The following is a 50,372-nucleotide window of genomic DNA, read 5'->3' on the forward strand; positions in this document are numbered from 1 at the left end:
CTTGACTCTTGCACTGCTAAAGTGCGTTGTTCATTTCCTCATATAATGAAGAAATTGTATTGACGTACTGGTTGGTTCGTTCAGTTTTCAAAGATCAAAATTGTTTTGCCGCTCAAATTGGCGACTTTATTAATATATCATGGGGTTGTTTTAATGTCAACAACTTTTCATGATTTATTTTTTGCTCGGTTGCTTTCTCTCTTAACGCAACGTTTAATAATTTATCATGGTTCCAGAAATGAATCAAGGGGAAATTAAAATATAAATTAATTCTGATTATTTAAGCGCAAAAAACTCCAGCTGATATCAGCTGGAGTTCTCTTCTTCTCAATTAGTCACGATTTCTCATTTGCGGGAACAGTAATACATCTCTAATCGATGGTGAGTTCGTCAATAACATAACGAGACGATCAATACCAATACCTAACCCGCCAGTCGGAGGCATTCCATATTCCAGGGACTCTAAGAAATCTTCATCCATCATATGGGCCTCATCATTTCCTTGCTCTCTTTCTTTCAACTGGCCTTCAAAGCGTTCACGTTGATCAATCGGATCGTTTAGCTCAGAGAAAGCATTCGCATGTTCCCGGCCAACGATAAACAACTCGAAACGATCAGTGAAGCGAGGATCTTCCGGATTCTTCTTAGCCAACGGTGAAATTTCAATTGGATGACCATAGACAAATGTAGGCTGAATCAATTTTTCTTCTACACGCTGTTCAAAGAATTCATTCAGGATATGACCGAATGTCATCGTATCCTGAATTTCTATCCCATGCTCCTTGGCCAGGGTTTTGGCTTCTTCATCGCTCATGTCTTTCCAGAAATCTACACCAGTATGCTCTTTAACCAAATCCACCATATGGCGTCGATCCCACTTAGGTTCAAGGTCAACTTCTACTTCCCCGTACGCAACTTTAGTTGTACCTAGAACATCTTTCGCAATATGAGCAACGAGGTTTTCAGTCAGGTCCATTACATCATGGAAGTCGGCGTAAGCTTCATATAACTCAAGCATGGTGAACTCAGGGTTATGGCGTGTAGATACCCCTTCATTTCGGAAGACTCGTCCAATTTCATAAACTTTTTCGAGACCGCCTACAATCAGGCGCTTTAAGTGTAACTCAATCGCAATTCGCATATATAAAGGAATATCCAATGCATTATGATGGGTAATGAAAGGACGGGCAGAAGCTCCACCTGGAATTCCATGCATCATTGGCGTTTCTACTTCAAGGAAGCCAAGACCATCTAAATAACGGCGCATCGACTGGATGATTTTGCTTCGTAATACAAAAGTGTCGCGGCTGTCCGGGTTCGTAATCAAGTCAAGGTAACGCTGGCGGTAGCGTTGTTCTACATCTTTCAGACCATGAAACTTTTCTGGAAGCGGGCGCAATGATTTTGTAAGCATAGTGAATTCATCCGCTTTTACAGATAATTCACCTACTTTTGTTTTAAACACTGTGCCTGTTATACCCACGATGTCTCCCATATCTGCCGTATTGAATAGTTCATATGCGTCTTCTCCAACACGGTCTTTCCTAACATAGATCTGGATTTGACCGCTTAAATCCTGGATATGAGCGAATCCTGCTTTTCCCTTTCCGCGCTTGGTCATTATCCTTCCTGCTATAGTCGTGTTGATTTCTTGTTCTTCTAATTCCTCTTTGGTATAAGACTCATACTGTTCTTTCAGATCCTCAGCTACATGGGTCCGGACAAACTTGTCGCCAAAAGGATCCAGGCCTTTTTCGCGATAAGCTTCTAATTTTTCTCTCCGCACCCGCATGTGCTCATTTAATTCTTCTGTCACTTCAACCACTCCGTTTCCCTTACTGGTGTAGATATACAAACGACCTTTTCAGGCTGGCTCATGCTATATAAAACTTGATTCGTTCTTCCATATAAAAACTGCCAGTATAGCAACTGGCAGTATTACAACTATGATTTAGTATAGAAAAGACTCACGAAAGTGTCAACGTAAAGCATCAAGGCCCTTTCGTGCGAGCGCCCCGCTCATTTACACCTTTTCCAAAATGCCTGAAATCTGACTTGATAGGTTGGCAGCATTCATCTTTTATTCTCAGCCGTTTCAAATGATATGCCTCCGTATTTAAACATAGAGGTCTTCCTCTTGGTTTTTATATGCTATTTCATGAAAAGGGACGTCCAATGTCTCTGCAATTTGCTTCAGATTAGAATGGCTTGGCTTACGGGCGCCGCGTTCTAACTCTCCAAGCACCGACACGGACATATTCATTCTCTTAGCGAACTCTACCTGAGTCATCCCTTTTAGTTTTCGGAATCCTTTAATCCTTCTTCCCCACTGATTGTCTGCCATGGAATTACTCCTTTTGTTTCATTCTTGGGTATTTTATTTAAAATATCTTCAACTGTTCTATTTAGATTAGGCAGGATAGCGTCCGGGTTGATCTCCCCAAGCGGGACCATTACAAATGCACGCTCATGCATTGCTGGATGCGGAACAATAAGACGCTCGGATACGATATTTTCTTGATTATAGAGTAATATGTCAAGGTCTATTGTCCGTGGCCCCCACTTAACTTCCCTTTTCCTTCCTAATTGCACTTCAATGGATTGGCATATGTCGAGAAGTTCGAGAGGACGGAGTGTCGTCTCTATTTCAACCACCATATTTAAAAAATCACTTTGTTCCGTATATCCAACCGGCATGGTTTCATAAATAGAAGAAATACGGGTTAACTGGATAGCATGGTGAGACTCCAGCTCAGTAATGGCTTCATCTAAATATTCTTTTCTCGGTTCAATATTGGAACCCAAGGCAATGTATACCTGGTTACCCATTCAACCACGGCTCCTGTATATCTCAATTGCCACCGATTGATAGTGCCCGGGAATTGGAGGGTCTGGTTTGATCACTTTCACCCGACACCCTTCCAGTTTTGTAAAAGCGGCGAGCAAACGGTCCGCTACGTCTTCCGCTACTGCTTCGACCAATTTTCTCGCTTCTCCCTCGACGACCGCTTTAGTGACTTGATATATTTCTCCATAATCAATGGATTCATTCATATCATCCGTTTTTCCTGCCTTTGCCAAATCAACATCCAGTTCCAAATCCACGTAAAACCGTTGACCGAGCTTGTTTTCTTCCGGGAATAGTCCGTGATAACCATAGAACTCCATCTTATTCAGATATATTTTATCCATGCTCATTCTCCTTTACCAACCATTGCGTCCATCATTTTAGCCATTCGCGCGACTGGTTTCACATCATGGACACGCACCATATGGACACCTTTTGATATCCCAAGACACACAGTAGCGCCTGTCCCTTCCATCCGTTCTTCTACCGGGAGGTCCAGGATCTGTCCGATGAACCTCTTCCTGGAAGTCGCCAGCAGCATTGGATAGTTCAATTCCTGGAAGGAATCGAGGTGACGCATTACCACCAGGTTGTCGTCATGATTCTTGGCAAAACCGATGCCCGGATCCAGGATAATATTTTCATCCTGCACACCAGCATCCTTTGCAATGGTGATGCTTTCTTTTAAATCCTTTTTCATATCTTCAATAAGGTTGTGATATTCTTTATTGGTCCGATTATGCATCAAGATAATCGGAACATTTAAATTTGCTGCAACCTCAGCCATTTTCGCATCTCTTTTAGCTCCCCAGACATCGTTGATGATGTCAGCTCCCGCCTCAACTGCCTGACGTGCCACCTCTGCTTTATACGTATCAATAGAGACCGGAATAGTAAGCACACTGGAAAGCTTTTGAATAACCGGGAGCACCCGTTCCAGCTCTTCCTGCTCTGATACTGGCTCATGCCCCGGCCTGGTAGATTCTCCTCCGATATCTATAATATCGGCTCCATCTCTTTCCATCGTAACAGCTTGTTCCACTGCTTTATCTAAATTGGAAAACTTTCCGCCATCGGAGAAAGAGTCTGGAGTAACATTCAGGATTCCCATGATTAATGTCTTTTTATCTAAATCATATACTTGCTTCTTTGTATGTAATGTAAAGCCCATCGTTATTTCCTCATTTCCGTACGAAAATATTCCTTGTCTATTTTACACTATTTGAAATATAAATTCATGATATTGAAAAACAAAAAGGACTGCGTCACTTTTGCTTGTGACACAGTCCCTGACATTATTGCTGATCTTCAAATTGATAAAGCGGTGTGGATAGGTATCTTTCTCCGTTACTCGGAAGGATGGCGAGTACCTTTTTGCCTTTTCCTAACTCTTTGGCAATTTTTCTGGCAGCGTGGATAGCTGCTCCGGAGGATACTCCTCCCAGAATACCGTCTTTCCTGGCCGCTTCTCTGGCTGCTTCATAAGCTTCCTCATTAGATACCTGGATGACTTCATCATAGATAGCTGTATCCAGTATGCCAGGAACAAAGCCGGCACCGATGCCCTGAATTTTGTGGGGACCTGGCTGCCCACCGGATAATACTGGTGAAGCATCCGGTTCAACGGCATATACTTTGATATCGTTATAGTGCTTCTTTAGTACATTTCCTGCACCAGTTATCGTTCCGCCCGTTCCTACACCTGATACGAAGGCGTCTAATTGGTCACCCATTTGCTCGATTATTTCAGGCCCGGTTGTTTTTTCATGAATGGCGACATTCGCCGGGTTATTGAATTGCTGCGGCATGTAGTAGCCATGTTCCTTTTGCAGTTCTTCCGCTTTTTGAATTGCGCCTTTCATGCCATCAGCACCTGGTGTAAGTACCAACTCAGCTCCATAGGCACGCAGCAGATTCCGCCGTTCCTGACTCATCGTATCCGGCATAACCAGCACGGTTTTATAGCCTTTGGCTGCCGCTATCATCGCCAGCCCGATTCCAGTGTTGCCACTTGTCGGTTCTACAATCGTATCGCCTTCGTTTAACTGACCGCTTTCTTCGGCTGCTTCAATCATCGCTAATGCAATACGATCTTTTACAGAGCTTCCTGGATTCATAAATTCCAGTTTCAGATAAATATCAGCACTGTTTTCATCCGCAGCGCCATTTAATTTAACTACTGGTGTATTACCGACAAGCTCACTGACATTCTTCGCAATTTTCATTATCTCACTCCTAAACCCGAGTATTTTTATAGGATTTATTAATAATGTACGCAAAAACTACGGAAATGTCAAACAATTCATGAACTTTATTTACTATTCACCTTTATTACTGGATTGCAGTTCTTTTAGATCTTTGACGTCAAAGTGGTAAGCTTCATTGCAAAAGTGACACGTTGCTTCGGCGCCGTGATCCTCTTCAATCATCGTCTGAAGTTCTTCATCATCAAGGCTGGCAAGGGCAACTTCGACCCGCTCTCTCGAGCACTGACATTTGAACTGTACAGGTACACGGTCGAGTATATGCACATTATCTTCCCCTAATAACCGGTTCAAAATCTCCTCGGGTGTATTACCTTCGCGAACCATACTGGATATAGGCGGTATTTCACTTAACCTTTTTTCAATGGTATTGATTGTTTCATCATCTGCCCCTGGCATCATTTGGATAATAAATCCACCAGCTGCAAGGATGGAGTGGTCTGTATTGACCAATACACCCGCACCTACCGCAGAGGGTACCTGCTCGGAATTCGCAAAGTAGTAAGTAAAATCTTCACTTACTTCTCCAGATACGATAGGAACCTGGCCGGTAAAGTGGTCTTTTAACCCGAGGTCTTTGACAACACTTAATGTCCCTTCTGTACCGACAGCACGGGCTACATCTAATTTCCCTTGATTATTCAAGTCAAAATCAACATGCGGATTCTTGACGTACCCTCTTACATTACCATGTGCATCCGCATCCACTATCACCGCTCCGATCGGGCCACTCCCCTCAAGTTTGATGGTAAGCTTATCATCGCCTTTCAGCATGGTACCCATCATCGCACTGATCGTCAGCGTCCGGCCTAGTGCTGCAGAAGTGGTAGCCCAAGTATCCTGCCTGCGGCGTGCTTCTTCTACCGTTTTCGTTGATTGTATGGCATAGGCACGAACTTTACCTTCAAACGCAGTAGCACGAACTAAATAATCTGTCATCTATCATCATTCTCCTTTAAATTCTTTTTTTCCTTTATTTCGTTGATAAATGGTATATAGACCTTTCAAGGTCAAATATGGGTCAACGATATCGATCGTTGTAGATTCATCAGCTATCAAACCAGCCAGACCACCGGTAGCAATAACTTTAGGATTAGACGAAGCGGCTTCTTTCATTCTTCTCACCACTTCGTCCACCTGACCGACATACCCAAAAAACACGCCGGACTGCATCGCTTCCACTGTACTCTGACCGACAACCTGTCCCGGATTTCTGATTTCAATCTTTGGAAGCTTAGCAGCTTTAGCATACAAAGCTTCCATGGACACATTAATACCAGGCGAAATGACACCCCCGACATATTCCGCATTTTCGTTGATATAACAATAGGTAGTTGCTGTTCCGAAGTCAATGATTACCAGCGGAGCTTTATGCTCCTGCAAAGCACCGACAGCATTAACGATGCGGTCTGCTCCTATTTCTTTCGGGTTCGGATAAGTCATTGCCAACCCTTCATCTACTTCATCAGCTCCGATGATCATCGGCTTTCGCTTAAAGTAATTTCGGGACATCCTTTCCAAAGCAAACATGATCGGTGGTACAACCGACGAAATAATCACTCCATGGATATCGGAAAAAACCAACCCTTCATGCTCAAATAAGGATTTGATCAACATTCCATATTCATCTTCTGTTTTATAACGGTCCGTTTTGATACGCCATTGGAACTTCAGTTTATCTTCTTCAAAAACACCTAGCACGGTGTTTGTATTCCCCACATCCAGCACAAATATCATGACATGACCCCACTTTATATATCATTTCTGAAAATTCATCATACCACACAACACATTCTTGCTTTATGATATATTTTCCTGCCGAGTCAAAGCAAGGCCAAAGGCTTAGACCTCATTTCAAGTACAAAGGCGCTGGGGCTGGAGACAAGAAAAAAGTCACGCTGCACTGGGCAGCGTGACTTTTTGTATTTATTCTTTACGTTCGGAGTCATTTCCTTCTTCTGTTTCCTTATCATCTACGGTTGGACCTTCTTCTGGCTCCGTAGGCTTGTTGTCCGTTTTGATTTCATCCTCTTTCGATTGGACGTTGACACGGACATCGGAAGAAACGTCTTTATCAGCTTTTTCCTTCTTTCTCGCTTTCTCTCTTTCTTGTGCCAATTCTTCTATTTCTTCCTGTGTAGGAAGGCGGCCTTTTTCGAAAAGGGATTTGATTTCCGTCGCATCCAACGTTTCGATTTCCAGCAATGTAGAAGCGACAAGCTCTAACTTATCACGATTTTCTGTCAAAATCGTCTTGGCACGTTCATAACAGTAGTTGATAAAGTTTTGTGTTTCTTTATCGATATCATAAGCGATTTGGTCACTGTAATTCTGTTCATTTTGGATGTCACGGCCAAGGAATACCTGTCCGCCAGAGTTAGAACCGAACTGCAATGGACCTAACTTCTCACTCATGCCGTACTCGGTAACCATCTTACGGGCAATGCTGGTAGCTCGCTGGAAGTCATTGTGGGCGCCTGTACTTACTTCGCCGAATATGATTTCTTCCGCTACACGTCCACCGAGCAAGCCGGTAATTTTATCAAACAGTTCCGGTTTAGTCATGAAATAACGGTCTTCACGCGGAAGCATGACAGCATATCCGCCAGCCTGGCCACGTGGCACGATGGTAACTTTGTGTACCATGTCCGCATCATCCAATACCATGCCGATGATGGTATGGCCACTTTCATGATAAGCAACGATATTGCGCTCTTTCTTAGAGATGACCCTGCTCTTCTTCGCTGGACCAGCAATGACACGGTCGATGGCTTCATCGACATCTTCCATATCAATAGAGTCTTTATCAGCACGGGCAGCTACAAGTGCCGCTTCGTTCAACAGGTTCTCCAGGTCTGCACCTGAGAATCCAGGTGTACGCATAGCTATCGTCTTCAAATCAACATCTTTACTTAATGGTTTATCTTTAGCATGAACCGCAAGAACTTCTTGTCTTCCTTTAACATCTGGACGATCGACCGTGATTTGACGGTCAAAACGACCAGGTCGTAGTAATGCCGGGTCTAAAATATCCGGACGGTTGGTCGCTGCGATGATGATGATTCCTTCATTGACACCGAAACCATCCATTTCTACTAACAGCTGGTTCAAGGTTTGTTCACGCTCATCGTGACCGCCGCCAAGACCTGCTCCACGCTGACGACCGACCGCATCAATCTCATCAATGAAGATGATACACGGAGCATTCTTTTTCGCATTTTCAAACAAGTCACGGACACGTGAGGCACCAACACCGACAAACATTTCAACGAAATCCGAACCACTGATAGAGAAGAATGGAACACCTGCTTCTCCGGCAACAGCACGGGCAAGCAAGGTTTTACCTGTACCCGGTGGTCCAACTAGCAGGACACCTTTCGGAATACGTGCGCCAACTGCAGAGAACTTGCGAGGATCTTTCAAGAAGTCTACGACCTCTACCAGCTCCTGCTTCTCTTCATCAGCACCGGCCACATCTTTGAAACGGACCTTTTTCTTCTCTTCCGTATACTGTTTCGCTTTACTCTTCCCGAAATTCATGACACGGCTTCCGCCGCCTTGCGCCTGGTTCAACAGGAAGAAGAATAAAATGAATATGATGATAAACGGAATCATGGTTGTCAGGAAAGAAACCCAGGCACTAGGCTGTTCCTCTTCAGCTACGTTAAGCTCAATACCTTGATTCTGTGCAGTTTCCGTTATATTTGAAATCACCTGTTCATTTGCAGGAACCCTGGCTGTGAAAGAGTTTTCTCCATCTTCACCGCCCCCTGTAAGCGTTCCTTGCAATTGATACACTCCATTGACAGGTTGAAGCGTCAATTCCTCAATTTGGCCATTATTTAATTGTTCATACAGTTGGTTCACCGTAAGTGTTTGCTGTGGTTCACCTTGTCCTCTAAATAGACCGACTACGCCGATTACTACGAGGAAGATAAGTAAATAAAATATTGTGTTACGAAATATTCGGTTCATTGCCTACCTCCTCCCAATCAACAAAAACTATATTAAATAGTATCATACTAAAAAGTACCAGCACAACTAATTACCCTTAAACAATATGTGAACATTTTGTGTTTCATGTACCATCATTTTTATCCACCATAAACTTCCGGCTTAAGCACACCGATATAAGGAAGATTACGATATTTTTCATCATAGTCCAACCCGTAGCCAACAACGAATTCATCCGGTACTTCAAAACCGACAACATCCGCTTTAATATGGGAAGTGCGTCCGGTAGGCTTATCCAGTAATGTAACGATCTTGATGGATTTCGCTTTCCGATATTTGAACAGGTCTACCAGGTAGCTCAAAGTCAAGCCACTATCAATGATGTCTTCAATAATTAAAAGATCTCGTCCTTCCACCTGGGTATTCAAGTCTTTCTCAATTTTAACTTCCCCAGAAGAACGCATACCGTCATAGCTGGAAACATCCATGAAATCCATTTCCAAATGGGTCTCTATCCGTTTCAGCAAGTCCCCCATAAATGGCATGGCCCCTTTTAATACGCCAATAGCCAGCGGGAATCTTCCTTCATATTCTTCTGTCAGCTGATTTCCGATTTCCTTGCACTTTGCCTGAATCTCTTCTTCTGAAATCAGAACCTCTTTAATTTCGTTATGCATAGTTCGCTCCTCCTACCTGTCTTCCTTTGGCTGTGAATAATTTACTTCCAGCACTTCTCCCGATGTTTCTCCACTGCATGCCGTACTTTTCTTCAAACCGACCAACCATAATATTTTTCCATTCCGATCTGTTAATATAGGCCAACTATCCCTCGCTTCTTTTGGAACCTTCTGATCAATGAATATATCTTTGATTTTTCTTGAGCCATTCAAGCCTTTCCATGTCATTCGATCTCCCGGGCGTCGAGTCCGCACAATCAAAGGAAGCTCTACGTGAGTCATATCACAAGTGAGCGTGTACTTGTCTTCCTTTTTCGTGCAAGTCGTCATCTTGACGGAAAGTTCCGAACCGTCAGGCAAGCGGTATGTATCACCGATCCCAAGCTCGCTCCTGTAAGAGGCGGGCTTGTATGAACTGTTAAAATGAAAAGTGATTTTTCCATAATTACGCTGTAACCATAAGCCACCAGGCCAGTCCAGCTTGCCATTGGCTATATCCCGTGTCAAAAAATCAAAGAATTGCTGCTCATGTATATAAGAAAAACCCTCAGAGTTTCCATCATAAAGATAGTTTAATATTAGATGAAAGGCCCTTCTTTGTAAAGCTATCGGAAAGGTATTAAATTCAGAAACAGAAAAAGAAATATTCTTCTGATCTTTTTCAAAAACCGCCACCTTTTCCAATAATTTCTCCGCCTGTTGTTGCAGGTATTCCTCATCCTCTTTCAAATCCTGGCTCAGCTTCCATAAATGCTCGTTCAACTTCGGGTTTTCTGCCTTCATAAGCGGGAGAATCTTATGCCGAAAATAGTTTCTCGTATATTTTGTATCTTTATTCGAATGATCTTCCCTCGGATGGATATGATGCTCTTTACAATAAGCCAATATCTCCTCTTTGGTTACCTCTAAAAAGGGACGGATAATTTTACCGCCTGCAAAGTCTCTCGTCACAGGAATTCCCGTGAGCCCTCCCGGAGTCGTTCCTCTGACAAGACGCATCAGCATCGTTTCTGCCTGATCATCCCCATGATGACCAAGCGCAAGAATTCCAGCTCGTTTCTTGTTCATTTGTTCCTGGAAAAATTGGTAACGTAAAATCCGGGCTGCTTCTTGTGTATTCAGGTTGTACTGTTTCTTATACGCAGGAACATCCACGGAGGTTCCCACAAAATCGATATTCCATTGTTTACATATTTCTTTTACAAACGTTAAGTCCTCAATGGAAGCTGCTCCACGCAGGACATGATCGACAGAAGCAGCAATCAAAGAGAGCCCCCATGGCTCTCGTATCGTTTTGAAATAATGCAAAAGCGCCATAGAATCCGGTCCGCCGGAAACAGCAATCAGTACTGTCTGTCCTTGTTCTAACAATCGATTTCGCTCGATGAATGCATCGACGGCCGTTTTCATGTTACTTCCACCTCAAGTAGTATTAGTATTTGATCAATACTGAACACCATTATCCTATCATTTGTAGCCTTCTTCCTGCAAAACATAGCAGTTCTACCAGACAATTATAGAAAAGAGAAAATAGAAAAGGAGGAGAGACAAAAATATCACTCCCAGCTCTGCCGCGGCGAATGACGTTTTCCGGGCTTCTTTTCTTCTCGAGACCCTTGTATGCCTGTTTTCCATCATTTTATATTTGGATGGGCCATTTAATATAGAAGATAAGTCTTTTTTCATTTCATGGCTATAGGAGTACTCCCCGTGCCACGCTTTCTTAATAAGCCGGCGATATGGTTTGAGAAGTTCAGGCTGCTGCAATTTCTTTTCTAGTGTTTGCTGTGGATTTGTACCTCTTTCAAAACGTCTCCCATGGGCGACTTCCATCATGACCATCGTCAAAGCAAATAAATCATAGGCAGGGTCAGCTTTCCGTGAGCCACCTTGCCAATATCCCCGGTCATAGAATTCCGTATATTCTTTAATAGCACGCCCTATTTTGGTGGTGCCCCCCACATCGATCAGCCGCAACTTAGGAGGAGGGGATGTAACGAGCAGGTTATCTGTCTTCAAATCTCCAAACACCCACCCTTGCTTATGCAATTCCTCCAAATCACTTAATAATTGCAGCATCATGACCCCTAGCCATTCTTTTCCCCTGCCATGTAAAAAGCTCGCGAGTTCCTGGCCTTTCAGATATTCCATAACATAGTAAGGGTATGTCACCCCAGCCGGAGTCACCCAGTCATCCACGTCCAACAAAGAAGGCCCAAGGCGCTTCCCCTGGACCTTTTGAAAAGTTTTTAGAACATTCACTTCCGTAATGATCCTCGAACTGTCTGTACCAATTTTAAGCGCCGTATAAACGCCATTCCGCTCACATAAATAGACGATGCCGCAAGCACCTTCCCCCAGCTTTTGAATCACCTGATATTGCGTGCCGTTCCATTTCCCCCGGATGATGGTCCCTCGTTTTAAGTTAGTTACCAGTTTCTTCGTATGGTTCACTTGCATGTTTCATACTCCCAAACAAGCTTTTTTTGCCGAACTGGTACATCGCTTCTTTCAGCGCGGGCCCGGTAGGTGTGATACCTCCGCTTGCCAGCTTAGGAAAAACTTTAGAGATACCATCTAATTCCGGGGTCCAATCCATCAATTTTTGAATCGGCTTCATTTTATTCGGGAAACAGAAGATGCTGAAGCGATTGTTCCCAGACCTTGCATTCAAACTTAATGACAAGTCAAAAAGAGCCTCCTTGACAGTAGAAAGCTTCGGAGTCATGCTGGCGCTCGTGTCCACAAGTACAAGCACCTCCAGGTCACACGTCTCCCCAAGGTCCTCCACTACTTCCATCACTTCGCCGCGTTTGTCCGGCGGCAGCTCCTCAAATGACTGCTTTTCTCCGAGGATCTGCTTCAGCTCCTGATTGACAACCCCCTGTAACGTTTGTGTCATTGCCTGTTTGGTGACCATTTGCACGGTTTGAGAAAGTGCTTTTTGATAGACGATTTGACTTACGCCTCCGCCAGACATGGCAATCGCTTCAACCTCTTCCAGCCCTTCCGGCTGCTCACTTTGATCATCATCAAGAATCCCGATGACATTCACCGTGATACCCTGATCATTAGCCAGTGCAGCAATGGCAACCGGATCTTCCCCCTGATTCGAACATCCATCGGTCAATAACAAAATCTGCTTCAGTGTACCTTTTTTCATTGGATCACCCCTTCAGTTCCTTACCATCATCATCGCCGAACATCGAGGGGTTTATACCTGTCCAATATATTAATCAGGCCTCCTTACGTTTATAGGGAATTGCTTTCCACTGTGGATGGTTATGGTCCAGTCTTGCCACAAGGACGGTCATATCATCTTCAATGGCACCACGTGTACGGATCACTTCCTCCAAAATCAAATCCGCTACCGCTTGCGGGTCATTGGTCTCCATCTCTCTTATTTTCCGCTTCAGCCATGCTTCCATATTCTCTACATGCTTCGGACCTTCTAATATTCCATCACTCATCATAATTAATAGATCTCCGGGTGCTAACTGCTCGCTTACTATTTCAACATCGACATCCTTAATGATGCCGATTGGAAGGTTGCTTGATTCTATCTTCATCATTTGCGATCCACGCTTTATATAACTCGGAGTGCTGCCGATTTTTATAAATTTTGATTTGGCGTCCTGTAAATCTACCACAGCTAAATCCAGGGTAGAGAAAATTTCGTCTGTCGTCCGCAGCGATAGTATCGAATTGATCGACTTAATTGCCACCTGTTCCTGGATGCCTGACTGTAGGATCTGCTGCAAGAGGCGCAATGTCTCCATACTTTCCTCATGTGCACGGATGCCGTTACCCATCCCATCGCTGATCGCAAGGGCATACTTCCCCGCTCCTAACTCCATCGTGGAATAGCTGTCACCAGAAATAAACCCGCCATCCTTAGCAGCATGCGCTACACCTGTTTCCATGATATATCGTTTGGCTGACTGGAAGGACAGTTCACAGTAACCGTTTGGAAAAGGCGCGATATTTTCTTTTGTCACAATAATCGTCTCATTCAATATATCTGATAGCAGCGGAGCAATCAGCTTCGGACCTTCTCCATGATAATTTCGAACATAGAACGTAAGGTCGATATCGATATTGCCGGCATCGAGGGTATAAATATCCAATGTTTCAATTTCTAACCCTAATTGATTGATGGCATAGGTGATCTCCTGCTCCTGAACTTCATGGTTCTCCCTTTCCTTGGTAATTTCTTTTGCAAAATCTTCCATCACTTCCGAAACTCCACGCAACTGGTCAGCAACAAACCTCCTGCTTTCCAGCACTTGTTTTTTCAACTGCTGATTCGCCTGGTAAAACGAAAGCTCCTGTTTCATCGTATCGATGAGCTTTTGAGGTTTGACACAGTATTGGTCGACATTTTTGCGAATCAGCCTGCTCGGCTCGTCCCCTCCCTCAAGGTCTGCCATCAAATCGGTCATGATATTATAAGTTTGATCGAATTGTTTTGCCCAGCATCGCTCCTTTTTAAAACAGGATTGGCATGTTTTTTCCGTAACATGGCTTAAAAAGTAATCTTTTTCCCGTTGGTGTTCCTCTGTGTCTGTCTGGTCGTCATAGAAATGAAAACTTTTGGACAGGGCGCGGAACACATCGGAAAATTTTTCCACGCGCACAGCAGTCACATCGCGAACTTTTTGTAAGTATTGTTCCTGCTCCTGAGAATGCTCCTGGGTGCCTGGGATATAACGGGCCAGTTTTCGAATCCAGCCTTCCGGTGTCAAAGCAAAAAGTATAATGGCCAAACCAGTCTCCATAAGCGACGGTGATAATGTTGATACAGTTCCCCCATATATACCGATCAATAAAGTACCAACAATCAAACCAACGCTGACGCCGGTTTTCTTGCCCTCTTTAAGCAACCCTCCAAGCAGGCCGGAAAAAGCCAGTAAACTCATTTGATAGAGGTTCGCGACATTGGCAAGACTCAATACCAGCCCGGTCACGACCCCGACTGTCGACCCGATAGCTGCACCGCCGATGAAAGCCAGGAATAAGACCAGGTATCTGGAGAATATCTGTTCTAACGAAACATCCTGGATCTGCCAGCCGATCGTACCTGTCAATACAGAGGCGAGCAAAATGATCATACAGACGATTTCTTCATTTTTTAAGGTCGCCTTATACCTTTTAGGTGATAATAGTGGAACACTCTGCATAAATATCAGGACAAGCATTGCGCTTAGTACGCCTTCAGCAGCCATAAGCAGCGCTTCATATGGCTGCCATGCATCCAGTAAGGTGAATGCGACCGATCTTGGAAGGACACATGCTAAGAATGCCATCAACGGTAACAGCTTCTGATGTTCTTTCCATGTATGTACGATGAAGGCAAGTAGTAAGAACGTCAGCATCGCTGTAAACACAAAGCCCGTTTGCAGCCATCCATAAGTAGAAGCCCCAATGACAGCAAATAGAACGACAGCTGGAACACGATCCCTTCTGAGCCACCACACCGATGCGATCAAAGCGATGACAAACGGCGAAATGGAAGATAAGATGACCGCTCTGCCCAGAAGCAAAGCGATGATCATCAATAACCAGCCCTTGTCAATCAACAAGTACTTCGCTCTACTCTCCGCTTTCTTCTTCAGCTTGCTGAGTCGTGCTTTTTCCATCCCAATAGTTTGTGAACCCTTTCTCGTTAATGTCCCCAACATCTTCACCACTCCTTCTTGTTGCTCTATTAAATCACATATCTATCATGTAATTTGTCAAAACAAGAAGAGAGCAGTAACAAAAAGTTCGACTGATTTCCATGCTGAAAAGTACCCTTCTACAAATTAGTCGTCGTTTATTCGCGCCCCATTTAGAACAAGGAAGGGGATAACCCCCGTAACTGTACAGTTTCTATCATTTTCAAAAATTGACAGACTAATTAGAAAATAGAATTTCTGTTGACACTTAATCTATCATGTTGTAATATATTGCTTGTGACTTTGAATGAAACAATTCATGGCGGTGTAGCTCAGCTGGCGAGAGCGTACGGTTCATACCCGTGAGGTCGGGGGTTCGATCCCCTCCGCCGCTACCATTTATTTTTTCACAAGGTTACATAACCAAACGACAAGGCCCGTTGGTCAAGTGGTTAAGACACCGCCCTTTCACGGCGGTAACACGGGTTCGAATCCCGTACGGGTCATCCATAACAATCTAGTTCCGCTGAGGCAGCCATATAATGAAGCTGCCTCAGCTTTTTTATTGAAGAATAATATTTTCCATACTAAAAACGGGCTGCCATTTCTGGCAAGCCCGTTTTTTGCACGTGCATTATATATTTATATAGGCAGCAAGTTAGCCTTTTTTAGCACCTCGACCTCCGCGTTTTGATTCCGTGTGCTTCTTCAATGAAGCCAGACGCTCATCACTATCTTTCAGAAAGCGATTCATCTTTTGTTCGAATGATTCTGCCGGCTTACGATTCTGCGGCTTGTTACGACGACCATAGTTCTCTTTCGCTTTCTTAATGGAAAGGCCGATTTTTCCGTCTTTACCGACATTAATGACTTTCACTTCCACTTTGTCGCCTTCGCTTAAGTGATCATTAATATCCTTGACATAGTTGTCGGCAACCTCACTAATATGGACTAAACCAGTCTGCCCATCGGGAAGTTCCACGAATGCTCCAAAATTAGTGATACCAGTTACCTTACCCTGCAGCTTGCTGCCTACTTCGATTGACATAAAAAAAATGCTCCTCCTTAAAATTTCGATAAATATCCTTCTTTACTATTATATATAAGCAATGAAAAGTGTGTCAATAAGATGGGTCCTCTTCTGGAAGTTTGAAGATAATCTCGCCCTCTTTTGAAAAGAAGTAATTCGTCCTGGCGATTTGAAGGACGTATTCTTCATTATTCAATAATTCGATTTCTTCTTTTAAGTTCTTTTCCTGATTTTCAAGCGCCACCTTTTGTTCCTGGAGCTCTTCCATACGTTCCAGCTTTTCATTATACATCGCTTGTTGTTTAAAATGATAAGTCAGCATCGATCCCATGACAACCAGGACCAGGATGGTAAATAGTGCCAGCCTACGAAACAGACGCTTTTTCTTTCTATGTTGTCGTGCTACGTATGTATCATATTGTTTCATGTAGTTCGATTCTATTCGTGTGACTTGTTTTTCGGCCATCTACTCTGCCTCCTTATCGTTTCCATAAATTTAACAGCTTTAATATTCTATTCTTTATTGTAACGTAAAATCCTGCCAGCGTGTGTAAGTATTTTTTCATATTTTCCGGGACCATTTTCCACAGCAGGCGTAATATCAATCGGAGCGGCCACCATAGCACGCGCAGCACGAATATACTACCCGCTAACAGCAATGTCAAAACCCATATGATGATAGCAGTAGCTACCTTCCAAAACCATTTTATCGGCTTTACCATAAATAGATTGAAGCATTTGAGAAAAAAACGGGTCAGGGCTTTAATAATACGAATCAACCGCTCAAGCATCCGCGTGTAAATGCCCTGAAACAACGCGCGATAAGCTGCATAACCACAGAGGACGGATAGGAATATATAAAATCGCAACTCACCATAATTGACTTGATATAACAGAAAAAAGAGAATAAATGCTTGTAAAAGCCAAAAGCTGATGACAATGGTATAGTTCATCAGCGTTCGTTTACGGTAGAAATGCTTGAAACGTTGTAATGTATCCATGGCGGCACCCAGATATATTCCGCCTAATATCATAGCAGCCATCGCCAGAAACTGGGTAGTCAAAGTCATTTAAACAGCTTGCTAAAGAATCCTTTAGCCTTCTCCGCATGGTGTTCATCCAAGTAAGTCATTTCAAACACCTTGCCTTTGATCGATACAACCCCCTGTTCAACATCGAGGTTTTTCATTTGCAGGTTTTCGCCGCGTATCACTAAATATCCAAGACTGGTCTGCAGCAAAAACTCTTCGTTATCAAAGCTGTCCACTTCTTTTACCCCTGTAATTTCGAGATTCTTTCTATTCATCATTCTTACATGGTGCTCGGCTTGTCCACGCATATTATTGGCATTCTTTTCATAATATTCCATGCTCTGATCCCCCTTCACTTAGTACAACCTATGAAGAGGAAGGGAAAAATAGAACCCGCGGAAATGAACATACATATGTAAAAGAACCACCTCATCCGCTGAGGTGGTTCTGCATTATGACTGTTGCACTGCTTCTTCTTTTACAATCTCGTATAGAGAAGACGCTTCATCTTTTTTAACATTTTCACGCAGCGCTTTAATTTCAAGCGTCAATACTTTTTGACCAAATTGGATGACCAGTTCATCCCCGACTTGAATATTCGTGGCTGCTTTAGCCTGGTTGCCATTGACGGTAATCCGCCCTTGATCGGCTACTTCTTTTGCTAACGTCCTCCGTTTAATCAAACGGGAAATTTTGAGAAACTTATCTAAACGCATAAGTCACTATCTCCTTTTTTATCGGTTTTTGGCTTCCACCCACCATGACTCCAATGCTTCCAGCGACAAGTCCTTCAGTGCCACTCCTTGTTCAGCAGCTTTTTGTTCCATGTACCGGAAACGGGCACGGAACTTTTCGTTCGTCCCTTGCAAGGCGCTTTCTGCATTGATTTTATAATGGCGGGCTAAATTAGTGATGGAAAATAGCAGGTCACCGAGCTCTTTTTCCATTTCCCATGCATCACCAGCCTGCTGCGCCTCTTTAAACTCCTGCCATTCTTCTTCTACTTTACTCCAGACTGGTTCCGCTTCTTTCCAGTCAAATCCTACCTTGGCCGCCCGCTTCTGAATATCTTCCGCCTGCAGTAAGGAAGGGAAACTTGCAGGTACCTGGTCCAGCAAGGACTCAGGCTGGATGCCTTTTTCCTGCTTTTTTATTTCATCCCAATTCGTAATTACCTCTTCTGATGAGTTTACTGATATATCTCCAAAAACATGCGGATGTCTGCGGATCATTTTTTCCGTTATCGATAATATTACGTCATCGATGGTGAAAAATCCTTCATCTTCTCCAATTTGACTATGCAGCATCACTTGCAGAAGCACATCTCCAAGCTCTTCCACCATCGCGTCGTCATCCAGTTGATTGACCGCATCGATAAATTCATATGCTTCTTCTATCAAATACTTGCGTAGAGATTCATGGGTCTGCTTCTTATCCCATGGGCAGCCATCCGGCCCACGCAATTCACGAATCACTTCCCGCAACCGGAAAAACTGATGGTTCAAGGAATCTTTCGGTACCGGAGCAAGATAAACACTGGTAAGATTATTCAACTCCACAGAACGATCCAAGTCTTCTAATGCTACCGTAATGACTCTTTCTTGTTCACTACCCGCTGCCGTGACAATCGTAACGGGGTGTTCCGGATTCAAATCCTCTAACAGGGCCAGTTTCACTTCTGATGCGATCATTCCATCATATACCTGGGTGAAAATGATATGACCTAAGTATTGCAGCTGCGAACGATCGAAGGAAGTGGCATCGATGAACTGCATCCCTTCGACAGGATCGATTTTGAGGGTTGTATATACATCGTCAAGATAGCTCTGCCCTCCGGCTACCTCTACTTTTACTTCTCCGCGCTCTTCTCTTTCGAGGAGAAGCTGAACCGTACGTTCTGCCACCATCGGATGTCCAGGTACAGCATAAATGATGGACTTTTGGGAGGCAGCCAATACCAGCTGGTCGACGACTTCTATATAAACTTCTTCAAACTGTTCATGCTTCTCATAGATGTTATCAAAGGATCTAAAGGCCAACCCTTCCTTTTCCAATTCAGCTACTACAGGATGCTCTTCCGTTCTAAGATAAATATCACGGGATTGGTTGGTCAATTTCTTATAAATCCCCAGAGGAAGCTGGTTGATATCTCCAGCTCCCAGTCCGATCACTTCAATCGTGTGCATGCTTATGTTTCCTCCTTGAAAACCAGTTGAAAATCGCTCCCACGGCCGGGATTTGTTCCATTTCTTTATCAGTGAATCCTTTGGCTAAGGTGAAAGTGATAAAATAGACGATCCCCCCTAGTGCAGAAACCGTAAGTGTGAAAATAAATAACTCAATCCGGGATTCCAGTAACAGCAGATAGGTTTCGATGGTAATCGCTAACATCAAAAATATCGCCATTACTACTAACGCAGTCAGCATTTTTATAAATGGAAGGCGGCGCCAGGCAGACGGCCGGAACCGTCTTCTCATCAACCTTAAATTCCAGATTAATACCAGAGCAGCCGCCACAACCGATGCCCAGGCGGCACCAGACAAACCAAAAATGGGGACCAGTATCTCGTTTCCAGCCCATTTTAATACGGTTCCTGCCAAAATGACACCAGCTGTCTGGAAGACAACATCGACCCCCTGTAGAACGGAAGACGTGGTGATTGCCAAGGAACTGAATAAAACAACAATCATTAGTATTCTTAAATAAGATGTTCCAGCGGTGTTCTGGTAAAGCAATTCATTAACATAAGGAAAAATCATGATCAGGCCGGCGGTTGCACCGGCTGCTAACAACAAGCTCATTTTCAAAGCTGACTGTAAGTGCTCATGAAATTTGTCTGGTTCCCGCTCCAGCCGTTGTTTCGTAATCGTCGGAATTAAGGCGAGAGCCAGAGAAGAACCTAACACTGCCCCCAACTGAATCAACGGCTGACCCCGATCGAAAACCCCTTTGGACACCCTGGCCTCGTAAGAATCCAATCCAAAACCTTCCAATCCAGGAACCAAGGTAAAGGCATCAGCCATTTGAATCAATAATAAAAACATATAGTTAATGCTGATAAATAAACCATAGATAAGGATGGTCTTTAAAAAATAGCGATAGGAGTGCTCTCTATGTACCTGGTGCTCGCGTGATCTTCTTTTCCAGGCAATCATACCAAGAAAAATGGCAGCAGCTATAGAACCAGCCACCGAAGCCGCTGCTGCACCTGTACCAATGGCATAATAATCTTCCTTACCCACTAAGGCCACTGCTACAGTAATAATAATACTCACGCGCACCAGCTGTTCTACAATTTGAGATACAGCTGTCGGCTGCATATCATTACTTCCTTGGAATGCCCCCCTCATCACCGAGGTGAAGGGTAAGACAAGAAAAACAAACGCGCTTGCTCTAATAGGGGCGCTTAATGTTTTATCCCCCATCCACTCTGCAATCATAGCTGCTTGCGTAAACAATATTAAAAACACAAGAGCACTTAAAGAGAATATGATGACGAATACAGGGATGAAAAAGGAGCGTAGTGCCAGCTCTTTTTGTTTATCCCTGAAATCCGCTGCCAATTTCGATACAGCCACAGGAAAGCCGTACAACGATAGCATGATTGCTACTCCAAGGAAGGGGTAGATTTGCTGATATATATAAAAGCCCAGATCCCCTGTTATATTTTGAATCGGAATCCGGTAACCTGCACTTAATATTTTGCTGAAAATCCCCGCTAAAGTGAGGATGAAAGCACCTTTGAAAAAATCTTTGGTTTCAATCTTGTCATTCATGTTGGTACGCCTTTCCATCATACTTCCACTCATTATAGCACAGGTGCATGATTTTCATCATTCATCCGATTCTTGCCAACAGTTATATAAAGCATTACAAAGCATTAATCCTTTTTAGAGTATTAAAAAGCCGTATGACTCCTTTATGGTCATACAGCTCTTCCACTACTTATTCGCACAACGTGACCTGCCGCAAAAAGCCATCGCCGTCTTACTTAAAGTATAGATAAGATCTTAAAATCTCTATTCCATCTGGCGGGCAAGAAAACTTGCAGCCGTTTCAACAGACTTAGCTTCTACATCTCCAAGCGCCGGGCCTTCTTTCGAATAGATGACCACACAACCGATTGGATCGCCTTGAGCGATTATCGGTCCGATGACGTAGGATGCCAATTCCTCTTCACGACCTTGCACCAATTCGATTTGACTAGAGTTCTTTTCTGTCACTACCGAACGGTTATCAATCGCTTGTTCAATCTTAGGTCCAATATGCTTGTTTAAATAATCCTTTTTCGATCCACCAGCTACGGCGATGAATTCATCCCTGTCACAAATCAATACCGGCTGTCCTAAAGAATCGAATAAGGCATCCGCATATTCCTTCGCAAAGTCTCCTAATTCACTGATAGGGGAATACTTTTTAAGTATGACCTCACCCTCTCTGTCAACGAAGATCTCTAAAGGATCACCTTCACGTATTCTCAACGTTCTCCGTATTTCTTTAGGAATAACCACTCTTCCTAAATCATCAATGCGACGTACAATTCCTGTTGCTTTCATAGCTGAGAAGCCTCACTTTCCTTGATGATTAGTCTTAATATTTTTGGTGATAAGATACAACAAAAATACAGTTGATGACTTTAGTATGAATCAACAATAAAAACCTATTCACCTAAACAATGGATTTATGGTAAGAAATAGGGATAAAAAAACAGAAAGTAACGAATCGGTTGCCATAATTAGAAAATGGGAGCAAGGAAACGACTCGCTTTCCGCGGACGTACGGACATGCCTCCTCACTTCGTTGCGTGATCCTGTCATGTCCGTTTTTCCGCAGGAGTTTCGTCATTTCCTTGCTCCCTTAATTTTGTTAATAACCGTTCTTATAATTCATCTACTGATTCTCACCATTAAAAGGATAGTGGCTCCTTTCTCTCCCGCTTAAGCGGTGGAGACTTCTCTTTTCATATCCGGGAGTCTTTGGAGGAATTCGTCTACTACTTCATAACGGCGAATGTATGACTTTCTATCCCATTGGAAAGTGACCTTCAGTTTCTGGTCTTCCGTTCCTAATTGCACGATTCTGCCATAACTGTTTGCAAGTTCGAATAACTTGGCACCATCGATGTTCTGGCTGGATTCAGCTTCCATCAGCAAATCAATCTTCTGCTTTTTCTCGGATATCGATTCAATCCCTGATTGTTTGGCATGCATTTTCATGGAAGAGACCAGGAACAAGTTTTCAACTTCATCTGGGTAATCCCCAAAACGGTCAATGATTTCATCTCGCAGATCATGGATATCCTCGACACTTTCTATCGCCTGGAATTGTTTATAAATATCGATTTTTTGCTTCTCATCTGAAATATACGTATCAGGCAGGTAGGCATCGATCTGAAGATCCAGCTCCACCTGGAACGGCTGTATGTCTTCCGGCTCTTTCCCCTGCCGCTTCGCTTCTATCGCATCCTTTAACATTTGAGAATACATATCAAAGCCGACAGAATCGATGAAACCATGCTGCTGGGCACCAAGCAGATTACCCGCCCCGCGAATGGACAGGTCTCGCATGGCAATTTTGAAGCCGGAACCAAGTTCGGTGAACTCTTTGATCGCCTGCAGCCGTTTTTCAGCTACTTCCGTCAGCACTTTGTCCCGTTGATACGTAAAGTAGGCATAAGCAACACGATTTGATCTTCCAACCCGTCCACGCAATTGATAGAGCTGGCTGAGTCCCATCTTGTCTGCGTCATAGACGATCAATGTGTTTACATTTGGAATATCTACACCAGTCTCAATAATCGTTGTGCTGACCAGTACATCAAACTCCCCTTCTAAGAAGGAAAACATGACATTCTCTAAAGTAGTCTCGTTCATTTGGCCATGAGCAGCAGTGACCCTTGCTTCCGGGACAAGCGCTGAAATTTCCTCTGCCATCCGTTCGATATTCTCCACCCGGTTGAATAGGAAAAACACCTGGCCGCCCCTGGCCATTTCCCGTTCAATCGCTTCCCGCATAAATACCGGATTATACTCGAGTACGTACGTCTGGATAGGGAAACGGTTTTCTGGCGGTGTCTCGATCACTGACAAGTCCCGGACTCCCAGCATGGACATATGCAATGTTCTTGGAATTGGCGTGGCTGTCAATGTCAAAACGTCGACATTGGTTTTCAGTTGTTTGATCTTTTCTTTATGTTTGACGCCGAACCGCTGTTCTTCGTCGACGATCAATAAACCGAGATCTTTAAACTGGGCGTCTTTCGATAAGAGACGATGGGTACCGATCACCACATCTACCAGCCCTTTTTTCATTTGATCGGTTGTTTCTTTTTGTTGTTTTTTTGTACGGAAACGGCTTAACAGCCCGATATTAATCGGGAAGTCCTGAAAACGTTCCATAATGGTTTCATAATGCTGTTGTGCCAGGATAGTCGTCGGAACAAGAATCGCTACCTGCTTTCCTTCCGCAACTGCTTTAAATGCGGCACGAATAGCGACTTCGGTTTTCCCGTAACCAACGTCACCACAAAGAAGCCGGTCCATCGGCCGTATTCTTTCCATATCCTCCTTGATTTCTTCAATACATTGCAGCTGATCTTGAGTTTCCTGATAAGGGAATGATGCCTCGAATTCCCGCTGCATTTCTGTGTCTTCCTGAAAAGCATGGCCTTTAGAAGCTTCCCGCTCGGCATAGAGCTTGATCAAATCATCCGCAATGTCCTCAACAGAAGACTGTACTTTGCGTTTGACCTTACCCCATTCGCTGCCACCGAGTTTGTATACTTTTGGTTCTTTCCCTTCTGAACCGACATACTTCTGAATCAGATCAATTTGTTCTATTGGTACGAACAGCTTATCGTTTCCGGAGTATTTAACGAGCAGGAAGTCTTTGTGGACACCATTCATGGTCAATGTTTCTACCCCAAGATATTTCCCTATCCCATGGTTGGCATGGACGACATAGTCACCCACTTTCAGTTCCTGGTAGTTCTTAATCCGTTCTGCATTGGACAATTTCTGTTTTCGCTTTGGTTTTGATGTTTTCTTCTTGAACATCTCATTTTCTGTGATGACAGCCAATTTGTGCATAGGCAGTTCGAAGCCACTACTGATATTTCCATGAATAATTGTCGGTTTCGAAAGCGGAAGTGTGACATCCTCTTTGCTGATGACAGCTTCCATGCCATAATCATCGAGCACTGACTGTACCTTTGTCGCCCGTTCTTCGTTAGGGACAATAATCATGACAGAAAAGTGTTGCTTTTCCCAGCGTTCCATTTCGTTTTTCAATAAATTCATCTGGCCATGGAACTGCTGCATTTGACGACAGGATATATTGACGACATTCTCCGGCTGAGTGTTGGGAATATGTCGTAAGAACACTGACAAATATAATCGTGGATGTTTGATTTTCGACCACACATCATGCCAGTCATAGGAAATGGAAAGGTCTCGTACGATTTGATTGGCCTCCAGCAGACTCTGATACCATTCTGCCTCTTCCTGATCAAGTCGTTGCGCCGTTTCCTGTATCCGGCTCATTTCATCCATGACGACAATTCCGTTTTCCGGCAGGTAATCTAGTAAATTGGCTGGCTCATCGTAATAGAAACCAATATATTTATACATCTCCTGGAACCGTTCCTGCTGTTCCAAACGCTCCAGGTCGTGTTCAATGACTTCACTCAGCCTTGTTTTCGCTTCTGCTTTCGTCAGCTTTTTCAGGGAATGACTTAAGGCCTCTCCTAGGCGATGAGAGGCTCGGGTGAAATCTTCTTCAGTTATTAATAATTCCGTTGCAGGAGCAATCATGACCTGCTCCAGTTTTTCTTTGGAGCGTTGGGTTTCGGAATCAAAGGTCCGGATCGAATCTACTTCCGTATCAAAAAGTTCAATTCGGTAAGGAAATTCAGCAGTCAACGGGTAAAGATCGATAATCCCTCCACGAATACTGAACTCTCCCGGTGATGCAACCATTCCTGTTCGTTCATATCCCATATCAACCAGCGTGGCAAGGTAACGCTCAACGTCAATTTCTTCACCGACTATAAAAGGAAGACGGTACCGTTCCCAATAGCTTTTAGGAGGCAAGACCCGCTTCAACGCTGAAACTGGTGTAATCAATATCCCGGATCCTTGATTCATCCACTGATTCAGCGATTCTATCCGCTGGCTTTTCAATTCCGGGCTTGCAATCGCAATCTCAGAAGCAATCAATTCATTGACCGGATATAAGTGTGCGCGTTCGGTTTCTGTGATTTCCTGTAAATCTTCATATAATTGCTGTGCCTGTACCAGTTGATGGGTAACGAGTAAAACTGGCCGTTCCAATGACTCATTAACGATAGAGACGAGCGCGCTGCGAGCGGACCCGGATAGTCCCGATACCATCTGTTCTTGCATGCCGGTGGTAAACCCTGATGCAATCGAATGGATATCATCTTGGCCATGCAAATATTTCTTTAGTCCTTGCATATATGATTCCTCCACTATCATCATTCTCACCATTCGGCATCCTTATTTCTCTGGTGCACGATGGTTTATTGTATAAAAAAGTCTAATTCATGATATTGGGGATTTTGATCAAGTGCCTCCTGGCAATTATCGCAAATCGTTTTAATGCGCAGGTCTCCATTTTGATGGAATTCAAGCATTTCTTCGCGCTCCTGTTCCGTCAAATGATTAATACCAAGCATATTCTCATCTGCTATTTCTTGTTCTAATTTCCCCACAGTATTATTACAATGACGGCAAACATAGATGATTGACATCACACAACCCTCCTATTTAGAGCAATTGTGCTTAGTTTGACCGTCTTTTACTCCAATTATACGATTCTTACATTTTATGACTGCCTGTTTAAAGACATACCTGTCCCTTTTAATTCCTTCCAGACCTCATCATTTATTATATTCATTCATGACTTCCTGGAAAGGACGTTCGATCCATGCTTCACATGCTTTCGCTGCTTTATGAATACTGTCCTGCACAGGTTCCTGCTGATCTTTATCGAAACTGCCAAGCACATAGTCGACGACTGACATCGGGACTGAAGGACGACCGATTCCCACTCGAAGCCGCTTGAAAGATTTGTCATGAAAATGATCGATGATATTCCGGATTCCGTTATGTCCCCCATGTCCACCTTTTTGCCGCAGACGAACTTTCCCTGGAGGCAGATCCAAATCATCATAGATAACAAGAAAGTCATCTATTTCAAAATCATAATAATCAGCAAATGCACGAATCGCTTCTCCTGAGAGGTTCATATAGGTCTGAGGTTTGAGCAGCAATACCTTTTCCCCATTCACATGTTCTATCGTATACAGGCTCTTGAACTTTTCCTGCTTTAATTCCCAATGGTTGTCAGAAGCCAGCTGATCGATGACCATAAAGCCTATGTTGTGTCTTGTTTTTTCATATTTCTTCCCCGGGTTACCTAAGCCAACAATACATTTCATTTATTCAACTTCCTTTTACCTGTAAGTATCTATATTATTATAGCAAAATCCACGATTATAAAAACTCAACTTTCATCAAGCGTCTATAAGCGAAAGGCTTCCTGCTTTTTATGTTTTCATCCTCTAACTGTCTTAAAGTCAAATAAAAGGGGCGCAACACAATGTCACGCCCCCTCAATATTCCATCTGTATTACTCTTTATCGTTTTCTTCTGGTTTTTCTTCACTTTCATCGCTCTCGTTTTCAGCTCCAACCAATTCTGGTTCTGCCTGTTCGTCATCTGTTTCAGGTTCTTCAGGCATTTCCTCCGGCGGAGTAACAGAAACGATTGTCTGGTTTTCGTCATCCAGAATCTCATAGTTACGACCCTGCTTCAAGTCGCTGACCATGAGGCTGTCGCCGACATTAAGCTCAGATACATCGACTGTAATTTCTTCCGGAATATTGTTTGGCTTTGCACGGACTTGCAGGTGGTATAATGGCTGCTGCAGAACTCCGCCTTCTTTTGAGCCAATCGCTTCACCGTCGAGACGTACGGGTACTTCAACATCCATCTCCTGAGCCATGTCTACAATATAGAAGTCTGCGTGAATCAGCTCGTCCTTCAGTGGATCGATTTGATATTCATGCAGCATAACATCTACTGTTTTGCCGCCTTCCACGTCAAGAGAAATAATTGCGTTCCTTCCCTCGTCACGTACAGTTTTCAACAACTCGATGCTGTTGACAGACACGGTGATTGGATCTTTTTCTTTACCATATACAACTGCAGGGACATTTCCTTCTTCACGAAGACCCCTGTTTGTTGATTGTTTCGTATCTTTTCTTTGATTTGCTTTTAATTGAATTGCCAAGTTAATCACCCTCCATTGAAATAAAAACCATCTATTCAATAATGTTTCCCTTTCGCTGTCTGAGCTAAACCTGTTTTTTTCTTTATTAAAATTAATCGAACAAGATACTGATGGATTTGAACTCATGCACACGGATGATCGCTTCACTAATCAATGGTGCAATCGATAGTTCGGTAATTTTGTCAATTTTCTTATCTTCCCCAAGCGGAATCGTGTTCGTAACCACAAGTTCCTTGATTTGAGAATTTTCAATCCGTTCAATTGCAGGTCCGGAGAGTACCGGGTGGGTACAGCATGCATATACCTCTTTCGCACCATTCTCTTTCAAGGCATTGGCCGCGAGTGTAATCGTTCCTGCTGTATCAATGATATCATCAATCAGGATGGCCGTTTTGCCTTCGATATTACCGACGATGTTCATCACTTCGGCAACATTCGGACGCGGACGGCGTTTATCGATAATAGCAATCGGAGCTTTCAAAATATCGGCCATTTTCCTGGCACGTGTTACGCCGCCATGGTCAGGGGATACAATAACCACATCATCAAAATTCTTTTCCTCAAAGTATTCCGATAGAAGCGGGACTCCTACCAGATGATCGATCGGGACATCGAAGAACCCTTGAATCTGCGGTGCATGAAGGTCAAGCATCAATACACGTGTCGCACCGGCGGTTTGCAGTAGGTTCGCCACAAGCTTAGCTGTAATCGGTTCACGCGAGCGTGCTTTCCTGTCCTGGCGGGCATACCCATAATATGGCATAACGATATTGATCGTGCGCGCCGAAGCCCGCTTCAACGCATCAATCATAATAAGAAGCTCCATAATGTGTTGGTTTACCGGAGCACATGTAGATTGGACGACATAAACATCGCAGCCTCGGATACTTTCTTCAATATTGATTTGGATTTCCCCGTCACTGAACGTCGTCACAGAACATTTTCCTAATTCCGTCCCAATATTTTCAGCAATTTCCTGCGCCAATGATGGATTGGAGTTAAGAGAAAAAACTTTCAACGATGGATCCTTATAACCAGTTGCCATTTGAAATACCCTCCGTTAACCTTTTTTGGGCTGCTTCATTTTAGAAGCATAGCCTTCTTTGTTTGTTTGACGAGAACGTGCAATGGAAAGCGCCTCTGACGGTACATCTTCATTTATTGTTGAACCAGCAGCGACATAAGCACCCTTTCCGACTGTAACCGGAGCAATCAAATTGGAATTGCATCCGATAAAGGCATCATCTTCAATTTTTGTTAAATGCTTGTTCGCTCCATCATAGTTGACGGTAATCGTCCCACATCCGATGTTCACTCCGGTACCGACCTCAGAATCACCAATATAACTCAAGTGAGAAGCTTTACTATTATTGCCGAACGCCGCTTTTTTCACTTCGACAAAGTTACCTATTTTAACTTCATCCCCGAGATCTGATTGTGGACGTATATGGGCAAACGGACCAATTTGGACGCGTTGTCCAATATTACTGTCCGCAGCAACACTTTGCCTGATGACGGTACCTGCACCGATACGAGAATTTGTTATCGTGGTATGCGGACCGATGATGGCATCATCATCAATTTCGGTATTTCCATCAATGACGCAGCCTGGATGAATAACAACATCCTGCCCGATCTTCACATCCGGACCAATGTAAGTATGATCTACATCAATCAAGGTAACTCCGTTTCGCATATGCTGCTCGTTAATGCGCTGCTTCATCGTTTTTTCTGCTTGTGATAGAGCGACACGATCATTGACACCTAACGTTTCTGAAAAATCGCCTGTTTGATAAGCGCTGACTTTTTCTTGTTTATCTTTCAGGATTTCAATGACGTCCGGCAGGTAGTATTCTCCTTGCACATTATCATTGGAAACATTTTGTAAGGCATCAAACAAGGCACGGTTATCAAAGCAGTAAGTACCCGTGTTGATTTCCTGGATTTCTTTCTCTTCATTATTCGCATCTTTATGTTCGACAATGCGCTCGACTTCGCCGGTCGCCCCGCGTATGACACGTCCGTACCCGGTTGGATCGTCAGCATGAGCAGTCAAAATAGTGGCAAGTGCGCCTTCTTGATCATGATGATCGATCAATGCCTGCAATGTCTCTCCTGTCAATAATGGCGTATCCCCGCACACAACAAGCGTGGTGCCTTCTTTATCTGCCAGGATATCTTCCGCCTGCAGCACCGCATGTCCGGTTCCAAGCTGCTCTTCCTGGATGACATAATGGCTGTCTTCACCTAATTGATCCTGAACTTTCTCAGCTCCGAACCCTACAACGGTGATCAATTCGCTTAAATCGACAGTGTTCAACTGATCTACAACATGCTGTACCATTGGTTTGCCGCATACAGGATGCAAAACTTTATACAGTTTTGACTTCATCCTTGTACCCTGACCAGCCGCAAGCACAACGGCATATCTATTACTCATGAAGTAACCCTCCATCCTATTTATCCATAAAAATCATATCTTAAAACAAGTGTTATTTCAACAATACCCTACTTGAAATGACTATAATTATAAACTGGGAGGGATACCAAAAAAAGACATGTTAAAACCCGGTCGAAACCGGGTATTGTTTAAACAAAATAAAGAAGCCTAACTCCTGTGAAGTTAGACCCCCCTGTTGTCATGATATTTACTTACGAAGCGCCGGCTTCTTCATACTCTACTTCTGCTTCACCAGCACGGTGGTATTCTTCAAGTACAGCGTCTTGAATTTTTCCACGAGTGTTCGAGTTGATCGGGTGTGCAATGTCCCGGAACTCACCATCAGGCGTGCGCTTACTTGGCATAGCTACAAATAGACCATTGTTGCCATCAATGACACGAATATCGTGTACGACAAACTCCTGGTCTAAAGTAATAGAAGCAATTGCTCGCATTCTTCCTTCAGTATTCACGCGTCGCAGTCTAACGTCAGTTACTTCCATTAATATTCACCACCTTTTCCCAAAAAGAACTTATTACATAAATTCCACAAAACGGCAAAAATTCCTTCTTTATTTAATAAAAATTTTTCACGGTTTGTAGTTTGACAAGAAATTAATAGTATTTAATATGCAAGAAGCGGAACCTCAGCCATTGGTATGACAGGGATTCCGCTTCTTGTAACCTTTTATATACTAATAAATTTTATTAGGTGATTTTATCTAATAAATTTCCAGTTGCAACTTTAATTTGTTTATTACGATCATCCACATTCAAAATTTGGACGAGGGATAAATAATCTTCTACGACGCGGTCTTCGTCTTCATCTTCCGCTTCAGCCAGGACACCGATACCCGCTGTAACGGCGTTAAATTCTTTTAACAGGTTCTGCATACCCGCGATAGTGCCTCCCGCCTTCATGAAATCATCAATAATCAATACCCTCGATTTTTCCTTCAGGCTGCGCTTCGTCAACACCATCGTTTGGATTTTTTTGGTGGAACCGGAAACATAATTGATACTTACTGTGGATCCTTCCGTTACTTTGGGGTCTCGACGTGCAATGACGACCGGAACATTCAAATAAGAAGCTACAGCGTAAGCAAGTGGTATTCCCTTTGTCGCCACTGTCATAACGACATCGACTTCCTTATCGGCAAAGGCTGAAGCAAACAAGCGCCCGATATCACGGACCGTATGGGGGTCACCCAGTAAATCACTCATGAACAAGTAGCCTCCAGGAAGGAGCCGTTCAGGGTCTTCCAGCCGTTCGCATAATCGGCTGACAAAAGATTCACTATAGGCTTTGGAAAATTGCGGGATATATTTAACGCCACCCGCCGCTCCCGATACCGTCTGCAAATAACCAATGCTTTCTTTTTGGAACATCTGGTTGATGATACCCAAATCTTCACTAATAGAAGATTTAGCCGCCTGATACGTCTCGGAAAAGAACGGCAAGGAAACTAATTCTCTCGGATGATCTAATAAATAGTGGGTCATTGCCACCAGTCGTTCACTTCTTTTCATACGAACACCTCAAAATCCGAATATTATCATCTAATATTACCAGATTCATACGGTTTTAATCAAGTGTGGGAACGGTGTCCTAACATACGGACAAGGTATACTTCATCACAAAAACCCCTCAAGCTATTGAATATACGTTGGGCTCTCGTTTCTTGTTGGGCAAGTGAAAACACCGTAGGACCACTTCCACTCATCAGGACGGCATCGGCCCCGGCTTGTACCATTTGATGCTTGATCTGTCTGACTTTTGGATGAAGCTCTAAGGTTACAGATTCCAGCACATTGCCGACATTATCACATAGCTGTTTAAAGTCTTCATTTTCCAGCGCCTCGATCATCGCAGTAGTATTGGGATGTTCCGCCTTTTCCCCCTGATATTTTTTGTAGACCGTAGCAGTAGAGACCCCGATGGCAGGTTTGGCAAGGACGACCCAGCAAGCAGGCGGCGCAGGCAGGTTTACGATCTGCTCTCCCCGGCCTTTTGCTAACGCGGTCCCCCCATAGACACAAAAGGAAACATCAGAGCCAATTTCACTCCCTAAACGGGCAAGTTCATCAGGGTTAAGCGCAAGATTCCAAAGACGGTTAACGCCTCTTAGTACAGCAGCAGCATCACTGCTTCCTCCAGCAAGCCCGGCAGCGACAGGGATGTTTTTTTCGATGAATATCCTGACGCCTGCTTCAACCTGGTATGTATCTTTTACTAATTTAGCAGCCCGATAGGCGAGATTTCTTTCATCATTAGGAACGAACCTGCTTTCAGACTCGATAATGATCTGATTTTCTTCCAATACCTCCAGCGTAATTCGATCTGCTAAATCAATCGTCGTCATGACCATTTCCACTTCATGAAATCCGTCATCCCGTTTATATAGAACGTCTAACGAAAGGTTTATTTTCGCCGGCGCTTTTTCATACACGTACATGGTTCCACCTACTTTTCCTCATCATTACTATAGGAGATTGTACCATATTTCCTTTCAAAAAAGGGAGCGTCCATCAGGACCGCTCCCTTATCATTTGCTCCTCGGCCATTTGAATGGCGCGTTTCACGATATTTCCGGCATCCCGGGTTGTAATTCCACCCCAGCCTTCCTTCTGAACCGTGTCATAAAACCCAAGTTCTTTCGCAATTTCTTCTTTGAGGTGATCAGACATAACCCCTCTTCTTCTGCTCATCCGTTTACAGCTCCTTTCAAAAAGCTTAGTTACGGACATTCCTAGCATATGTCATTCAGGGGTATTCATTCAGTAACTAATGGGTAACCACGGGAAAAATTCCCTGACATGATTATGGACTATTTCTGTTAAAAGAACAAAAGCGCAAGCGCCTTGCTCACCCCCGACAAGCTTAAGACAAGCCTCGCCGTGACGTTTTTTGTACTTTTAGACCAATTAAGTTTATAATGGTTTAAAGTATAAGTAAAACTAAGGCTTTCGCCATAAACCATTGGCGATAAGCCAAGTTTTTCTAATCACAGAGAGGATTGACTTAAGACCTCGAGGGGGTAGGCGCTGGAGCTAGATGGAGCTACCACGTAAAGTTATCCAAAAAAAGAAAATTTTATAATTTCCTAGAAAATGAAAAAGAACAGTAAACCAATGTTTACTGTTCCAGATAGCTAACTCGTAGCTAGTTTGTTCATTTCATCGAAGCTCAATTCCACAGTTTCCGTAAGTACATCCGCATAGCTATAAGATACTCGTTCAAAAGCATTTTCCTCCTGGTCAAGCTCAACAATGAACACAGATGGATACGTTTCTGCCAGAACACCGGAACGTTGGATGGTCTTTCTCCGTCCTCCATTTGCTGTCAATGTCAATCGCTTACCAATTTGGCCTTCAAGGGATTCTTTTATTTCGAATAACGTTTTAGCCACTACACTCCACCTCACTGTATATAAATATAACACAAGCCATCGACGATGTCAAATAAAAACTTATATTATACCAGTATGACAATTTTAATGTCAATAAAATAATTGCTTGTGTCACGATATCTTTATTATTCCTGAAAAAGGTAAAATTATGTATATTAGAAAAAACTGGTTCATACTTTAATCCTTTAGTAAATTTATACTTTCTTAAAGTGAAAAATAAAACGGACTAATCCAAAAGGCTCAAGCATAGGAATTAATGCGCTTATTCTCCCTTTTAGATCATCCGTTTCACACTAAATTTTTGAATTGTTATCTTCTTCTTTATCATTTTCTTCTTTTTCTTTTTCTTCCAGTATTTCCAGGGAGCGAAAAGGCATTCCGACCCTGAGCAGGCCTCGTGTCTCGACCCCTCCAAGCCCCCCTTCTCCTGTCAAGGTATTACGCAATACTTCTCTTACATTCACTTTATCCATAAATGACGTATAGGCGATGCGCGCAACGATATAGACAGGATCCAAAGCGTGAATGTTTATTCGCTGTGGTGAGCTTGCGTAATTAGCCCCAGCTTTAATCAACGACTCGAAATGGGATTGACAGGCACCCGCAAAAATAACCAGTTGATCCAGATGCGATGACTTACTTCGGATTTCACGAACCGTGTCAACAAAATATTGGGAATGGCGATACGCACGTAAGTCACGAACCGAACCTTTATTCTTGGAAAAAGAATCGTGACCGGTGATGACGACAATATCAGGCTGGATCCTTTCAATTAAAGATCCTATTTGAACCGGCATATCTTTTTCACCCATATGAGTCCCATGTACTTGTATACCTAACTGTTGATAGAGTTGGATGCACTTTTTCAGAAAAAGTTGATCTCCGTCAACATGGAGGACACGTGGAGCTATTTGAAAATAATTATTTTCAAACTTAAAGCCATCTGTCGACTCATGATCCCTTTTTTCTTTCAGCAGCTGATAATCCTGGCGGAACAACCGATAAGAATAGTCTTCCTGTACTTTCACTTTCTTTTTATGTGCCCGGTATTCTTCGCCTGTCGCTTTCTTCAAATCAGAAATAGGAGCATCTGCCTCCAGCCGGAAGTCCTCTCCAAATAAAAGCACCCGGTCCTCTTTGACAGATTGAACACGGAATAACAAGTCGTGTTGATGAGAGATGCGTGTTACTAAATCCCCTTTGACAATCATCTTGCCACCACCTCATACATTTCACTAACATAGCCTATGTGAAATGTATGAAGTTGTGTACTCTCTAAGGGTTAAACCGCCTTCTGTTTCTCATAAAAAGCATTGGCCAAAACCGCAAATTCTTCCATCGTCAAAGATTCTCCCCTGCGGGATGGCTCAATTCCGATATTCGCCAGCGTTTCCCTAATTTGATCTTTTTCCAGCTCCCCTTTGAAATGACGGGAGAGGTTATTCATCAATGTTTTACGACGCTGTCCAAAAGTTGCCTGAACCGTTGAGAAGAAAAAGTCTTCATCGGTGACTTGTACGGGCGGAACGTCACGAAGAACCAACTGCAGGACAGCAGAGTCAACATTTGGCTGTGGCATGAATACAGTTTTCGGGACATTCATCACCACTTTTGCTTCTGTATAGTATTGAACGGCTATCGATAATGAACCGTAGCTTTTCGTATTTGGTGAAGCGGCCATCCGATCTGCCACTTCCTTTTGGATCATAACGGTGATATTGTCGACCGGAAGTCGTTCCATTAATAATTTCATTAAAATAGGTGTCGTAATGTAATAAGGAAGATTAGCAACTATTTTTAAACTCTGTCCCGGTTCAAAGTTTGTTTTAATCACTTCATGGACGTCCGCTTCTAAAATATCCTTGTTGATGACCGATACATTATCGTATGGAGACAGGGTTTCTTCCAATATCGGCACCAGCCGCTGATCGATTTCAAAAGCAACCACCCGACCAGCATGTCTCGCGAGCTGCTCGGTCAGTGCCCCTATACCCGGCCCTATCTCAATCGCGCCAGACCGTTCATCTACCCCCGCATATCGCACAATATTCTCTAAAATATTGGCATCAATTAAAAAATTTTGTCCCAGACTTTTCTTAAAGGAAAAACCATATTGTTCGAGAATTTCTTTCGTTCTCGTCGGAGTGGCTATTGCTTTTTGGTTATTCATCGTTTTCCTCCTGTATCAACATTTCCATTGTTTGTTCGAATTCCTGTTTTGAAATTTGGAACATATTCAGACGCTTCAGTAATTGTTTGCCATTGGCCTTCCCGATTCGAAGGCGTTCCCCCAACTTGTCTCTCCTTCGACTTGCATGGGGACCACCTAACAACCCATAGGCTAATAAATCGGCCTTTGTAATTTCATTATTTTCTGTTTCGGTTAATTCATATACAGAGGCGAGAGCTTCTTGAATCGCTTTTAAGGATGCATGCTCAATTCCGATCCCATGATCAAATTTGGACCGTGCCTGATCTTTCGGTAAAAAAGCATGTTTGCATCCAGGAACAGCCTCAGAAATTATCATACGGATCCGCTCACCTGGAGCATCAGGGTCCGTAAAAATAATCACGCCCCGCTTTTCTTTTGCATGTCTGATTCGCTCAATTATTTCCTGGTTAATAGCCGAGCCGTTGGATTCGATCGTATCCGCATCCACCGCTTGTTTCACTTTTGTCGTGTCATCTTTTCCTTCTACCACAATCACTTCTTTAATTTTTTTCACTTATACTCCTCCGTGCAACAATACGCTAGTAGCTTTCAGCATACCACGAAATGAACCCAAAAGAAAAAGCAGAGGAGCGGGTCCCCTGCTTATCGTTATTTTCCGAGTATTTTCACTTGCACTGTCTTACGCCCGAAGCTTTGCGCCTTGCTCTTGGAAGACATGAACAGGTCGATCTTATTACCCTTGATCGCTCCACCTGTATCTCCGGCAATTGCATTTCCGTAGCCTTCGACCCACACCCTAGTACCAAGTGGAATGACGTTAGGATCGACAGCAATTACTTTCGCATCAGGATTCGCTTTCAGATTGATGCCTGTTGCCGTAATGCCGGAACATCCACTGCAGCTGGCTGTATAAGCAGTGGCACTCATTTGCAGTGTTTTGACCGAGCTCTCTGAGTCTCCACGAGAAACTGTGGTGTCACTGTCACTATTACCTGAGTTCGATTTCTGAGTAGAACTATTATTGGAATCCGAAGATTTATTCGTATTATTCGATGCCTGTGTTACAACTTTCTTTTCCTCTTCTTTTGTACCAATTGCAACGATTTTATTTTGGCTTTCCTTTTGCTGCTCTTCCTTGATCAGCTTCCGGTCGACCTCTTCGCCATTTTTCAAGGTCACTTCGTACTTCTTCGTGATAAGTCCTTTTTCACCATCCGTAACCGTTTTTCTTTCCCCTTTCGGGAGAGAACCATCCTGTTTAGTTACAACAGTAAAGTCTATTTCTTCTTCGATTACATCGGTGACTTTTTCTACACGTGTGATTTTTACAGGTGTTTTTTCTGTCAGTTGTTTGGACTCTTGAGGTTTCAATTCATCCATTTCACCTAACTCGATTTCCTGATCCTTCAGGAAGTCACCGACAGTGGAAGCAGTAGTCCAGACTTGTGTTTTTTCACCGCCATCATTAATGGTGACCTGGAATGCTTTTGCAATTTCTATATTCATATCAGGCTCAATCGGATCCATTTCCGTATGAGAAACCTCATCTCGTTTTTTAAAATGAAGATCCTGCTCCTCGAAAAACTCTCCGACTGTTTCTGCAGTTGTATAATAATCTTTTTGTTCGCCATCGATTACTACATGGACTGGCTCGGCACTTTGATAATCGACTTCCATCCCGTTAGCCAATGCAGTATCTTCTGGATGCGATAATTCATCATATTCTGAGGTGTTGATCTCTAATGTCTGCAGAAGTTCACCCACTGTGTCGGCATGTGTACGTAGTTGGGTTGTTTCCCCGTTGTGATTAACAGTGACTTCTGCTTTGGTTGCTTCATGAGTTATAACTCCAAGTAAGGCAAACAATACGGCGCTGCTAATAATCGTTAAGACCAGCGTAGTTTTTGAAGCTGGCAACAATTTAGAAAATATTTTCATGCCCCGTGCCTCCCCTTTTTTGTACTTTAAGAATGTTTAACTTTCTTAAAGGATTAAAGTATAAGAAAAACTATGGCTTTCACCATTACTTGGCGAAAAGCCAAGTTTTCCTAAATAAACGCTTCATAACATAAAAATAAATGCCTATGTAAAAACCAAAGCTTGCTCGCTCGGTTGCACAATACCCAATATACACGTCCGACCTCCGAATTAAAATAACAAACATGTTACAATTCTCATACATTTGTATAATAAAATAGGAAAAAAGTACCTTTCATTCAAAAAACGACATCAAAAAGACAAGTAACACCACATTTCTCCACGACTTTCTTCCTGTGTCCTTAAATTTAAAAAACCGTCCTCTTTTGAGAGGACGGGAAAAAATCACCTTTTTTATTCTTTTATTGGGGAATGTTGAAGAATTTAAGGGCATTTCTAGTCGTTTTTTCGCTCACTTCTTCCAATGAAACGCCTTTCAAATCAGCAATTTGCTCTGCCACTAATTTAACATAAGCCGGCTCGTTTCGTTTGCCGCGATTAGGATGGGGAGCCAAAAATGGACAGTCGGTCTCTACCAGCAAGTGGTCAAGCTCAATCGCTTCTGCCACTTCTTTTGGCCGTTTAGCATTTTTGAAGGTGACTGGTCCCCCGAGGGAAATCATAAAATTCATTTTCACGCATTCTTCCGCAATCTCTACAGAACCGCTGTAGCAATGCATGATGCCTCCTACTTCTTCGGCTTTTTCTTCTTTTAAAATATCCACGATATCCTGGGTCGCTTCCCGGTTATGGATAATGATCGGCATGTTCACTTTTTTGGCTAAGTGTATTTGTTTGCGAAACACTTCTTTTTGGACATCAGCAGGGGATTTATCCCAGTGATAATCAAGACCCATTTCCCCTAAGGCAACTACTTTCGGGTGGGAAGACAGTTCCTCCAGCCAGTCAAGGTCAGTATCTTCCATGTCAATAGCATCCACGGGATGCCAGCCGACAGCAGCATATATATTATCATGGGACTCTGCGATTTCAATCGCTAATGGAATGGTCTGTCGGTCGAATCCCACGACAACCATATATTTTACTCCTTCATCTTTTGCCCGTTGGATGACTTCCTCACGATCTTCCTTAAATTGTTCTGCATTCAAATGGACATGTGTATCAAACAACATCATTCCAACCACCTTTCAAAATTAAACTTTTTATAGTTATGACTCTGTTAAAACCCCGTTTCGAGATAGTTGGGTCCGTTACCATGAAAGTCGCTGAGGCCCCGCAGAGGAGACTCAGCACACGCCCACGGAAAGCGAATCGTTTCCCGGAGCCCCTAACCCCCAAATAAATATCTCGAAATCAAGTCTTCGCCTTTTCGGCCCTCTAGTGGAATAAGACTCTTATGGTAAATCAAAATAAACGTTTTTAACAGAGGTTATTATAAGCAAAGGGAAAGCCATTATTAGCTTTCCCTTTTGTCCAATTATTTAACTTTCGCGCCATTTTCCAAGGTCTGGTCGATAGATGCTAAGGCAAGCTTGCCGCTCTCATCTTCACCAGCTAAAATCATTCCCTGGGAAAGTTCGCCGCGAAGTTTGACGGGCTTCAGGTTTGTCACACATATCACTTTCTTCCCGATCAGCTCTTCCGGCGTATAATGTTCTGCAATCCCTGATACGACCTGGCGCTTTTCATTGCCAAGATCTAATTGAATTCTTAGCAGTTTATCTGCTTTTTTTATCTTGTCCACCTGCGTTACTTCCGCTACACGGAAATCCAGTTTCATGAAGTCGTCAATCGTAACTTCTTCTGACTGTTCTTCCTTCTTCGGCTCTGGTTTTGCTGCAGTTTTTTTCATCATGTCTTTGATTGCTTGAATTTCAACCTCAGCGTCCAGGCGAGGGAAGATAGGATTTTCTTTTTGAACCTTGGTCCCTTCAGGAAGCATCCCGATTTGTTCCAGGCTGTCCCATTGCTTCAACTCTTCCTGTTCTACTCCAAGCTGCTTGAAAATTTTCTCCGGAGTCTGGGTCAGAAATGGCTGCAGCATGACAGCGATATGACGCAAGGATTCGGCCAAGTGGGCCATGACATTGCCAAGGCGTTCTTTCTTGCTTTCGTCCTTCGCCAATACCCACGGCTGTGTCTCATCAATATATTTGTTAGTGCGGCTGACAAAAGTCCAAAGCTGGGAAAGAGCTACCGAAAATTCCATATTTTCCAGGTTCTCTTCTACTTGTGCTTTTGTTTCTTTCGCCAGTTGCTCCAGGTTTTCGTCATGCTGATCTTCACCAGCCTTAAATGCAGGAATCTCGCCGCCAAAGTACTTACTGATCATCGCCACTGTACGATTCAACAAGTTTCCTAAATCATTGGCAAGGTCATAATTGGTACGTTCGACGAACCCTTCCGGCGTAAATACTCCATCAGAGCCGAAGGGCACTTCACGAAGTAAGTAATAACGAAGAGCATCGAGTCCATAACGGTCAATCAGTTTCACCGGATCGACGACATTTCCTTTTGATTTGGACATTTTTCCGTCTTTCATCAGAATCCAGCCGTGAGCGAAGACTTTCTTCGGGAGAGGCAAGTCCAAAGCCATCAGCATAATTGGCCAGTAAATCGTATGGAATCGTACGATCTCTTTTCCGACAAGATGGACATCCGCCGGCCAATATTGTTGATACCGTTCATCTTTGTCCGTGCCATAACCCAGCGCAGTGATGTAATTGCTGAGTGCATCAATCCACACATAAATAACGTGCTTGGCGTTACCTGGGACTTGTACACCCCAGTCGAAGGTGGTACGAGAAACAGCCAGATCTTCCAATCCTGGCTTGATAAAGTTATTGATCATTTCATTTTTACGGCTTTCCGGCTGGATGAACTCCGGATTTTCTTCATAGAAAGCAAGCAGCTGGTCGACATACTTGCTCATCTTGAAGAAATAGGATTCTTCTTTTACCTTTTCCACCGGCCCTCCACAGTCAGGGCATTTGCCATTATCCAGCTGACGCTCTGTGAAGAAGGATTCACAAGGCGTGCAATACCAGCCTTCATACTGATCCAGGTAGATATCTCCCTTTTCAAGCAAGTGGGAGAAAATCTTTTCGACAATATTTTTATGACGGTCCTGTGTCGTACGGATAAAATCATCATAGGAAATATCAAGCTTTTCCCATAGATCCTTGATCCCACTTACGATATCATCTACGTAGGCTTGAGGCGTGACATCTTGCTCTTTCGCTTTACGCTGGATTTTTTGACCGTGCTCATCCGTTCCAGTCAAATACATCACATCAAACCCTCGTAAACGTTTATACCTAGCCATCGCATCTCCCGCTACGGTAGTGTAAGCATGACCGATATGGAGATTGCCGCTTGGATAGTAGATTGGTGTTGTAATATAGAATGTATTCTTTTCTTTTGGCATCCTTTTCCCTCCTCAGACTATATTCGAAAGGCTAGCGTCTAGCCTTTATTGAATAACTTTCCGTATCTCCTTATTGTATCGATTTATATAGAGGATTTCCATTCCTAACATCAAAATATACCGTAGAAACCTATGAAATTCAAAAAATGAGCCAGGAACAGAGATAGAATATTGGGTGCTGATCAAAGTATTTTTATATTTTTTGTCGAAACACCCCCATATACTGACAGAAATTTGTCGAATGGTATGGTCGGAATCCCTGGTAAAGGAATTCAATAAATTGTAATAAATTATCAAAAATGTTACATAATTGAATCTTGAAAAACCAGTAAAATCCCAATATGGATACTTATTTCTTCAATAACACACTACATCTAGTAGCTTTAACGAGTTAATGTGTTGGGACAATTGGAAAAATTAAGAATTGACATAGCTGGCAAAGGTTGGTATTATGACCTTAGACAGATGTCGAAATCTGGCGAAAATTTTTGATTGAGGGGAGAAACAAAAATGAAATCTACTGGTATTGTAAGAAAAGTTGATGAACTTGGACGCGTGGTTATTCCGATTGAGCTTCGTCGCACATTAGGAATCAACGAAAAAGACGCATTGGAAATCTATGTGGATGATGATCGGATTGTATTGAAAAAATATAAGCCGAACATGACATGCCACGTTACTGGTGAGGTATCTGAGGACAACCTTTCCCTGGCAAATGGCAAATTGGTACTCAGCCGCGAAGGTGCTAGCAAATTGATGAAAGAAATCGAGGATAGCATTAAATAAGGCAAACAGACAAAGAGACAGAGATAAAATAAAAAAAGCACTGACTGAAACGACTGGCAGTCAGTGCTTTTTTATATTCTATGACGGATGAATGGGAACATGCTATTCTTCTACATGGTACGCTTGATACACCTCACGTTTTGGAAGTTTACGGTCATTTGCAGCTTGCTTGATCGCCTGTTTGCTCGACATGCCTTCTTTCTCGATGTAGTGCTCAACATGATCGAGAACCGATAAACTGCTCCACCATAACTCATCCTCTAGTATCTCCGCTTTATTTCCTTCCACTACAATACAAAACTCTCCACGAAGTTCACTTGTTTCCGCCCACTCGATCGCTTCATCCATATCTCCACGAATGTATTCTTCATAGCGCTTCGTCAGCTCCCTCGATATAGCGACTTTCCGGTTTCCTAACACATTCTGTATCGCTTTTAATGTTTCTTTCAAACGATGCGGGGATTCATAAAATACAAGTGTGGATCGGAAGGACTTGATGTCCTCCAATTCTTGTTCCCGATCCTTTTTTTTGCGCGGCAAAAACCCATAGTAATGAAACTTTTCCGTTTCCAGGCCTGATCCTATTAAAGCGCATAGAGCTGCGTTCGGTCCGGGAAGGACAACCACCGGAATATTGCTGGCGATAGCGGATTGGATCAGTTCATAACCAGGATCAGATATTCCCGGCATTCCAGCATCACTGACGACAGCGAGATCCTCTCCGTTTTCCAGCATCTCGATCAACTGATTTTCACGGGTGTGCTTGTTATGTTCATGGTAACTTACTAAAGGCGTATGAATGTCAAAGTGACTCAATAACTTTTTTGTGTTTCGCGTATCTTCGGCAGCTATTTTAACAGCATCCTGTAACGTTCGGACAGCCCGGAAGGTCATATCTTCGAGGTTCCCGATTGGTGTTGGCACAATATAAAGTGTGCCATAATCAGATGCAGCAAAACTTTTTTGTATTTCCATTCAGTCTCCCTCACTCTTTAAAGCAATCAATGCTTCTTTTTTAGTCCTGCTCAACCGTTTAATTTGAAATTCCTTGCGCATAGCTGCTGTTTTCGTTTCGAAGCTTTCCCAGTACACCAGTTCAAATGGTCCACGCCCTCTGGTGTACTTTGCACCTTTACCACTTTCATGTTTAGCGAGACGCTGTTCTAAATTATTGGTATAGCCCGTATAGAAGGAACCATCGTTGCATTTCAGTATATATACATAATGGCTATTTTCCATAAAGGATGTTCCTTAACTCGTCCGTATATTCACCCTCATCCGTAAAGGCATAAAGCGGCGGGAGGATTTTCAAATCTGCATTCCCGTCCCTGATTCCTTCCACCAGCAGAATATTAGCTTCTTTTCCCATTTTCGGATACACGAGTCGGAGCCGTTTCGGTTCGATTTTATACTTTCGAAACAGCGTCAATATATCTGCCATCCTGCCCGGTCTGTGTACCATGGATACCTTGCCTCCAGAGCGGACAAGCCTGCTGCACGATTGTACCACCTCTTCAAGGGAACAGTATATTTCATGTCGGGCAATCGTCAAATAATCATTTAAGTTCTGCTCTTTTTTTCTCGGGGTAGGAAAATAAGGAGGATTGACGGTCACCAAATCGAATTTTCTATTGCCGTATCGTGCGGGCATATCCTTCAAATCACCATGGATGATTTCCAGTTGACCCTCCAACTGGTTCAGTTCGACATTGCGTACCGCCATATCATATAACCGTTCTTGAATTTCAACCCCTGTTATTTGAACTTGCGAGCGACGAGACAGAAGCAGGGGAATGACGCCATTCCCTGTACACAAATCAATGATTTTCCCCCGCTTGACCGGGACATAGGTGAAGTCAGCAAGCAAGACCGCATCAAGGGAAAATGCAAAAGCGCTAGGACTTTGGATGATTTGCATCGTCTCATCCGCTAACAAATCATCTATTCGTTCATCATCTTTCAATACAACCATCTGTTTTCCAGCTACCTTTCTTACTCATTTCTATTATCTTATAAAAAGAAAGCCTCTCCTTACGGGAAGGAAAGGCGGTGTTCCGTTTATTTTTTCTTGTTCAGGAACGATAGACAGAACAAACAATCTTCATCTCTTGGACTGCCAAAATGTAAGTTGCAAATATGAAAGCCTTCTTCATATAACCGGGCAAGGTTGTCATAACCTTCCCCCACATATGAATCCTTGGAAGTGGTTTTTCCTTTTGATGCTTGTTGCCGGGCAGGCACTTCTGTCTCCCTATCCAGCCGCTTCCTTAAGTGGTGGTTTTCCAGGGATAAGTGTTGGTTTTCCTCTAAAAGATGTGCCAACTGGGTTTTTAAATCACCTAATTGCTGATATAGTTCTCCAATTTGTGATTCTAAATGGGATACTTGCTCGAAAATTTCTTTCTTGTTCACGCTTCCTTCCACCCCGTCATTCTGTGGCTTGGGTTGAAACGGCTCCTTCATCAATTAAATCCTGCAACGTATATTCAAGTGTACGTTCGAGCTCAGGGAATTCAATTTGAACAAGTCGTTCCAGCATATTGATTCCTACGACTTTTCCTTTACCCATAGAAGTGGTAATCCGCTGACCAAGATCAGGAAGTTCACGTTTGGCTGCTTCATAGTCATCGTTCTCATACTTTAAGCAGCACATCAAACGTCCACATAGTCCTGAAATTTTCGCCGGGTTCAGCGAGAGGTTCTGATCCTTGGCCATTTTAATGGAAACTGGTTCAAAATCACCAAGGAATGTGGAGCAGCATAACATTCTTCCGCACGGGCCGATGCCGCCGAGCAGCTTCGCTTCATCCCGTACTCCGATTTGGCGAAGTTCAATTCTGGTTTTGAATACAGATGCCAAATCTTTAACAAGTGTCCGGAAGTCTACCCGCCCATCGGCAGTAAAATAAAAAATCACCTTATTGCGATCAAATGTATATTCCACATCAACAAGCTTCATATCAAGCTTGTGGTCTTTAATCTTTTCTTCGCAGACAGCGAAAGCTTCTTTTGCATTTTCTTTATTCTCGGTCACCGTCAATTTATCTTTTTCATCTGCGATCCGGATGACCTTTTTTAAAGGCAATACAATGTCTTCTTCGTCTACCTGCCGGTTGGCAATGACCACTTTCCCGAATTCGATCCCACGGACCGTTTCTACGATTACGTAATCATCCGTAGACATCTGGATGTTCCTTGGGTCAAAATAATATATTTTACCCGCTTGCTTAAAGCGGACGCCTATCACTTCGATCAATTATGATCACCTCTTCAAGTGAAGTGTAAGTTGTTCCATCACAAGTGTTGGATGGACATTCTGATTTATCTTCCGCTTCGCCTCAAGGATAGATGATAAGCCTCTGACTGCGTTTTGACGAGTCAAGGTCATAGACATTTGTTCCATTCTATCTCTTTCTTGCTGGTAAATGATGGCCTCTTCCCGTTCCAACTCATGATTGATCATGTCCTTGTACCAGAACATCAATAAGTCCAAACCGCGTTGAAGCTGCTCTCTTTCCTTAAAATGAGGCATCCACTGATGATTGATAAATAAAAGCGCTTCATTTGGTTTATTGTTCAGCACTTCTATTAATTGTATCACTAATTTTCGTGCATTAGCAAACCAATCATCCGCTTGAATTTCGAGTGCTTCCGACAAATTATTCGTCATTTGCGAAAGCAGCTTTGCGTTTGATTCACTTACACCTTCACCGGTCAGTTTCTCCTCGATACCTTGAGAATTGAGCGGCTGAAAAGCCATCAATTGGCACCTGGAACGAATCGTATCCAGAATAGCATGACTGTTTTCAGTCAGTAGCATGGCTGTTGTCTGCTTACTGGGTTCCTCCAGAAACTTGAGCAGCCGGTTTGCAGCATTGACCGTCATTTTGTCCGCACTTTCGACAATATAGACTTTTTGATTCGATTCCAGGCCCGTATAGGTGAATTCTTTTTGGAGGTGAAGTATTTGATCTTTTTTTATCGACTGCCCATCCGGCTTGATCCAATGGATATCCGGATGGTTTCCTGACTGAATTCTTTTGCAGGCATTGCATTGGTGGCATGGTTCTGCCCCATCACGATTGGGACAAAATATTGCTTTTGCGAATAATAGGCTTATCTCCCGTTTCCCTGTTCCTTGAGAACCCTGGAAGAGATAGGCGTGTGATATACGATTTTTAGTAAAGCTGTTGATCAGCATTTTACTGACTAGGGGTTGGATTTGTTTCATATCTTCCCATGTATGCATTACGATTCCGCCCTTAAGTATACAAATTGATTAATAAACCTTTGACCTCACCAACTATCCCTAAAATATCAATCGACCTTTTCTCCTGATCCATTACAGCGTTTGTCAGCTCGGTCAATTTTTCATCAATCGCTTCGATGGTAGTAAGCTTTCGGGCTTGTCCATCCATACTCCAGCTGTGGGAATGTCTCGTAGTCATGCCGGACTCCACTGTTTCCTGGAGAAAGCTTTTGATCATCCGCTTATATTTAGCCAGGTCCCGGAAAGAACGATGGCGGGCTACACGTTCACCCTGTGCACTGATACCCCCTAATAATTTATGGAGTTCCTGCTCCTTCAATTTATGGTTATGGGATTGAACTAGCGCATCGAATTCTTTCCGGCCTTTTCCATTAGTCGTAGAGGGTTTCTGTGCGGCGTCTATCTGCGCGCGAATTTCCTGACTGATTTTCACGTTCTATAAACCCCTTTACACTAAAATTGGAAATAGGATTCTACTGGCAAGATAAAAACAGTGGCACCACCAACTTCTACCTTGACCGGTTTTGGAATGTAGGAGTCAGCATTTCCTCCCATTGGAGAAATAGGTGCAACCATCTGTTCACGCTGACTACAATTATCTTTGATGATTTCTAATGCTTCATCGACATTTTCATCATTACAACCGATCATTAATGTGGTATTTCCTGCTTTCAGGAATCCGCCTGTAGTAGCTAATTTAGTCGATTGGAAATTACGCTCTGCTAAAGCGTCCGTCAAACGACTACTATCCTTATCCTGAATAACAGCAATGATCATTTTCATAACATTGCAGCCTCCCGTTTCCTTTTTTATATTATATCAAATATCAGCTGTCACGATTACTATTTACTAAATATGGCTGCAGCTCTCGCAGAACTTCTTTTTGAACACCCTCTAATGATTGTGAGGCATCAATAACATGTATACGCTCAGGAAATTTTTTTATCAGCTTCTGATATGCCTCATAGACTTGATGATGAAAATCCAGCTTTTCCATGTCGAGCCGATTTTGCTCCCTGCCTTTATTAGCAGCAATCCTTTTCAGACCATCCTCCGGCTTGATATCAAAAAATAAAGTAATATCCGGCATGCGGTTTTCGATCGCAAACTGATTGATTTGGAACACTTCATCCATGCCAAGGCCACGCGCATAGCCTTGATAAGCCAAACTGCTGTCGACAAATCGGTCGCAAAGGACGACCTTCCCTTCCTTAAGTGCAGGCAGCACTTTCTCGACAAGGTGCTGTCTGCGTGCAGCGGCATATAACAAGGCTTCTGTACGCCCATCCATGGCAGTATGAGCCGGATCTAAAATAATATGACGAATTTTTTCTGCTATCTCGATGCCGCCAGGCTCTCTGGTTGCTAGTACATCATAACCCTTATTGTTTAATTCTTCTGCAACAGTTTTAAGCACAGAAGTTTTCCCTGCGCCCTCACCGCCTTCAAACGTTATAAATAATCCTTCCACAATCATTCTCCTCAGATCTATTTAAAGGTGACCATTCCTTCTTTAATATCATCATTATGAAAACGGGTACCCTGGTCAATTAACTGCACTATTTGTTCTACATGTTTCTTTGTGATTGTTTCCCCTTTTACCAGCAATGGGACGCCAGGAGGATATGGCACGATCGGCTGTGCCGCCACCTTCCCTACTGCCTCCTGCCATGGGGTGAATACGCTTTGCATCTTTTTCATTTTTTCATAAGAAAAAGCCAGTTCCTGAATCTTTTCCGTATACAGATTGACCGCCTTTATTGTAGCATGCTTTCGTGTTGTTTTTAATTGTTCGTTCACGTTAGAAATCGAGTTTTTAAGGCGGCGTACATCAATGTAGTCCCCTAGTCCTGTTATGAGCAAAAGCTGGTCGGGAAGTGCCAGTTCCGGAAATACGCCTGCATCCTCCAATAGAGTTGCTAATTGAAGGCCAGTCCATCCTCTGTCTGCCTGCAGAGTGACTTTAAGAGGGTCATCACACCTACTACCTGGTAATACGGTCCACCCCTCTCCTTCAGCAAAAATTTCTCTGATTTTCGCTGCATGCTGAATAGCCCTCCCAACCATTTCTTCGGTGGTATTAGCTAGAAAATGCCGGGCTAAGTCCAGGCTCGCCATGAGAGGATAAGAAGGACTGCTCGATTGGAAAACTTGAAGAAAATAACGAAGTCTCTCCATATCAATACGATCCCCGTTTGCATGGAGCATTGAAGCCATGGTCATGGCAGGTGCCATTTTATGCGCAGACTGGACGACGAGATCTGCTCCTGCTTCTAAAGCTGAGGAAGGAAAGGGACGGCCTAAGTGAAAATGGATTCCATGAGCCTCATCTACCAGAACAGGGACTTCATGATGATGGGTTGTCTTGATAATCTCTTCAATCTCATAAGTACGGCCAAAGTAGTCGGGGTAAGTCAGTACAAGGCCTTTCGCTTCTGGAAAACGAACCAGTGCTTCTTCTACGGTCTCTACCTCTATTTTGCTGTATCTTGCTGATTGTTCCTCATAGCTGGGCGCCAAAAAGACGGGCTGAGCTCCTGCCAGTTCTAAACCATGCAGAATGGATTTGTGGCAATTCCGCTGGACAATTATCTTATCTCCCGCCTGGCATATCGTTAGAAGCATCGCCAGGTTTCCAGCAGTGCTTCCATTGATTAGAAAGTAGGATGACTCACTGTTAAAATAATCAGCAGCTAATGCTTGTGCCTCTTGTATCGGACCGTGTGCATCATGTAAATCATCCATACCGGTAATCTCCGTAGCATCCATCTGAAGAAAAGATTGAAACTCATCCATGCCTCGGCTTGAAAATATTTTTCCATTTTTATGCCCTGGTACATGGTAGGAGTCAAGTGCGCGATTTTTATAATCTACCAGCGTATCGTAAAGTGGCGTTTTGGTTTGGTCTAAAGACATAAAAGGCTTCCCCTTTTTAGTTACAATGAAAATCTCCTTCATCTTATCTAACTAACCGAATGATTACAAGCACAGACGCTGGTAAGGCGTTTTTTTATAAAACGCTTATTCAACTATAGGGCCGAAAAGTCGAAGACTTGATTTCAAATATATCAAGGGTCTTATCCATAAAAGTGTCAGGGGCGGCTGGGGAACTGGAGTCTCGCAGTTTCCCAACCACCCCATCCGAAGGATGGGAGAAAAGAACCCCCTATTATAGATGAGACTGCCTTCTAAGTAGTTCTCCCTTTGGTTGAAGGACTGCATAACGATGTTTCCATTTCTCCCTTAAACGCAAGGAGGTCCGGGAAATTGCGAGACTCCAGTGGGATGAACATGAGCGGTGAGATCCCGCAAGGCGAAGCCTGAGGAAGCTCACCACATGCCCACGGAAAGCGAGTGATTTCCCGGACCTCCAAACCGTTACTACCGTAACGGAAACAACATATCTTAAAACTGAGTCTTCAGCAATTGGGAGCTTTACTGGAAATGCAACATTGAGATTTAAACAGAGCCTAAAGAAAAAAAGACCTTCGCCTGGACTGCGAAGATCTTCATCTTAAGAATGAATTTTTGATGGCACTATATTTTTCAACTTATTAATATAAAAAGAATATCTAGCATCTCCAGGTTCTGTTTCTATGATTTCTTTCTCACAACTCTCACAAACAAATAATTGATAGATATGAATGCCCTCTGTCGTGTTACGCTCACATATGCCACAGCGATTGATTGATTTCAATCCTATCACCTCCATGGCTTTAGTATGGACCAATCTATCATCTCTTATACTATTTTTTTGTGTATTTTAACGTGCACGTACAATGCTAGATACAAAATAAACCCGGAAGCTTTGGAAAACTTCCGGGTTTTTCAATTGCCTAGCGGCGTCCTACTCTCACGGGGATAAACCCGACTACCATCGGCGCTGGAGAGCTTAACTGCTGTGTTCGGCATGGGAACAGGTGTGACCTCTCCGCTATCGCCACTAGACCTTGACTATTTAATTGAGGTAAACCCTCAAAACTAGATAAGCAACATTCAACCACGAACATCTTTCACGAAATTAGGTTAGTTAAGTCCTCGATCGATTAGTATCCGTCAGCTCCACGTGTCACCACGCTTCCACCTCGGACCTATCTACCTCATCGTCTCTGAGGGATCTTACTCACTCGAAGTGATGGGAAATCTCATCTA

General features: G+C 43.3%; 51 protein-coding genes, 2 tRNA genes and 2 rRNA genes. 3 read left to right on the forward strand and 52 right to left on the reverse strand.

Going from position 1 to position 50,372, the window contains the following annotated elements; translation table 11 throughout:
- Positions 1 to 331: 331 nt before the first annotated feature.
- From lysS to spoIIE, 14 genes are all read right to left on the reverse strand, one after another.
- Positions 332 to 1,816 carry a lysine--tRNA ligase gene (gene lysS / locus B9Y67_RS00005; protein ID WP_085504845.1) on the reverse strand — a complete coding sequence of 495 codons (1,485 nt, stop codon included), beginning with the start codon at positions 1,814 to 1,816 and terminating at the stop codon, positions 332 to 334.
- Positions 1,817 to 2,116: 300 nt separating this feature from the next.
- Positions 2,117 to 2,344, reverse strand: coding sequence for a helix-turn-helix domain-containing protein (locus B9Y67_RS00010; RefSeq protein WP_085504802.1), 228 nt, complete (start codon positions 2,342 to 2,344; stop codon positions 2,117 to 2,119).
- Positions 2,296 to 2,829 (reverse strand): 2-amino-4-hydroxy-6-hydroxymethyldihydropteridine diphosphokinase, encoded by a 534-nt coding sequence (folK, locus tag B9Y67_RS00015; protein ID WP_085504803.1) that lies wholly within the window; start codon positions 2,827 to 2,829, stop codon positions 2,296 to 2,298. The genes B9Y67_RS00010 and folK overlap by 49 nt, the downstream gene beginning before the upstream one ends.
- Positions 2,830 to 3,192, reverse strand: coding sequence for a dihydroneopterin aldolase (gene folB, locus B9Y67_RS00020; protein WP_085504804.1), 363 nt, complete (start codon positions 3,190 to 3,192; stop codon positions 2,830 to 2,832).
- A 2-nt stretch (positions 3,193 to 3,194) separates the two neighbouring features.
- Positions 3,195 to 4,019, reverse strand: coding sequence for a dihydropteroate synthase (gene folP, locus B9Y67_RS00025; protein ID WP_085504805.1), 825 nt, complete (start codon positions 4,017 to 4,019; stop codon positions 3,195 to 3,197).
- Positions 4,020 to 4,143: 124 nt separating this feature from the next.
- Positions 4,144 to 5,073: a cysteine synthase A gene (cysK, locus tag B9Y67_RS00030; RefSeq protein ID WP_085504806.1), complete on the reverse strand. Its 930-nt coding sequence runs from the start codon at positions 5,071 to 5,073 to the stop codon at positions 4,144 to 4,146.
- Between the two features lie 93 nt (positions 5,074 to 5,166).
- Positions 5,167 to 6,051 (reverse strand): Hsp33 family molecular chaperone HslO, encoded by an 885-nt coding sequence (gene hslO, locus B9Y67_RS00035; RefSeq protein ID WP_085504807.1) that lies wholly within the window; start codon positions 6,049 to 6,051, stop codon positions 5,167 to 5,169.
- A gap of 6 nt (positions 6,052 to 6,057) precedes the next feature.
- Entirely contained in the window at positions 6,058 to 6,849 is a 792-nt protein-coding gene (locus B9Y67_RS00040) for a type III pantothenate kinase (protein WP_085504808.1), read from the reverse strand.
- A 189-nt stretch (positions 6,850 to 7,038) separates the two neighbouring features.
- Entirely contained in the window at positions 7,039 to 9,087 is a 2,049-nt protein-coding gene (gene ftsH, locus B9Y67_RS00045) for an ATP-dependent zinc metalloprotease FtsH (protein WP_085504809.1), read from the reverse strand.
- A 119-nt stretch (positions 9,088 to 9,206) separates the two neighbouring features.
- Entirely contained in the window at positions 9,207 to 9,743 is a 537-nt protein-coding gene (gene hpt / locus B9Y67_RS00050; protein WP_085504810.1) for a hypoxanthine phosphoribosyltransferase, read from the reverse strand.
- Positions 9,744 to 9,755: 12 nt separating this feature from the next.
- A complete protein-coding gene (tilS, locus tag B9Y67_RS00055) occupies positions 9,756 to 11,153 on the reverse strand; it encodes a tRNA lysidine(34) synthetase TilS (RefSeq protein WP_085504811.1) in 1,398 nt (465 codons plus the stop codon).
- Positions 11,154 to 11,246: 93 nt separating this feature from the next.
- Entirely contained in the window at positions 11,247 to 12,203 is a 957-nt protein-coding gene (locus B9Y67_RS00060) for a serine/threonine protein kinase (protein WP_085504812.1), read from the reverse strand.
- Positions 12,169 to 12,906, reverse strand: coding sequence for a vWA domain-containing protein (locus B9Y67_RS00065; protein WP_085504813.1), 738 nt, complete (start codon positions 12,904 to 12,906; stop codon positions 12,169 to 12,171). The genes B9Y67_RS00060 and B9Y67_RS00065 overlap by 35 nt, the downstream gene beginning before the upstream one ends.
- Before the next feature lie 73 nt (positions 12,907 to 12,979).
- Entirely contained in the window at positions 12,980 to 15,424 is a 2,445-nt protein-coding gene (spoIIE, locus tag B9Y67_RS00070) for a stage II sporulation protein E (protein ID WP_085504814.1), read from the reverse strand.
- 297 nt (positions 15,425 to 15,721) lie between these two features.
- Between spoIIE and B9Y67_RS00075 the strand changes: the two genes are divergently transcribed.
- Positions 15,722 to 15,798: transfer RNA gene (locus tag B9Y67_RS00075), tRNA-Met, on the forward strand.
- 36 nt (positions 15,799 to 15,834) lie between these two features.
- Positions 15,835 to 15,906, forward strand: a tRNA-Glu gene (locus B9Y67_RS00080).
- A gap of 152 nt (positions 15,907 to 16,058) precedes the next feature.
- Here B9Y67_RS00080 and B9Y67_RS00085 read toward each other — a convergent pair.
- The 25 genes from B9Y67_RS00085 to metG all read right to left on the reverse strand — a co-directional run bounded on the left by B9Y67_RS00085 (position 16,059) and on the right by metG (position 41,164).
- Positions 16,059 to 16,448 (reverse strand): S1 domain-containing RNA-binding protein, encoded by a 390-nt coding sequence (locus tag B9Y67_RS00085; protein WP_028781789.1) that lies wholly within the window; start codon positions 16,446 to 16,448, stop codon positions 16,059 to 16,061.
- A 73-nt stretch (positions 16,449 to 16,521) separates the two neighbouring features.
- Positions 16,522 to 16,896: an FtsB family cell division protein gene (locus B9Y67_RS00090; RefSeq protein ID WP_085504815.1), complete on the reverse strand. Its 375-nt coding sequence runs from the start codon at positions 16,894 to 16,896 to the stop codon at positions 16,522 to 16,524.
- Positions 16,897 to 16,909: 13 nt separating this feature from the next.
- Complete coding sequence (yabQ, locus tag B9Y67_RS00095; protein ID WP_085504816.1) at positions 16,910 to 17,500, reverse strand: spore cortex biosynthesis protein YabQ; 591 nt, start codon at positions 17,498 to 17,500, stop codon at positions 16,910 to 16,912.
- Positions 17,497 to 17,799 (reverse strand): sporulation protein YabP, encoded by a 303-nt coding sequence (yabP, locus tag B9Y67_RS00100; protein WP_062438483.1) that lies wholly within the window; start codon positions 17,797 to 17,799, stop codon positions 17,497 to 17,499. The genes yabQ and yabP overlap by 4 nt, the downstream gene beginning before the upstream one ends.
- A 114-nt stretch (positions 17,800 to 17,913) precedes the next feature.
- Positions 17,914 to 18,177 (reverse strand): RNA-binding S4 domain-containing protein, encoded by a 264-nt coding sequence (locus tag B9Y67_RS00105; RefSeq protein WP_062438480.1) that lies wholly within the window; start codon positions 18,175 to 18,177, stop codon positions 17,914 to 17,916.
- An 18-nt stretch (positions 18,178 to 18,195) separates the two neighbouring features.
- On the reverse strand, positions 18,196 to 19,647 hold the full coding sequence (gene mazG, locus B9Y67_RS00110) for a bifunctional methyltransferase/pyrophosphohydrolase YabN (protein WP_085504817.1): 1,452 nt from the start codon (positions 19,645 to 19,647) through the stop codon (positions 18,196 to 18,198).
- On the reverse strand, positions 19,634 to 21,238 hold the full coding sequence (locus tag B9Y67_RS00115) for a putative polysaccharide biosynthesis protein (protein WP_176223870.1): 1,605 nt from the start codon (positions 21,236 to 21,238) through the stop codon (positions 19,634 to 19,636). Before B9Y67_RS00115 ends, mazG begins: the two co-directional genes overlap by 14 nt.
- A gap of 243 nt (positions 21,239 to 21,481) precedes the next feature.
- Entirely contained in the window at positions 21,482 to 22,018 is a 537-nt protein-coding gene (gene spoVT, locus B9Y67_RS00120) for a stage V sporulation protein T (RefSeq protein WP_085504819.1), read from the reverse strand.
- A 381-nt stretch (positions 22,019 to 22,399) separates the two neighbouring features.
- Positions 22,400 to 25,936: a transcription-repair coupling factor gene (gene mfd, locus B9Y67_RS00125; protein WP_085504820.1), complete on the reverse strand. Its 3,537-nt coding sequence runs from the start codon at positions 25,934 to 25,936 to the stop codon at positions 22,400 to 22,402.
- Between the two features lie 65 nt (positions 25,937 to 26,001).
- Complete coding sequence (locus tag B9Y67_RS00130; RefSeq protein ID WP_085504821.1) at positions 26,002 to 26,232, reverse strand: anti-sigma-F factor Fin family protein; 231 nt, start codon at positions 26,230 to 26,232, stop codon at positions 26,002 to 26,004.
- 129 nt (positions 26,233 to 26,361) lie between these two features.
- On the reverse strand, positions 26,362 to 26,922 hold the full coding sequence (gene pth, locus B9Y67_RS00135; RefSeq protein WP_085504822.1) for an aminoacyl-tRNA hydrolase: 561 nt from the start codon (positions 26,920 to 26,922) through the stop codon (positions 26,362 to 26,364).
- Positions 26,923 to 27,113: 191 nt separating this feature from the next.
- Complete coding sequence (locus tag B9Y67_RS00140; RefSeq protein WP_085504823.1) at positions 27,114 to 27,776, reverse strand: 50S ribosomal protein L25/general stress protein Ctc; 663 nt, start codon at positions 27,774 to 27,776, stop codon at positions 27,114 to 27,116.
- 91 nt (positions 27,777 to 27,867) lie between these two features.
- A complete protein-coding gene (locus B9Y67_RS00145) occupies positions 27,868 to 28,821 on the reverse strand; it encodes a ribose-phosphate diphosphokinase (protein WP_085504824.1) in 954 nt (317 codons plus the stop codon).
- Positions 28,822 to 28,836: 15 nt separating this feature from the next.
- The gene (gene glmU, locus B9Y67_RS00150; RefSeq protein ID WP_085504825.1) at positions 28,837 to 30,216 is read right to left on the reverse strand and encodes a bifunctional UDP-N-acetylglucosamine diphosphorylase/glucosamine-1-phosphate N-acetyltransferase GlmU; all 1,380 of its coding nucleotides are present in this window, start codon (positions 30,214 to 30,216) and stop codon (positions 28,837 to 28,839) included.
- A gap of 212 nt (positions 30,217 to 30,428) precedes the next feature.
- Positions 30,429 to 30,719: a septation regulator SpoVG gene (gene spoVG / locus B9Y67_RS00155; RefSeq protein ID WP_028781775.1), complete on the reverse strand. Its 291-nt coding sequence runs from the start codon at positions 30,717 to 30,719 to the stop codon at positions 30,429 to 30,431.
- Between the two features lie 205 nt (positions 30,720 to 30,924).
- Positions 30,925 to 31,746 carry a pur operon repressor gene (purR, locus tag B9Y67_RS00160; RefSeq protein ID WP_085504826.1) on the reverse strand — a complete coding sequence of 274 codons (822 nt, stop codon included), beginning with the start codon at positions 31,744 to 31,746 and terminating at the stop codon, positions 30,925 to 30,927.
- A 59-nt stretch (positions 31,747 to 31,805) separates the two neighbouring features.
- Positions 31,806 to 32,672: a 4-(cytidine 5'-diphospho)-2-C-methyl-D-erythritol kinase gene (gene ispE / locus B9Y67_RS00165; RefSeq protein WP_085504827.1), complete on the reverse strand. Its 867-nt coding sequence runs from the start codon at positions 32,670 to 32,672 to the stop codon at positions 31,806 to 31,808.
- A gap of 73 nt (positions 32,673 to 32,745) precedes the next feature.
- The gene (locus B9Y67_RS00170) at positions 32,746 to 32,925 is read right to left on the reverse strand and encodes a small, acid-soluble spore protein, alpha/beta type (RefSeq protein ID WP_085504828.1); all 180 of its coding nucleotides are present in this window, start codon (positions 32,923 to 32,925) and stop codon (positions 32,746 to 32,748) included.
- 443 nt (positions 32,926 to 33,368) lie between these two features.
- Complete coding sequence (gene veg / locus B9Y67_RS00175; RefSeq protein WP_062438443.1) at positions 33,369 to 33,626, reverse strand: biofilm formation stimulator Veg; 258 nt, start codon at positions 33,624 to 33,626, stop codon at positions 33,369 to 33,371.
- Between the two features lie 293 nt (positions 33,627 to 33,919).
- Positions 33,920 to 34,837: a sporulation peptidase YabG gene (gene yabG, locus B9Y67_RS00180; protein WP_085504829.1), complete on the reverse strand. Its 918-nt coding sequence runs from the start codon at positions 34,835 to 34,837 to the stop codon at positions 33,920 to 33,922.
- Between the two features lie 71 nt (positions 34,838 to 34,908).
- Entirely contained in the window at positions 34,909 to 35,796 is an 888-nt protein-coding gene (gene rsmA / locus B9Y67_RS00185) for a 16S rRNA (adenine(1518)-N(6)/adenine(1519)-N(6))-dimethyltransferase RsmA (protein ID WP_085504830.1), read from the reverse strand.
- Positions 35,789 to 36,352 (reverse strand): ribonuclease M5, encoded by a 564-nt coding sequence (gene rnmV, locus B9Y67_RS00190; protein WP_085504831.1) that lies wholly within the window; start codon positions 36,350 to 36,352, stop codon positions 35,789 to 35,791. Before rnmV ends, rsmA begins: the two co-directional genes overlap by 8 nt.
- Positions 36,353 to 36,447: 95 nt before the next feature.
- Positions 36,448 to 37,737 (reverse strand): G5 and 3D domain-containing protein, encoded by a 1,290-nt coding sequence (locus tag B9Y67_RS00195; RefSeq protein ID WP_085504832.1) that lies wholly within the window; start codon positions 37,735 to 37,737, stop codon positions 36,448 to 36,450.
- Positions 37,738 to 38,138: 401 nt separating this feature from the next.
- On the reverse strand, positions 38,139 to 38,909 hold the full coding sequence (locus B9Y67_RS00200) for a TatD family hydrolase (protein WP_085504833.1): 771 nt from the start codon (positions 38,907 to 38,909) through the stop codon (positions 38,139 to 38,141).
- 305 nt (positions 38,910 to 39,214) lie between these two features.
- On the reverse strand, positions 39,215 to 41,164 hold the full coding sequence (gene metG, locus B9Y67_RS00205; RefSeq protein WP_085504834.1) for a methionine--tRNA ligase: 1,950 nt from the start codon (positions 41,162 to 41,164) through the stop codon (positions 39,215 to 39,217).
- 510 nt (positions 41,165 to 41,674) lie between these two features.
- Between metG and B9Y67_RS00210 the strand changes: the two genes are divergently transcribed.
- Entirely contained in the window at positions 41,675 to 41,950 is a 276-nt protein-coding gene (locus B9Y67_RS00210; protein WP_062438421.1) for an AbrB/MazE/SpoVT family DNA-binding domain-containing protein, read from the forward strand.
- A 102-nt stretch (positions 41,951 to 42,052) separates the two neighbouring features.
- On the opposite strand, the gene rsmI is transcribed toward B9Y67_RS00210, so the two are convergent.
- The 13 genes from rsmI to B9Y67_RS20850 all read right to left on the reverse strand — a co-directional run.
- The gene (gene rsmI / locus B9Y67_RS00215) at positions 42,053 to 42,925 is read right to left on the reverse strand and encodes a 16S rRNA (cytidine(1402)-2'-O)-methyltransferase (RefSeq protein WP_085504835.1); all 873 of its coding nucleotides are present in this window, start codon (positions 42,923 to 42,925) and stop codon (positions 42,053 to 42,055) included.
- A complete protein-coding gene (locus B9Y67_RS00220; protein WP_085504836.1) occupies positions 42,926 to 43,189 on the reverse strand; it encodes a GIY-YIG nuclease family protein in 264 nt (87 codons plus the stop codon).
- Positions 43,179 to 43,922, reverse strand: coding sequence for a tRNA1(Val) (adenine(37)-N6)-methyltransferase (locus B9Y67_RS00225; protein ID WP_085504837.1), 744 nt, complete (start codon positions 43,920 to 43,922; stop codon positions 43,179 to 43,181). The genes B9Y67_RS00220 and B9Y67_RS00225 overlap by 11 nt, the downstream gene beginning before the upstream one ends.
- An 86-nt stretch (positions 43,923 to 44,008) precedes the next feature.
- On the reverse strand, positions 44,009 to 44,362 hold the full coding sequence (gene yabA, locus B9Y67_RS00230) for a DNA replication initiation control protein YabA (protein ID WP_139823686.1): 354 nt from the start codon (positions 44,360 to 44,362) through the stop codon (positions 44,009 to 44,011).
- 16 nt (positions 44,363 to 44,378) lie between these two features.
- Complete coding sequence (locus tag B9Y67_RS00235) at positions 44,379 to 45,206, reverse strand: PSP1 domain-containing protein (RefSeq protein WP_085504839.1); 828 nt, start codon at positions 45,204 to 45,206, stop codon at positions 44,379 to 44,381.
- 6 nt (positions 45,207 to 45,212) lie between these two features.
- Positions 45,213 to 46,199, reverse strand: coding sequence for a DNA polymerase III subunit delta' (gene holB / locus B9Y67_RS00240; protein ID WP_085504840.1), 987 nt, complete (start codon positions 46,197 to 46,199; stop codon positions 45,213 to 45,215).
- 13 nt (positions 46,200 to 46,212) lie between these two features.
- Entirely contained in the window at positions 46,213 to 46,653 is a 441-nt protein-coding gene (locus B9Y67_RS00245) for a YaaR family protein (RefSeq protein WP_085504841.1), read from the reverse strand.
- A 20-nt stretch (positions 46,654 to 46,673) separates the two neighbouring features.
- Positions 46,674 to 47,003, reverse strand: a complete 330-nt coding sequence (locus tag B9Y67_RS00250; RefSeq protein WP_085504842.1) for a cyclic-di-AMP receptor — start codon at positions 47,001 to 47,003, stop codon at positions 46,674 to 46,676.
- A 43-nt stretch (positions 47,004 to 47,046) separates the two neighbouring features.
- Entirely contained in the window at positions 47,047 to 47,691 is a 645-nt protein-coding gene (gene tmk / locus B9Y67_RS00255; protein ID WP_085504843.1) for a dTMP kinase, read from the reverse strand.
- Positions 47,692 to 47,708: 17 nt separating this feature from the next.
- Positions 47,709 to 49,136, reverse strand: a complete 1,428-nt coding sequence (locus tag B9Y67_RS00260; RefSeq protein ID WP_085504844.1) for an aminotransferase class I/II-fold pyridoxal phosphate-dependent enzyme — start codon at positions 49,134 to 49,136, stop codon at positions 47,709 to 47,711.
- A 598-nt stretch (positions 49,137 to 49,734) separates the two neighbouring features.
- Entirely contained in the window at positions 49,735 to 49,917 is a 183-nt protein-coding gene (locus B9Y67_RS00265; protein WP_254901653.1) for a sigma factor G inhibitor Gin, read from the reverse strand.
- A 137-nt stretch (positions 49,918 to 50,054) separates the two neighbouring features.
- Positions 50,055 to 50,168 (reverse strand): 5S ribosomal RNA (gene rrf / locus B9Y67_RS00270).
- A gap of 78 nt (positions 50,169 to 50,246) precedes the next feature.
- A 23S ribosomal RNA gene (locus B9Y67_RS20850) occupies positions 50,247 to 50,372 on the reverse strand; the annotation flags it as partial.

It is taken from the genome of Thalassobacillus devorans, assembly GCF_900176565.1.
Classification (GTDB): Bacteria; Bacillota; Bacilli; order Bacillales; family Halobacillaceae; genus Thalassobacillus; species Thalassobacillus devorans_A.

Coding starts and splice junctions, on each gene's coding strand:
- B9Y67_RS00010 (WP_085504802.1), bottom strand. CDS start 2,344: ATGGCAGACAATCAGTGGGGAAGAAGGATTAAAGGATTCCGAAAACTA.
- folK (WP_085504803.1), bottom strand. CDS start 2,829: ATGGGTAACCAGGTATACATTGCCTTGGGTTCCAATATTGAACCGAGA.
- folB (WP_085504804.1), bottom strand. CDS start 3,192: ATGGATAAAATATATCTGAATAAGATGGAGTTCTATGGTTATCACGGA.
- folP (WP_085504805.1), bottom strand. CDS start 4,019: ATGGGCTTTACATTACATACAAAGAAGCAAGTATATGATTTAGATAAA.
- cysK (WP_085504806.1), bottom strand. CDS start 5,073: ATGAAAATTGCGAAGAATGTCAGTGAGCTTGTCGGTAATACACCAGTA.
- hslO (WP_085504807.1), bottom strand. CDS start 6,051: ATGACAGATTATTTAGTTCGTGCTACTGCGTTTGAAGGTAAAGTTCGT.
- B9Y67_RS00040 (WP_085504808.1), bottom strand. CDS start 6,849: ATGATATTTGTGCTGGATGTGGGGAATACAAACACCGTGCTAGGTGTT.
- ftsH (WP_085504809.1), bottom strand. CDS start 9,087: ATGAACCGAATATTTCGTAACACAATATTTTATTTACTTATCTTCCTC.
- hpt (WP_085504810.1), bottom strand. CDS start 9,743: ATGCATAACGAAATTAAAGAGGTTCTGATTTCAGAAGAAGAGATTCAG.
- tilS (WP_085504811.1), bottom strand. CDS start 11,153: ATGAAAACGGCCGTCGATGCATTCATCGAGCGAAATCGATTGTTAGAA.
- B9Y67_RS00060 (WP_085504812.1), bottom strand. CDS start 12,203: ATGCAAGTGAACCATACGAAGAAACTGGTAACTAACTTAAAACGAGGG.
- B9Y67_RS00065 (WP_085504813.1), bottom strand. CDS start 12,906: ATGAAAAAAGGTACACTGAAGCAGATTTTGTTATTGACCGATGGATGT.
- spoIIE (WP_085504814.1), bottom strand. CDS start 15,424: ATGTTGGGGACATTAACGAGAAAGGGTTCACAAACTATTGGGATGGAA.
- B9Y67_RS00085 (WP_028781789.1), bottom strand. CDS start 16,448: ATGTCAATCGAAGTAGGCAGCAAGCTGCAGGGTAAGGTAACTGGTATC.
- B9Y67_RS00090 (WP_085504815.1), bottom strand. CDS start 16,896: ATGGCCGAAAAACAAGTCACACGAATAGAATCGAACTACATGAAACAA.
- yabQ (WP_085504816.1), bottom strand. CDS start 17,500: ATGACTTTGACTACCCAGTTTCTGGCGATGGCTGCTATGATATTAGGC.
- yabP (WP_062438483.1), bottom strand. CDS start 17,799: ATGGAATATTATGAAAAGAATGCCAATAATATGCGTGGACAAGCCGAG.
- B9Y67_RS00105 (WP_062438480.1), bottom strand. CDS start 18,177: ATGCGTTTAGATAAGTTTCTCAAAATTTCCCGTTTGATTAAACGGAGG.
- mazG (WP_085504817.1), bottom strand. CDS start 19,647: ATGCACACGATTGAAGTGATCGGACTGGGAGCTGGAGATATCAACCAG.
- B9Y67_RS00115 (WP_176223870.1), bottom strand. CDS start 21,238: ATGAATGACAAGATTGAAACCAAAGATTTTTTCAAAGGTGCTTTCATC.
- spoVT (WP_085504819.1), bottom strand. CDS start 22,018: ATGAAAGCAACAGGAATTGTACGTCGCATTGATGATTTAGGAAGAGTG.
- mfd (WP_085504820.1), bottom strand. CDS start 25,936: ATGCAAGGACTAAAGAAATATTTGCATGGCCAAGATGATATCCATTCG.
- B9Y67_RS00130 (WP_085504821.1), bottom strand. CDS start 26,232: ATGTCAATCATCTATGTTTGCCGTCATTGTAATAATACTGTGGGGAAA.
- pth (WP_085504822.1), bottom strand. CDS start 26,922: ATGAAATGTATTGTTGGCTTAGGTAACCCGGGGAAGAAATATGAAAAA.
- B9Y67_RS00145 (WP_085504824.1), bottom strand. CDS start 28,821: ATGGCAACTGGTTATAAGGATCCATCGTTGAAAGTTTTTTCTCTTAAC.
- glmU (WP_085504825.1), bottom strand. CDS start 30,216: ATGAGTAATAGATATGCCGTTGTGCTTGCGGCTGGTCAGGGTACAAGG.
- spoVG (WP_028781775.1), bottom strand. CDS start 30,719: ATGGAAGTAACTGACGTTAGACTGCGACGCGTGAATACTGAAGGAAGA.
- purR (WP_085504826.1), bottom strand. CDS start 31,746: ATGAAAAGAAGTGAACGACTGGTGGCAATGACCCACTATTTATTAGAT.
- ispE (WP_085504827.1), bottom strand. CDS start 32,672: ATGTACGTGTATGAAAAAGCGCCGGCGAAAATAAACCTTTCGTTAGAC.
- B9Y67_RS00170 (WP_085504828.1), bottom strand. CDS start 32,925: ATGAGCAGAAGAAGAGGGGTTATGTCTGATCACCTCAAAGAAGAAATT.
- yabG (WP_085504829.1), bottom strand. CDS start 34,837: ATGATTGTCAAAGGGGATTTAGTAACACGCATCTCTCATCAACACGAC.
- rsmA (WP_085504830.1), bottom strand. CDS start 35,796: ATGAATAACCAAAAAGCAATAGCCACTCCGACGAGAACGAAAGAAATT.
- B9Y67_RS00195 (WP_085504832.1), bottom strand. CDS start 37,737: ATGAAAATATTTTCTAAATTGTTGCCAGCTTCAAAAACTACGCTGGTC.
- B9Y67_RS00200 (WP_085504833.1), bottom strand. CDS start 38,909: ATGTTGTTTGATACACATGTCCATTTGAATGCAGAACAATTTAAGGAA.
- metG (WP_085504834.1), bottom strand. CDS start 41,164: ATGCCAAAAGAAAAGAATACATTCTATATTACAACACCAATCTACTAT.
- B9Y67_RS00210 (WP_062438421.1), top strand. CDS start 41,675: ATGAAATCTACTGGTATTGTAAGAAAAGTTGATGAACTTGGACGCGTG.
- rsmI (WP_085504835.1), bottom strand. CDS start 42,925: ATGGAAATACAAAAAAGTTTTGCTGCATCTGATTATGGCACACTTTAT.
- B9Y67_RS00220 (WP_085504836.1), bottom strand. CDS start 43,189: ATGGAAAATAGCCATTATGTATATATACTGAAATGCAACGATGGTTCC.
- B9Y67_RS00225 (WP_085504837.1), bottom strand. CDS start 43,922: ATGGTTGTATTGAAAGATGATGAACGAATAGATGATTTGTTAGCGGAT.
- holB (WP_085504840.1), bottom strand. CDS start 46,199: ATGCATACATGGGAAGATATGAAACAAATCCAACCCCTAGTCAGTAAA.
- B9Y67_RS00250 (WP_085504842.1), bottom strand. CDS start 47,003: ATGAAAATGATCATTGCTGTTATTCAGGATAAGGATAGTAGTCGTTTG.
- B9Y67_RS00260 (WP_085504844.1), bottom strand. CDS start 49,136: ATGTCTTTAGACCAAACCAAAACGCCACTTTACGATACGCTGGTAGAT.